Source organism: Arthrobacter sp. MP_M4 (assembly GCF_035984855.1).
Classification (GTDB): Bacteria; Actinomycetota; Actinomycetes; order Actinomycetales; family Micrococcaceae; genus Arthrobacter.
In genome coordinates this window covers 112,679-169,462 of record NZ_JAXCHX010000005.1, presented here as the reverse complement: position 1 = coordinate 169,462, position 56,784 = coordinate 112,679, and the positions used below count along the sequence as shown (strand labels likewise).

Below are 56,784 nucleotides of genomic sequence, written 5' to 3'. Positions count from 1 at the left end.
TCCTCAGTGTTAACAGCTTTGCCAATCACGTAGCTCGAACCCGACCCCGAGAAGAAGTCGTGGTTCTCGTCCGCGTTGGGTGACAGCGCCGACAGGATGGCCGGGTTCACGTCGGTGACGGAGGCCGGGAACATGGCCTCGTAGCCCAGGTTCATCAGCGCCTTGTTGGCGTTGTAGTGCAGGAACTTTTTGACGTCCTCGGCGAGGCCGACGGAGTCGTAGAGGTCGTGCGTGTACTGGACCTCGTTCTCGTACAGCTCGAAAAGCAGTTCGAAGGTGTAGTCCTTGATTTCCTGCTTGCGCTCCTCGGACAGGCCCTCCAGGCCCTTCTGGAACTTGTAGCCGATGTAGTAGCCGTGCACGGCCTCGTCGCGGATGATCAGGCGGATCAGGTCCGCCGTGTTCGTCAGTTTGGCCCGGGAGGACCAGTACATCGGCAGGTAGAAACCGGAGTAGAACAGGAAGCTCTCCAGCAGCGTGGAGGCCACCTTGCGCTTCAGGGGGTCGTCGCCCTGGTAGTAGTCCATGACGATCTGCGCCTTTTTCTGCAGGTTCGCGTTCTCGGTGGACCAGCGGAAGGCCTCGTCGATCTCCTTGGTGGAGGCCAACGTGGAGAAGATGGAGGAGTAGCTCTTGGCGTGCACGGACTCCATGAAGGCGATGTTCGTGTAGACGGCCTCTTCATGCGGAGTGAGCGCATCCGGGATCAGCGAGACGGCGCCGACGGTGCCCTGGATGGTGTCCAGCAGGGTCAGGCCCGTGAACACGCGCATGGTGAGCTGCTGCTCGTCCGGGGTCAGCGTCGCCCACGACTGTACGTCGTTGGACAGCGGGATCTTCTCCGGCAGCCAGAAGTTGTTAACCAGGCGGTTCCAGACGTCAACGTCCTTCTCGTCTTGGATGCGGTTCCAGTTGATCGCATCAACATGGGTGAGAAGCTTTACTTTTGCTGTCATGACTCCGACTCGCTTTCTGCAGAGAAACTGGGTTTGGCTGAGTCCTCGATGCAATAGCTGCACTCGGCGTTCTCGATGCCTTTGTTGGTGTGATGTCTGGTGTGTGCGCTGCGCTGGCTGGCAGGCTTGGGCTTGCCTTTTTGAGCGGCTGACAGCTTCGCCCGGGTTTCAGCGCTTAGCTTCTTGCCAAAGTTAGGATTCCCCGGCCCCTTCCTGGCGTCGGAAAGAGCCCTCCGTGATTCCTCACTCATCGTATGGCCAAAGCTTGGGTGGTCCGCTCCGAGCTTCCCGAAGTTCGGGTTGGTCGCACCTGCGTTGGTTCCTTTGCGACTCACTTCCCACTTCTTGCGCTGCTCCGGGCTGTGCCTTCCTCCGTAAAACGGATTTGCAGAACCGGGCCGGCTCAGCCCTTTCCGACCCGTGCCACGGATACTTGCGGCTTCCCGCATCTCTTCCGTCCACACAACTCCCGTAGGACCAAGACCGCCATCCGAAAGGTTCAGCAGTCGATCGCCTTCGCCTCGGAGGTAGCTGATCCAATCGATCTCGGCCTGCCCCAGCTCGGGCAGGCCTTCGATCCAGTCCAATTCATCTGCAATGAGATCAGTCGGATTCTGCTTTCGCACCCAATCGTAGAAGGGCGTCTTTCGCCCTTCAGCGGCAACGCGCAGGTGCTGATGGAAACGACGACTGGCCGTCTTAGTCGTGATACCGACATAGCGGTACTCGACCTCCCGCCTAAGCCGGATGCCGTAGACCAAGCCGCCCGTCGCCGTCGTCGGTTCCATCATTTCATCCCCTAAAGAAAATCAACCTATTTCAGTTGATTACAACATACACGAGACACAATTTTCCACCTCAGTCCCTTCCAGCGCGAGCTGGCGGAGACGGATGTAGTAGATGGTCTTGATGCCCTTCTTCCAGGCGTAGATCTGGGCCCGGTTGATGTCGCGCGTGGTGGCGGTGTCCTTGAAGAACAGCGTCAGGGACAGGCCCTGGTCCACGTGCTGCGTGGCAGCGGCGTAGGTGTCGATGACCTTCTCGTAGCCGATCTCGTACGCGTCCTGGTAGTACTCCAGGTTGTCGTTCGTCAGGTACGGCGCCGGGTAGTAAACGCGGCCCAGCTTGCCTTCCTTGCGGATCTCGATCTTGGACGCCACCGGGTGGATCGAGGAGGTGGAGTTGTTGATGTAGGAGATCGAGCCGGTGGGCGGAACGGCCTGCAGGTTCTGGTTGTAGATGCCGTGCTCCATGACGGAAGCCTTCAGCTCGCGCCAGTCATCCTGGGTGGGGATGTGGATGTTCTGGAACAGCTCAGCCACCTTGGCGGTCTGCGGAACCCATTCCTGGTTGGTGTACTTGTCGAAGAACTCACCTGTTGCGTACTTGGACTTCTCGAAGCCGCCGAAGGTCTGGCCGGTCTGGATGGCCAGCAGGTTGGAGGCGCGGACGGCGTGGAACACCACCGAGTAGAAGTAGATGTTGGTGAAGTCCAGGCCCTCTTCGGAACCGTAGTGGACCCGCTCGCGGGCCAGGTAGCCGTGCAGGTTCATCTGGCCCAGGCCAATGGCGTGGGACTGGTCGTTGCCGCGGGCGATCGAGGGCACCGAGGTGATGTTGGACATGTCCGAGACGGCCGAGAGGGACCGGATGGCCGTCTCGATGGTCAGGCCGAAGTCCGGCGAGTCCATGGCCTTCGCGATGTTCAGCGAACCCAGGTTGCAGGAAATGTCCTTGCCGGTGGTCTCGTAGGAGAGGTCATCGTGGTACGTGGTGGGCTGGGAGACCTGGAGGATCTCGGAGCACAGGTTGGACATGATGATCTTGCCGTCGATCGGGTTTTCCCGGTTCACGGTGTCCTCGAACATGATGTACGGGTAGCCGGATTCGAACTGGATCTCGGCGAGGGTCTGGAAGAACTCCCGGGCCTTGATCTTGGTCTTCTTGATCCGGGAATCATCCACCATTTCGTAGTACTTCTCGGTGACCGAGACGTCGGAGAACGGCATGCCGTAGACCTTCTCGACGTCGTACGGCGAGAACAGGTACATGTCCTCGTCCTTCTTGGCCAGCTCGAAGGTGATGTCCGGGATCACGACGCCGAGCGAGAGGGTCTTGATGCGGATCTTCTCGTCCGCGTTCTCGCGCTTGGTGTCCAGGAAGCGGTAGATGTCCGGATGGTGCGCGTGCAGGTACACCGCTCCCGCGCCCTGGCGGGCACCGAGCTGGTTGGCGTAGGAGAAGCTGTCCTCGAGGAGCTTCATCACGGGGATGACGCCGGAGGACTGGTTCTCGATCTGCTTGATCGGCGCGCCGACCTCGCGGATGTTGGTCAGCGCGAACGCCACGCCGCCGCCGCGCTTGGAGAGCTGCAGGGCGGAGTTAATGGACCGGCCGATCGATTCCATGTTGTCTTCGATGCGGAGCAGGAAGCAGGAGACCAGCTCGCCGCGCTGGCGCTTGCCGGCGTTCAGGAACGTGGGGGTGGCCGGCTGGAAGCGGCCTTCGATGATCTCATCGACCATCTGCAGGGCCAGCTGCTCATCGCCGCGGGCCAGGTGCAGGGCCACCATGCAGACGCGGTCCTCGTAGCGTTCCAGGAAGCGCTTTCCGTCGAACGTCTTCAGCGTGTAGGAGGTGTAGAACTTGAACGCGCCGAGGAAGGTCTCGAAGCGGAACTTCTTCTTGTAGGCGCGGTTGTAGAGCTCGCGGATGAAGTTCATCGTGTACTGGTCGAGGGTTTCGCGCTCGTAGTACTCGTTCTTCACGAGGTAGTCGAGCTTTTCCTCGAGGTCGTGGAAGAACACGGTGTTGTTGTTCACGTGCTGCAGGAAGTACTGGTGCGCGGCCTCGCGGTCGGCCTCGAACTGGATCTCCCCGTTCGGGCCGTACAGGTTCAGCATGGCATTGAGCTCGTGGTAGCCAAGGCCCTGGAAGGCGGCCGGCATGACCGGCTTCTCCCCCGGAACGGTGTGCTTCTCGACGGCGGTGTTGCCGGCCTTCCCGGCGGCGGCGTGTGCGGCCGATCCGGTTACTTCTGTGTCTGCGACAGTCGTGTCCAAAATTCTTCCAATCCTTGTTGTACCCGGCTGACGTCTTCCGGCGTCCCCATGAGTTCAAATCGATAGAGGTGCGGGACTTGGCATTTCGCGGCGATGATGTCGCCGGCCATGCAGTAGTTGTCCCCAAAGTTCGTGTTGCCCGCCCCGATCACCCCACGGAGCTGCCGGCGGTTGCGCGGATCGTTCAGGAAGCGGATGACCTGCTTCGGAACGGACCCGTCTCCCCCGGTGCCGCCATAGGTGGGAAGCACCAGCACGTAGGGTTCGGTGGCCACGAGGCCCGGCTCCCTCGCATGGAGGGGAATCCTGGCGGCGTCGATGCCCAGCTTCCGGACGAAGCGTGCGGTGTTTTCCGAGGTGGAGGAGAAATAGATGAGGTGGCTGGCGGTGATCCGGGCTTCGCCTTCGTCCCGGGAGCCTGCTGCCAGCGGCGGGCGGGCCGCTGCCGTTGCAACTGGGGCCATGCGAGTCACCTCATCTGACGTGTTGTCCTGCGAAGCGGTTCAGGCGACGGCGACTGAGTACGCCTGCGCCAGTTCCTCGATCTTGTCGGGGCGGAATCCGGACCAGTGGTCCTGGTCCGTGACGACAACCGGAGCCTGCATGTAGCCGAGGGCCTTCAGGCGCTCGAGGGCATCCGCATCCTGCGAGATGTCGACGCTCTGGTAGGTGATGCCCTTCTTGTCCAGCGCGCGGTATGTTGCGTTGCACTGAACACAGGCCGGCTTCGTGTAAACCGTAACGGTCATGGTCCCTGTCCCCTTTGTTGAAGTCTTTGGTACTGCGTGTTGTCTGCTGCGGGGCTGTCTGTTGCGTCCGCGCTGGGTCTGGTGTGTGTCTCTGGTGCCAGCAGTCCGGGCGGGCCGGTCCGGACCGGAAAACTGGTCCGTTACTGGCCGTGCCGGGAGCTTTTATGCTCCGCTGAAACTGTATCTCGATACTACATGTTGTGCAGGACCCCGATGTGGACCCCTAGATGATGTATTACAAGTATGTCATTTAATGCACCGGCAGTCCACAGGCGGGGTGCCGCAAAAAGTCCGTATTTCCGCCCTTTTGCAGGACGAAATCCACAGGCTGTGGGGAACCTTTGCACAGTTAACTCCCCTGCGTGTCGCACAGAAGACGGCGTGTCGGCCCGCCATGGGATCGTGGTCCGGGGTGCCGTTAAGCACTGGGTGGGGTGTCCGGAAACACGCCGGAGGCGGGCACCCGCCGGGTGCCCGCCTCCGAGGACAGAAGTCCGCTTCGTGAGCGGAAGTGACCTGACGCCAGGCCTAGTAACCCGTCTCCGGCCGGCTGCAGAGGATCTGTTCCACGCCCATCCGGCGCTCGGCGAAGCTGCGCAGTGCCCCCACCAGGTAGAGCCGCCACACGCGGGCGATCTCCTCGCCCATCATGGCGACGGCGGCGTCGTGGTTCTCTTCGAACGTCGCGTACCAGGCTTCCAGGGTCCGCACGTAGTCCCGTCGCATGCCCTGCACGCCCTCGATTTCCAGGCCCGCGTCCTCCAGGAAACCCAGGGTCTCCCCGACCGGGCGCATGTGCATGTCCGGGGCGATGAAGGACTCGATGAAGGGTCCGCCACCAGGGTGCTTGCCGTGCCGGGACATCTGCTGGACCAGGACTTTGCCGCCGGGGGTGACGTTGTTGAACAGTGCGGCGGCGTACACGGGGTAGTTCCGCTGGCCCACGTGTTCGCCCATCTCCAGGGACGCGACGGCGTCGAACGGGCCGTCCGGGATCTCCCGGTAGTCCTGGATGCGGATGTCCACCCGGCCTTCCAGGCCGCGTTCGCGGATACGGGCGTCGATGAACGCCTTCTGCTCGATGGACAGCGTGACGCCGACGACGTCGACGCCGTAGTGCTGGGCGGCGTGCAGGCTCAGCGATCCCCAGCCGCAACCGATGTCCAGCAGCCGCATGCCGGGCTTGAGCCCGATTTTGCGGCAGACCAGGTCGAGTTTGTCCCGCTGCGCGTCCTCCAGGCCATACCCCGGGGCAGAGCTGCCGTTCTCGATCCGGTCCGTCCAGTACCCGCTGGAGTAGGCCATCTGCGGGTCCAGGATCAGCGCGTAGAAATCATTGCTGAGATCGTAGTGGTGGCTGATGGCGGCGCGGTCACGCAGGAGGCTGTGCAGCCGTCCTTTGACCCGGGCCTGGCTGGCGGGCGGCGCGGGCGGTGCGCCGAGCGCCCCGGCGGCCCGGGCAATCTTAGCGACGCCGGCCAGCACCGCCGGGGTGGGCCGGATTCCGGTGAGGCCACGGTCCCGCACCACTTTCCAGAGATGTTCCAGCGCGGAATTGAGGTCACCGTCGACGTCGAGCTCTCCTGTGACGTAGGCCTGGGCGGCGCCCAGTTCCCCCGGCGCCCAGAGCAGCCGCCGGATGGCGTCCGGTGAGTTCAGCCGGACCACGGGGGCGCCGGCCGGGCCGGCTTCGCTGCCGTCCCAGGCGATGATCCGGACGGGGAGGTCCCCGCCGGCCAGTGGCCGCAGGACCTCTTCGATGAGTTCCGCGATCGGGGCGGTCATTTGGCGGATCCGTTGCGGGTTTCGCCGGCGGTCCGGCGGTCCAGCACGATCTGCTGCACGTCCAGGTAGCCGGTCTCGAAGCCTGCCCGGGAGTAGCAGAGGTAGAACAGCCACATCCGCTGAAAGATCTCATCGAAGCCCAAAGCGCGGACGTCGGCGGAGCGGGCCATGAAGCGTTCCTCCCAGAGCCGCAAGGACTGGGCGTAATGCTCCCCCATGGCGAGGCGTTCGCGCACCCGCAGCCCGGTCTGCTTTTCGGTGATGTCCTCGATGGCGCGGACCGAGGGGATAACTCCGCCCGGGAAAATATACTTGTGCACCCAGGTGTAGCTGGTGCGGGTGGCCATGAGCCGGTCGTGGGCGATGGTGATGGCCTGGATGGCGACCTTTCCGCCAGGCGCGAGGACGCGCTCGATGGTCTGGAAGTACGTGGCCCAGTACTCGAAGCCGACCGCCTCGATCATCTCAACGGACACGACGGCGTCGTACTCGCCTTCGACCGCGCGGTAGTCCTTGAGCTCGATGGTGACGGCGTCGGTGTACCCGGCGTCGGCGACGCGTTTGCGGGCCAGTTCCTGCTGTTCGCTGGAGAGCGTGACGGAGTAGACGGTGGCGCCGCGCTGGGCGGCCCGGAGGGCGAGTTCACCCCAGCCTGTGCCGATTTCCAGCACCCGGGTGCCTTGCCCGACGCCGGCTTTGTCCAGCAACCGGTCGATCTTGGCCTGCTGCGCGGCGGCGAACCCGTCCCAGGCGACGGTCTTCAGCGCGTCGCCGGTTTCCGGGAAGAGCGCGCTGGAGTAGGTCATGGTGGCATCGAGGAAGGTGCCGAAGAGTTCGTTGGAGAGGTCGTAATGCCGTGAAATGTTGGAGCGGGTGTTCTGCTCGGTGTTGCGTTCCTTCCGCGGCTGGCGCGGAAGGTAGAAGGCACGCAGTTTCTGCAGTGGCTCCGGCACGAGGGTTCCGACACGGGCGGCGAAGACCTCCATGACGGCGGTGAGGTTGTCAGCGTCCCAGTCGCCGGCCATGAAGGACTCGCCCAGGCCGATCAGGCCGCCGTCGCCGAGCCGGGCGGCAAAGTCCGCGGGACGGTTCATGGTCATGACGGGATAGGTGCGCCCCGGCGTCGCGGCCTGGCCCAGGACGGTGCCGTCCGGGTAGCGGACCTCCAGCGGCAGCCGGCGGACGGCAGCCTTGAAGATGGCATCCGCGGCCCGTCCGGCCACCCGGGCCTTGAGGGTGGCGGGAACGGCGGCGATGCTGGGCCATATGGCGGCGTCCACCACCGCGGGCGGCTGCGGGACCGTATAGGGGGCAGCTGCCTCGTTGGCCCGGCGCGCCGCGCCTGATCCGGTCGCTTCGGTCATTGTCACTGAACTGCCTCCTGTGAGGGGTGGTGTGGTCGTTTGATGATGGGCAGCCGGCGCGCCCACAGCTTGATGCCCTGCCAGCGGATCTGCGCCGCGGCCCGCAGGGGTGCCGCCGGAACCGCGAGCGCCGCAGCGAGGATGTTCGGCACGGTGGCCTCGCGGCGTTTCCCGTCCATGCTCGCGAGGAAGGGCTGTTGCCCGTCGCGCTCCAGGACGATCGAGACGGCAAGGCGTTCGCCGGGTTCCGGGAGTCTCATCCGGTACTGGCCGTCGACATCGTTAAAGGGCGAGACGTAGAAGGCCTTGGGGACGCTGGCGCGGCCGGCGCCGTCCGTTTCGAGGAGGTAGCAGTGCCGTTCGCCGTAGGTGTTGTGCACCTCGGCGACCACGCAGCGCAGCTCCCCGGCGGCGTCATGGCACCAGAACAAGCTGAGCGGATTGAAGACGTGCCCGAACACCCGGGCGCTGGCCAGCATGGTGATCCGGCCGCCGTCGGGCTCGATCCCCCGGCTGGCGAGGAACGCCTCCACGTTGCCGCGCAGGGTGCCGTCCGGGTTGCCCAGGTGGTCCGCCACCCGGAATCCGGCGAGGGGACGGAGCAGGCGGGGCAGGGAAGGGAGCCGGTCGACGTCGACGTACCAGCTGTAGCTGCGGTAGGTGAACGCGTTCTTCAGCGGGCTGCGGCGCACATGGGCGATCGAGGTGCGGTAGATGGCGGCGGTGCTCATGCGCCCTCCGCGGCGGCGCTCTGCAGGTCAGGGTCGACGGCGACGGCCCGGTACTCCTCGTTCAGGGCGACGGCGGGGTGGTTCCAGCCGCGTCCCAGCCGTTCAGCTGCCCGGACACCGGAGAGGGCGCCGTCCTCGTGGAATCCCCAGCCGTGGTAGGCGCCGGCGAAGGCCAGCCGGTCATCGCCCAGGGCCAGGATCTGTTCCTGCGCGCGGAGCGAGTCCGGCGTGTACTGCGGGTGTTCGTAGACCATCCGGTCCAGCACGTCGGTATCCGCGATGAGCTCGGATTCGCCAAGGCTGACGATGTAGCGTCCGCCGTCCGCGGGGTCCAGCCGCTGCAGCCGGGTCATGTCGTAGCTGACCAGGACCTTGTCGGGGCGGGCGTCGCAGGAGGGCAGCCGGTAATTCCAGGAGGCCTTGGCGTTGTCGCTGGCGGGCAGCACGGCGTCGTCGCGGTGGAACACGGTGTGGTTGACCGAGTAGGGCATGCCGGCCAGGGCGGCCTGCTCCGCAGCCGAGGCGTCGGTGAGCATGGCCAGCGCCTGGGCCGGGTGGGTGGCGATCACGACGGCGTCGAACGCCTCGGTGCGGAGGCCGCCGTCGGCGCTCCCATACGTCAGTTCCACGCCGTCCGCGTGGCGTCGCACTCCGGCAACCGGGCTGGCGAGGCGGATGTCCGGCAGCGTGGCGGCGAGCTTGTCCACATAGCTGCGTGAGCCGCCGGTGACGGTGCGCCACTGCGGGGAGCCGGAGACTCCGAGCAGCCCGTGATGGCCCAGGAAGGTGAAGAGGTAGCGGGCCGGGTAGGCGAGCGCGGTGGTCGGGTCGCAGGACCAGACGGCGCTCACGATCGGGGTCATGAAGTGCGAGATGAAGTAGGTGCTGAACTTTTCCCGGGAGAGGAACTGGCCCAGGGTCAGCTCCGCCTTCCCTGTGCTGTCCCCGGCGGGGGGACCTTCGGCCAGCAAGACGCGGGCCTTGCGGTAGAAGCGCATCACCTCCAGCAGCATCAGCAGGTAGCGTCCGCGCAGCAGGGTGGCCGGCCCGGGAAGGATGCCCCGGCCCTTGGCCCGGGCTCCGGCGTATTCCAGCCCGCAGCCGTCGCAGCGGACGGACATGGACATCTCCGAGTCCTGGGTTTCGATGCCCAGCTCGGCGAAAAGCCGCAGCAGCGTGGGGTAGGTCCGTTCGTTGTGGACGATGAAGCCGGTGTCGATCCGGAGATCCGGGCCGCCGGCCTGCGCGACATCGTGGGTGTGGGCGTGGCCGCCCAGCCGGGAATCCGCTTCGAAGAGGGTGACGGTATCCTGCCGGTTCAGCACGTACGCGGCGGTGAGTCCTGCCACCCCGCTGCCGATCACGGCTACTCGCCGGCCCTGCGGAATCCCTGCTGCGTCTGACACTGATCTGCTCCTGTTGACTGGTCCATCGATTGCCTCGGTGGTGACGGCGGAATCGTCTTATGGACAATTCGTCGCCGGCCGCCCAACGGATGTGTGCGACTTTCCAGCGTTCCGCACGAGTCCAATGTGCCAGAATGAAGCGGGATTGCGGTCCCGCCTCACCGGAACCTGCGAAGGGCAGCCCCTTGATCAACCCCGTTCACCTGCGGACCCTTGTCGAAGTGACCCGGCTGGGGTCCTTCGCAGCGGCCGCCGCCCGGCTCGGGTATACGGCGTCGGCGGTGTCCCAGCAGATGTCCGCCCTGGAACGGGACGCCGGCGTCGAGCTGTTCCTGCGCTCGGCCCGCAGCATCCATCCGACCGAGGCCGCCCAGGTCATGACCCGGCATGCGGCGAAGGTCCTCACGGACATCGAGGCGCTGATGGCGGCGGCGTCCCGCACCGCAGACACCACCCGGCAGGAACTCCGGTTGGGGATTTTCCCCAGCCTGGCCACGTACGTTTTGCCGCGGATCCTGGCGAACCCGGCCTGGAAGAAACTCGGCATCGATTTGCGGGTCTCGGTCGCGGAGCCGGCCCAGACCATTGCGGGCCTGCGCACCGGCGGCGAACTCGACGTCGCGCTGGTCTATCAGGTGGGGCAGTCCGGCCTCGCCTGGCCGCACACCGTGAACCGGCAGTGGATCGGCGACGACGACTTCCGGGTGGTGTTGCCGGCCGCCTGGGGCATCGGCACCGATTCCAAGGTCGCCGCGGACCACCTCTCGGACATGCCGTGGATTGTGCACCATCCGGGCACGTCCGATGCCACGGTGATCGAGCGGCTCTTTGCCAGCTGCAACCTCCATCCCCGGGTGGTGGCGTACAGCGATGATTTCCACGCGAGCCTGGAGATGGCGGCGGCCGGGCTGGGCGCAGCACTGGTTCCGGAGCTGGCCCTGCGGCACCGCCCCGCCGGGGTGGTGGTGCTGGACGTTCCCGAGATCCGGCTGGCCCGCAACGTCTTTGCCCTGCTGATCAACGAAAAGCAGACCGCCCAGGTTCAGCTCTTCCTGGACTTGCTCGCGGATACGTTCAGTTCCCGCGGGGCCGTTTAAAGAGTCCGTGGAGAAGTCCGGTCCCCATCCCGGTGAGCGCGTTGATGAGCCGGTGCTTGGTCCGGGTGTAGGGCGGGTAGATCAGTGCCAGCGTGTCCGGCCGCTGGGGTTTGGCCAGGGTGGAGCGTTCATGGGAGAAGGTCCGCACGGAGTGCTCCCCGTGGTAGGCGCCCATGCCGCTGCCGCCGACCCCGCCGAAGGGCAGCCCGGGAACCATGAGGTGCGCCGCGGGGACGTCGAAGCACAGGGCTCCCGAGGACGTCCGCTCGGCGAATGCCCGGCGGGTAGCGGCGTCGCTGCTGAACACGTAGAGCGCCAGGGGCTTGGCGCGGTCATTGATCATCCGGATGGCTTCCTCGCGCCCCGCGACGGGAACCAGCGGGAGCAGCGGACCGAAGATCTCCTCCCCCATCACGGTGTCCCCGGGGGCGGGACGGAGCAGGGTGGGGGCGAAGTGGCGGGTGGCCGCGTCCCGTTCCCCGCCGTGGACGACGGTGCTGGCGTCGGCGAGGCCCGCGAGCCGGGCGAAGTGCTGGTCGTTGATGATCCTGCCGTAGGACTCACTGCGGGCCGGGTCCGGGCCGAAGAGCGCCGCGATGGCCGTGACCAGCTCACGCTGCAGCGGAACCAGCACGTCCTCGGTGGCGAGGACGTAGTCCGGCGCCACGCACGTCTGCCCGGCGTTCAGGAACCGGCCCCACGCGATCCGTTTGGCCGCGTTGGCAAGGTCCGTGGAGGAGTCGACATAGGCCGGGGACTTGCCGCCCAGTTCCAGGGTTACCGGCGTCAGGTGCTCCGCCGCAGCGCGCAGCACCACCTTGGCGGCGGCTTCCCCGCCGGTGAAGAAGATGTGGTCGAAGGGCATCGCCAGCAGTGCCGTGGTCTCCGGGATGCCGCCCTCGACGACCTCTGCCGCGCCGGGCAGGTACTCCGGAATCCAGCGTGCCAGGGCGGCCGAAGTGGCCGGGGCGTGTTCGCTGGGCTTGAGCACCACGGTGTTGCCGGCGGCGAGGGCGCCGGCAAGGGGAGCGAGCAGCAATTGCAGCGGGTAGTTCCAGGGACCGATCACCAGCACCACCCCCAGCGGGGTCAGCTCGGTCCAGGCTTTGGCGGGCTGGACGGCGAGCGGCACGGGGACGGGGCGGGGCCGCAGCCAGCCTTCAAGGTGCTTTTGAAGGTGGGCGGTCTCGGCGTCGGCGAATCCGATCTCCGTCAGGAGCGCCTCGGTGGGGTGTTTGCCTAGGTCGCTTGCCAGCGCCTCGGTCAATTCGGTGCGCCGCTCGGCCAGCATGCGGCGCAGGCTGGCCAGCTGCTCGAGCCGCCAGGCCAGCGGCCGGGTGGCTCCGCTGTTGTAAAGTTCACGGGCGCGGACGACGGCGGGGGCAACAGTTTGCATCCGCTCAATGTACCGGTCCCGTGGACCCGCGGGCGGTGCGGTACCGGATAAAACCTTGGGAATGCTGGAATGGGCCGGTTTTCAGGGCTATGTTGAAGTTATGAACAAGGTAGCGAGCAAACACTTCGGAGAGGTGCAGCTCAACCACGGAAGGGACCATAACTTCACCGCCAAGCATGAACTGGCCGGTGAACTGGTGGAGCTTGACCTCAACGTCAACGCCCATGACCACTTCGACGAAGCGGCCATGCACAAGGTGGACTACCGGCTGCGTTTCCTTCCCGAACTGGTGGATCAGGTCCGTGAAATGATCGCCGATGAACTCGAACAGGACGGCACCAGCCCGCAGGAGTACCGGCACTTCCATTGCAACGCCATCAAGGACGAGCACTTGAAGAAGGTCTTCGGCGTCGAGGACAAGAACCAGCTCACCGACGCCGTGTTCCTCAAGGCCCTCAAGCTGGGGCACGTGGGCATCTTCCCCGGCCAGCCGGAACGCTACTTCGTCCTGGACTTCACGCTCGGCAAACACTTCACGGACGAGGTCCTGGTGGCGTCCGCGGACGAGGACGGCGTCGTGGACGACGAAATTCTCTGGGAATCCTGAACCGGCTGCTGCAAACCAGGCCTTTCGAGCGGTGAAAACGTACGACGCCGGCCGGTCACCCGTGAGGGGTGGCCGGCCGGCGTCGTTGGTTCACTTCAGCTGTGGTGCAGCTACTTGGCCGCTTCGAGCAGGCCGGCGCGGACTGTCCGGGTGGCCGCGACCAGGTTGCGCAGCGACTCCTCCGTTTCGGCGTAGCCGCGGGTTTTCAGGCCGCAGTCCGGATTGACCCAGAGCTGGCGGGCCGGAACGTGCCTGACGGCCGTACCCAGCAGGTCGGTGACTTCCTGCTCCCCCGGCACCCGCGGCGAGTGGATGTCGTACACGCCCGGACCCACGCCGCGGCCGAAGCCATGGGACTCGAGGTCGTGGACCACTTCCATGCGGGAGCGGGCCGCCTCGATCGAGGTGACGTCGGCGTCGAGGCCGTCGATGGCGTCGATGATGGCGCCAAACTCGGAGTAGCACAGGTGCGTGTGGACCTGCGTGGCGTCACCGGCGCCGGCGGTGGCGAGGCGGAAGGCCTTTACCGACCAGTCCAGGTACGCGGCCTGGCCGGCCGTGCGCAGCGGCAGGAGCTCGCGCAGCGCGGGCTCGTCCACCTGGATGATTTTGATGCCGGCCGCTTCGAGGTCCGCGATTTCGTCGCGGAGGGCCAGGGCCACCTGGTTGGCGGTCTCGCCGAGCGGCTGGTCGTCGCGGACGAAGGACCAGGCGAGGATGGTGACCGGGCCGGTGAGCATGCCCTTCATCGGCTTGTTCGTCAGGGACTGCGCGTAACGGGCCCATTCCACCGTGATGGGGGCGCGGCGGGTGACGTCGCCCCACAGGATCGAGGGGCGGGTGCACCGGGAGCCATAGGACTGGACCCAGCCGTGCACGGTCACATCGAAGCCTTCAAGGTTCTCCGCGAAGTACTGGACCATGTCGTTGCGCTCGGGCTCGCCGTGGACCAGGACGTCGAAACCGAGCTCTTCCTGCAGCTGCACCACGCGCTGGATCTCATCCTTCATGAGCTGTTCGTACTGCCCGGTGCTGAGCTCGCCCTTGTGGGCGCGGGCCCGGGCAGAGCGGATCTCAGCGGTCTGCGGAAACGAGCCGATGGTGGTGGTCGGCAGCGGCGGCAGGTGCAGGGCCGTGGCCTGTGCGGCTGCACGGACGCCGTAAGCGGAGCGGCTGAAGTCGGCACCGGTCAGGCCGTCGGTCCGGGTGCGGACCTCGGTCCGGCGGACACCGTCGGCCGCGGCGCGTCCGGCGATGATGCGGGTGGCCTCCTCGATGGCCGGCAGGACATCCCGTGTCGGGAGACCGGTGGCCGGATCGGTCAGCAGGCCGGCAAGGGTGACCACCTCACGGACCTTCTGGTCGGCGAACGCGAGCCAGCTGCGCAGCTGCGCGGGTAACTGGACTTCCTCGTCGACGTCGTGCGGGACGTGCGCGGTGGTGGTGGAGGTGCTGACGGCCAGCTTGGCGACGGAGGCCGTCAGTTCCGCGATTTTTGCCGCGGAGGCGGCGAGATCGTTGCGCCAGATGTTGTGGCCGTCCACGACGCCGGCGACAAGGGTCTTGTTGCCCAGGGCGGCAAGGGCCGCCGCGGAGGGGACGGCGCCTTTGAAGACGTCCACGTGCAGGGCGTCGATGCCGGTGGCGGCGAGGGTGCCGAGCTGGCCGTCGAGCGCACCGTACGGGGTGGAGACGAACAGCTGCGGGCGGCGCGTGGCGGCGGCAAGCACCTCGTAGGAGCGGGCGACGGCGGCCTGGACCGCGTCAGGCGCGGTGTCCTGGTCCACCACGAGGGCGGGCTCGTCGAGCTGGACCCAGCTCGCGCCGGCGGCGGCGAGCTTTTCCAGCAGGGCCGTGTAGACCGGCAGGACGTCCTCGAGCCGGGACAGCGGGCTGAAGCCGTCCGGGGCGTCGTCGGAGGCCTTGCTCAGCAGCAGGAAGGTGACCGGGCCGACGATGTACGGGCGGGTCTCAATACCGTTGGCGAGGGCGTAGGCAAACTCTTCGACGATCCGGGCGCAGGTCAGGGAGAAGTTCGTTTCCGGACCGATTTCGGGGACGAGGTAGTGGTAGTTGGTGTCGAACCACTTGGTCATTTCCAGCGGCTGCTGGTCGGTGGTGCCGCGGGCGAGCGTGAAGTAGCCCTCGAGGTCCAGCTGGCCCTGGGCGTTGAGGAGGTCGCCGAACCGGGCGGGAACGGCGCCGAGGTGGGCGGCGGCGTCGAGCACCTGGTCGTAATACGAGAAGGTGCCGGGGATGGCGGCAGCCTCGGTAAGGCCGAGCTCCTGGAGGCGCCGGGCTGTGCCGAGCTGAATGTCCTTGGCGGCGGCGTCGAGGGCCGCGGCATCGAGAGTGCCGGTCCAGTAGGCTTCGACCGCCTTCTTCAGTTCCCGGCGCCGGCCGATGCGCGGGTAGCCCAGGATCGAGGCAGCCGGGAAAGGAACGGGGTTAAGGGTGTTCGTGATGGTCATAAGATGTCCTAAAAATTTGTGGTGTGATGCAGAGGAAGAGTGGTGGTCAGCTGGCGAGCCGGCGGCTGCCGGCCGTGCGCTGAAGGTTCCGCTGGTGGGTCCGCCGGGGACGCGCCAGTGCGAGTTTGTCCAGCACGTCGAGGGCGGCGGTATGTTCGTTGAAGGTATAGAGATGCAGCCCGGGGGCGCCGGCGGCCAGGGCCGCATTGGCCAGGTCCACGGTGGCGCTGACCCCGATCCGGGTGCGTTCGGCGTCGGTATCGGCCGCAGCCAGCCGTTCAATCAGTTCCGGGTCCGGTGCGACTCCGGCCAGCTCGCCGAGCCGGTTGAGCCGGCGGATGCTGGTGAGCGGCATAACGCCGGGGATGATCGGGATGGTGACGCCGGCCCGGCGGGCACGGGTCAGCAGGTCTGCGTACTGTTCGGTACGAAAGAAGACCTGGGTGATGGCGAAGTCGGCGCCGGCGCGCTGCTTGGCCAGGAGCACCTCGACGTCGTGGGCCTCACTCGGTGATTCCGGGTGCCGGGTGGGGTAGGCGGCCACGCCGACCGCCACCTTGCCGGCGCAGAGCAGCGCGGAGCGGCGCTGTTCGACCCGGCGGATGAGCTCGATCAGGTCCTGGGCGTACCGCAGTGACCGCCCGGGCGGGACAACGTCTCCCTTGGGCTGGTCGCCCCTGGGCTGGTCGCCGCGCAGGGCCAGGATGCCACGGACGCCGACGTCGAGCAGCTCACCGATGATCTCGGCGAGCTCCTGCGGAGAGTTTCCCACGCACGTCAGGTGCGCCAGCGGCCGCAGGGTGGTCTCCTGGACGAGGCGGGTGACGAGTTCGACGGCGGTGGCCCGGTTGGAGCCGCTGGCGCCGTACGTCACGGACACGTAATCCGGGTCCGTGCTTTCCAGTTCGCCGATGGTGGTCCAGAGTGATTCGGCGGCCGCTGCTGTGCGCGGCGGGAACAGTTCATAGGACAGCGCTACGGGGGCCGTTCCGGTGAGATGTGGATGGGTGTCAATAAGGCTTGGTGGAGACATTTGCGTCCTCGGCTGGAAGCACCGGCAGGATCGCCGTTGAAAACGGGGGCCGCCGGTGGGTTGAGTTGGGGAACACGGAGGGAACCCGGCAGGACGCAGCCGCGACTGTTACGCCTGATACGAGGTTGTCCGTGAGCAAATGTCAGGCCCACATGGGGGCACCCACACCCTCCTGGGCCGCCGTAGGGGCTGGCCTTCAGCGGAGGATCGCTGACACGTTACTGAGGTAACTGGTTGGAACTCTACGTGCAGAGCGGCGGCGGTTCAACCCGGCTGCCGAATTAAGACGCAGCTTTACGCGGGATTCAGGGTGCTGGCAGAATTTTCTTCGCTGCCACCCCGCTCCGGCTTGCCGGCGGGCTGCCCGGCACTGCGGGGCGCTGGGTGGCACGCAGCAGCCCGCAGCGGAATTGCCGGTACCGGGGGCCCTCCCCATCGCGGGGCCCCGGGGCTATCCTTTTGCCATGATCCAGCTACCAGCCAGTTATCAGGAGTATCTCGCCGGCAAGAGCGAGAGTTTCATCAACGCGGTCCGGCCCATTCTGATGCAGTCCTCCGCGGACAGGGCATGCGGAGTGCGGGTGGTAATCCTACCTCACGCCCACCAGGCGCACCTGGATGAGTCGATTCCCTTCGGCATGGTCGTGGAGGACATCGACTGATGCCGGGCTGTCAGCTTCCCGGCCGGAGCAGCTCCGGGGTCCTGACGGTAAGGCCCGGCGTCGCCCTGACCGGGACTTGTCGGGACTAGCCATCGAGCAGGAGCCGCTGCGAGCGGGGCGCCAGGGCGTGTTCGAGGACGAGGCAGGCGGCGCCGATCGCGCCGACGTCTTCGCCCACCCCCGTGCCCACGACGTCGATTTCGTGGATTTTCCGGGTGTCGCTGAGCTCCCGGACCAACTCGGGGATCCGGGCAAGATAGAGCCGGGAAAGGCAGGTCCAGAACGGCCCGCCGAACACCACCCGGTCCACGTCCAAAGCGTTGGTGATGGTCGAGACCGCCCGGGCCACCAGCACAGCCGAGCGGTCGATGATGGCTTCAGCCTTCGGGTCGCCGGCGTCGGCGGCAGCGCACAGTGCGGTGATGCTCTCCTGGATGGCGGGGCCGGTCACTGCCTCGAGAGGACCGGTCAGCACCCCGGCGGCGACGGCCTGGGCCACCAGCACCTGGGGTATGCACGAGGCTTTGATGCAGCCGCGCGTTCCGCAGTCGCAGAGCGGCCCGTCGGGGTCCACGATGATGTGCCCTATCTCACCGGCGTTACCTGAGGTCCCACGCACCACTTCATCGTTGAGCACAATGCCGCAGCCGATGCCGGTGCCCATATACATAAACACGAAACTGCCGGAGCCGCTCGGCCCACCGGCCCACGTCTCGGCCACAGCGGCACTGGTCACGTCCTTGTCCACGATGGTGGTCAGGCCCGTGGCCGCGGCCAGGGCGTCCCGGAGCGGCACGTGGTCCCAGCCGGGCAGGAGCGGAGGGTCCACCACCGTGCCCTCCTCCAGGTCGATCGGGCCGGGCGCTGCGACGCCAAGGCCGGCGATCCGGGCCGGGTCGACGCCGGAAGCCGCAATGATCTGCTTGATTTCGGCGGCAATGGTATCGATCACGGACCCGGGATCAGTGCCGGCCGGGGTCTTGATCCGGGAATGCTTGACCACCGCGCCCACCAGGTCCAGCACCACGCACGTTGTCACGGCCGGATCCAGGTGGACGCCGACCGCGTACATGCCGGAGGACTTCAGCTTGAGCATGGTCCGCGGTTTACCCGGCCCCGTGCCTTCCTTGCCTGCCTCGTAAATGAGGTCCTGGTCCAGCAGCCGGCGGGAGATGTTGGAGATGGTTTGCGGGGACAACCCGACGATATGGGCCAGCTCCACCCGGCTGAGGCCCGCCGGCGACCGCCGGATGGCATCCAAAATCACCGTGAGGTTGAAGTCCCCCATGCGGGGCAAATTGGTTCCGCGCCTCGGCGAGGGCTGGCGGATCTCAGACACTGATACCCCTAAACGTCTTTGGCTGCGCACTGCTTATCTCAGAATCGTACGTTACGCCCCTGGGACGGTAACCGCCCACCCGGGCAGCGTCACACTTCATCGGGTCTCCGTACGCTGGCCGTCACCGTGAACTTCGGGTTCCGGCCGGCCTCACGGGTGGGGCCGATCAGCCGCTCCAGCGCGGGGCGGTAACGGAGGTGGCTGTTGAACACGGTCCATAGTTCGCCACCCGGCGCGAGCACCCGTCCGGCGGCTTCCATCAGTTTAAGGCCGGCGCCGGCATGCACGGCCGCGCCGACATGGAAGGGCGGGTTCAGCAGGATCAAATCGGCGCTGCCCGGCGGAAGCGAGTCCATGGCGTCGTCCTGAAGGGCCGTGATGTGCCCTGCGAGCGAGTTCGCCTGCGCTGTCGCCCGCGCGGAGTCGACGGCGGCCGCGGACTGGTCTGTGGCCGTCACCCGGGAGCCCGGATTGCTGCGGGCGTACATGGCGGCGAGGATTCCGGTACCGCACCCGAGATCGATAGCATGCCGCGCCGCCGGCATCTGCGGCAGAAACTCCAGGAGGAACCGGGTGCCGATGTCCAGCCCGGTGCCGGCGAAGACGGCCCCACGCGCGCACACGGTCAGGCCCAACTCGGCGTTGACGCCGCTGACCGGAAACTGCGGGGCGCTGCTGGCAGGCTTGGGACCCCTGGCCAGCAGGACCCGGGACTTCTGCCGGGCACGCTGGGGCTGGACCTCGCCGAAGTGGCGCTCCAGCACGGTGTTCATGCCCAGGCTCATGTGCTTGACCCGGCCGCCGGCCAAAAGTACGACGCCGGGCGCCGCGTGACGGGCGACGGCGTCGGCGATCTCCTCGAGCTCCGCGAGGGACTTGGGCAGCTGAAGCAGCACCACGGTGGCCCCGGACAGGAGCCCGGCACCAAACGGTATCTGCTCGAAGCCGCCGTCGATCCCCAGCTTTGCGGCATTATGGCGAAGCGCGCGCCCACCGGTAATGAGATCCTGGTGCACCCTGACCGGGCCGACCGCCCCGTTGCGCCCCTCAGACGTCAGGGTGCCGAGGGTCAGCGCGCCGTAGCGGTCCCCTACGATGGCCAAGCCGCCGGCCGCGTTGATGATCCCGGCGTCCGCAAGGTCGCGGACGGTGTCCAGGAGGAGCGTGTCCGTGGCATCCCAGGCCTGCAGGTTGGCAGCCTCCACATCGGGAAACCTGCTCAAGCCGGAGAACAGAGATTCACGCTTGGTGTCCGCCACGGGTGGGCTGCCGCCTTCGGTTGGGTCCGGTTGAAAGGAAGGGTGGTGGGCCTGCCGGCACGCCGGCACGCCCTGATCCACGCCCCAAGTTTAGTCGAGCACGCATGCCGGGGCGCGCGGCGGCATTGCTAAGCTGAATCCCACCCTGATTTCCCCCACCCGCGAAGGCGGCACATCATGGCCGATAGCCCCGTTCAGCCCCGCGGTCCGGTCCGGACCACCGCCCCGCACTCCTCCCCCGCCGCGGATTCCCCGCTGCAGTCCGCCGGGCGGACTGCCGGCCGGCTGCTGCTGGGAATGTTCCTGGTGGTCGCTGGAGTCAGCCACCTGACCTTGGCCCGTGTGGCGTTCCGCGCCCAGGTGCCGCCTTGGCTGCCCCTGAACGTGGACTTTGTGGTAATGGCCTCCGGGCTGGCGGAGATCGGTCTGGGCTTTGCCCTGCTGTTGCTGCGGAAACGGCGGATTGCCCTCGGCTGGATTGTCGCGGCCTTCTTCGTGGCCGTATTTCCCGGAAACATCTCCCAGTTCGCTACGGGCACCGATTCCTTCGGCCTCAACTCGGACCTTAGCCGCGGAATCCGCCTGGCATTCCAACCGCTGCTGGTGTTCTGGGCGCTGTGGTCCACCGGCGCGTGGCGGGCCTGGCGGGAAACCCGGCGTTCTGCACGGTAACCCTCTCCTCGTAGCACACGTCACGTTAAACAGCGCGAGGCCCTGCTCTGTGAGCAGGACCTCTTCGGTGGAGCTGAGGGGACTCGAACCCCTGACCCCCTGCATGCCATGCAGGTGCGCTACCAGCTGCGCCACAGCCCCGAATGTGCCGGGAAAACTTGTCCGGTGATGGAACGTTTTCCTTGAAGCAACCTGATTATCTTAAACCACAAAGCCGGTTCGCGCGAATCGGCGCACGGGGCCGGCCCGCACAAAGAAAAAATCCGCCGGAACCTCTCGATTCCGGCGGATATTCGGTGGAGCTGAGGGGACTCGAACCCCTGACCCCCTGCATGCCATGCAGGTGCGCTACCAGCTGCGCCACAGCCCCGAATTTTCGTTGCTGCGGAGCCGTGAGCTTACGCTCGCGGTCCCGGCTTTTAGTCCGGATTTCTCCGAAGCAACTCAAATATCTTAGAACAGCCTTTCAGTGAATTCCAAATCGGGCATATTCCGCTGGTCCTGGCGCCTAGTCGGTCTCGGTGGCCGCAGCGGCCTTCGCCGAAGCGTCATCGCCAAGCTGCAGGTCCACGACGGGGCAGTCCTTCCACAGGCGCTCCAGGGCGTAAAACACACGGTCTTCCTCGTGCTGGACGTGGATGACGATGTCGCCATAGTCCAGCAGGACCCAGCGGCCGCCGGAACGCCCCTCGCGGCGGATCGGCTTGAGCTCGAACTTGGAGAGTTCGTCCTCGATACCGTCGACGATGGCATTGACCTGCCGCTCGGACGGCGCCGAAGCAATCAGGAAAATATCGGCCAGGGCCAGCCGTTCGCTGACGTCCATGGCGACAACGTCCTCAGCGAGCTTTTCTGCGGCGGCTCGTGCGGCGTGGCGGGCTGTGGTGATGGATGAATCTGTTGCAGTCACGGGACTCCTTGTTGGGCTAAAGAAAAACTGGGTAAAAGCAGGTAAGGCGAAAGCTGGTGTTGGGCAAGCGCCGGATGGCCGGCCTGTCGGGCCGAATCCGTCGACGGTGTTCTAGCCGGAAAATCCTGTCATCACGAGGATGAGACCGATAACCAGGGCGATCATGCCGAGGCCCAGGACCGCGAACTGTGCGATGCGCAGCCTCCGGGCCCTGCCCAGGCCGGCGGTGTCGGCGTCGAGGGGATCAAGCCCATAGGCGGCGTTGGCGGCGACCGGCGCCCTAACGGTGTCGTCTGTCACGGACAGGTCGGCAGGCCCTGCGCCGGTGGCGGGAGCCGCACCTGCCTGGCTGGGTTCAGCCTCGCTGGAGGAACTCGTCCGCAGGGACTCGGACGTACGCGACGGCTCGACCCGGGACCCCGGAACTGTGGTGGCCGGAACGGATATGACCGGAATGTGCGATGTCGCAGGGCGCTTCAGGACCGGCCGGTCGATCCCGGGAACCCGGACAAATTCCAGGGGTGTGACCATGGCCAGGTTGAAGGCCGTGGCGGGGTCAGCGCGTTCAGGCTCGAGCCTGCTGCCCGGCCCGGGTTTGCCGGTCGGTTCCGCCTGCGGGCCGGCGGGGTCGGAGCCGGCGGGGTCGGAGTCGGCGGGGTCGGAGTCGGCGGCGCCGGAGTCCGTGGCGTTGATGTGGTTCATCTTGGCCAGCTGGTTCTGGGCCTGCCGGGCCAGGAGTTCACGTGCTGCGAGGGCTTGCTCCACAGTCATGCCTGCGGCCCCCGGTGCACCGGGCGTTGCCGTGGCAGCTTCGGCAGCCAGCTGCAGCAACCGCAGCTGGCGCCGGGTGAGGGTCGCCTCGGCGAGACTGCCCTCGTTCCCGGCCAGCTCCTCGATGGTACGCAACGTATCGCGGTCCCGGGCGCGGACCTGCGCGGCCCGCTCGGAGGGTGTGATGCTGCGGATTGCGTCCACGGGTCCCGGAATCCTGCGGCGGCCGGTGACTCCTACCTCCGTGGGCCCGCCCGGATCCCCCAGGACCGTTGCCCGAGCCGGGTCAGGACTGCTGCCGGCAGGGGCATCGGAGGCAGTGGCACCGGAGGCAGTGGCGTCGGAGGCAGGGGAAACCGCTGCCGTGCCCGGTGTACCGGGCTTCCGGTTCCCTTTCGGGCGTCCAGCTCCGGCCTGTCGCAGTTCGCGACGGTTGAGGATTGGTGGCTGGTCCTGGCTCATTGAAGACTCATTCGGTGCTGGCGGGTTGGGCTGACTCGGTGCTGCGGTCGTAGCGCACGGCGTGGACGCTGGAGGTGTGTCCGGTGTCCGGATCGTCACCGTACAGCCCGTATTTGGCGATGTACTGCACCACACCGTCCGGGACGAGGTACCAAACCGGGTTGCCTTCCGCCACCCTGCTGCGGCAGTCCGTCGAGGAGATCGCCATCGCGGGAACTTCGAGCAGGCTGACGTCCTTGCGGCCCATTCCGTCCAGGACGTGGCCGGGACGGGTGACACCGACGAAATGCGCGAGCGACCACAGTTCGTCGATGTCCTTCCACGACAGGATCTGCGCCAAGGCGTCCGCGCCGGTGATGAAGAACAGGTCCGCGTCGGGGCGCAGCGTATGCAGGTCCCGGAGCGTGTCGATCGTGTACGTGGGCCCGGGCCTGTCCACGTCGACCCGGCTCACGGTGAAGCGGGGATTCGAGGCTGTGGCGATGACGGTCATGAGGTACCGGTGCTCGGCCACGCTGACCTTTTTACTCAGTTTCTGCCAGGGCTGGCCCGTCGGCACGAAGACCACCTCGTCCAGATCGAACTTGGCTGCGACTTCGCTCGCCGCGACAAGGTGGCCGTGATGAATGGGATCGAACGTGCCGCCCATCACACCCAGCCGCAGACGGCGCTGGGCGCCGGCCTGCTTCACGATGGCGGAAATATTAGTGGCCTTGGCTGTGATCGTGCTTGTTCGGGTGCTGGCGGTGCGGGTCTGCGTGCTCCTCGACCGCTGCATGGCGCCGGCCCAGGTTGCCGTAGGACAACGTGACAAACAGCAGGACCATGAGGACCACGAACATCACCGCGCCCACGACGAGCGGCGGCGCGATCAGCGGCGCAAGTTCCTCGTGGCCTGATTCGCCCGCGGCGGCGATGATTGTGGCGATCTGCTGCGACAGCATGTTCTCCCCTAGTGAGCTTAAGAATTGACGACGGCGGATGTCCCCGCCGTGCTGGACTTCGCTTCCATGTTACAGCGTTGCTAGGCCCTGATCTGGCCTTCGCCCTGGACGATCCACTTGGTGGTGGTCAGCTCCGTCAGGCCCATGGGACCGCGGGCATGCAGCTTTTGGGTGGAAATGCCGACCTCGGCCCCCAGGCCCAGCTCGCCGCCGTCCGTGAAACGGGTGGACGCGTTGACAATCACGGCTGCGGAATCGACCTCGGCGATAAACCGCTCAGCGTTGCCGAGGTCATTGGTCAGGATGGCTTCCGTATGGCCGGTGGACCAGGTACGGATGTGCTGAACGGCGTCGTCCAGGCTGTCCACCATGGCCACGGCGAGATCAAGATCCATGTACTCGGTGGCCCAATCCTCGTCCGTGGCGGGGACGGACTCCACGGAGGCCGGCAGGGCCGCGCGGATCCGTGCGTCGGCATGCAGCGTGACGCCGGCACCCCGCAGGGCCGCGGCGACGGCGGGCAGAACAGTTGAAGCGGAGTGGACCAGCAGGGTCTCTACGGTGTTGCAGACGCTGGGCCGCTGGGTCTTGGCGTTGAGCAGGATGTCCACCGCCATGTCCTCGTCCGCGGAGGCGTCCAGGAAGATGTGCACGTTGCCCTCACCGGTCTCGATGACGGGCACCTTGGCGTTGGCCACGACGGACTGGATGAGGTCACGGCCGCCGCGGGGAATCAGCACGTCGACCCGTCCGCGGGCACGCATCAGTGCATTCGCGCCTTCCCGGCCGAACTGGTCGACGCTTTGCACGGCGTCGGCGGGCAGCCCCACCGACTCCAGCGCCTCGCGGAGCACCGTGATGAGGGCCTCGTTGGTGGCGGCTGCCGCGGTACCGCCACGGAGGATGACCGCGTTGCCGCTTTTCAGGCCCAGCCCGGCGATGTCCACGGTGACGTTGGGACGGGCCTCATAGATGGCAGCGACAACCCCCATGGGCACGTTAACCTGGCGAAGCCGCAAACCGTTGGGCAGGGTCTGGCCCCGCACCACGTTGCCGACCGGATCGGGCAGGTTGGCGAGGTTCTCCAGAGCGACGGCGAGAGCTTTGATCCGGCTGTCGGTCAGGGTGAGCCGGTCCAGCATCGCCGCAGAAGTACCGTTTGCTTTTCCGGCCGCGACGTCCTTGGCGTTGGCGGCGAGGATGTGGCCCGCACGCTCCAGCAGCGCGGCGGCGATGGCCCGAAGACCGCGGTCTTTCCAGGCCCGGTTGGCGCGGGCCATCCGGCGGGCGGCGTAGCGGGAGCGGTCGGCAATGGCGTGGACGGCCGCCTCGACGTCGCCGGCCGCGCTGTCTTGCGGCGGCGTTTCCGCGGTGGCTCCGCGGCTGCCTTCCGCCGGTCCGTCCGTGGGGAGCACGCCGTCGGCAAACAATTGTTCGGCGAGCAGGGCAGAGCGGGGGGTCAGGGCCTCAGTCATGCTTCCAGTTTAGGCGGGCGGCAGGCTCAGACCAGCACCAGATCGTCAACATGAACAACAACCCGGTCATATCCGCGGCCGAGCTCCTTGCCGAGCTCCTGCGTGGAACGCCCAAGCATCTGCGGCAGCTCTCCGGCCGCGTAGTTGACCAGGCCCCGGGCAATGACGGTGCCGTCGGGCGAGACCATTTCCACGGCGTCGCCGGCCTCAAAGTGTCCGCGGACGGCGGAAATACCGGCGGGGAGAAGCGAGGTGTGGCGGTCGCGGACGGCCTTGACCGCGCCGTCGTCGAGGACCAGCGTCCCCTCCACGGAGGCAAGGTGCGCCAGCCACAGCAGCCGCACGGGCTTGCGGGAACCGTTAACGGAGAACCAGGTCCCCACATCCTGGCCCGCCAGCGCTGCGGCGGCGTTACCGGTGGAGGTGACCAGGGCGGGAATGCCCGAGTCCGCAGCAATGGTGGCGGCTTCGACCTTGGTGACCATTCCCCCGGTGCCGGTGCCTGCCTTTCCGGTGCGTCCGATGGTTACGCCTTCGAGGTCCTGCGGGCCGGTGATGTGGGCGATCCGCCTGGCTCCGTGTGCGGGTGGGCCATCGTAGAGCGAGTCGACGTCGGAGAGCAGGACGAGCGCGTCGGCGCGGACCAGGTGGGCGACGAGGGCCGCGAGCCGGTCATTGTCGCCGAAGCGGATTTCATGGGTGGCGACCGTGTCGTTTTCGTTGACCACAGGCACGACGCCGAGGTTCAGCAGCCGGTCGAGGGCGCGCAAAGCGTTCGCGTGCTGCCGGCGGCGCATGAAGTCATCGGCGGTGAGGAGCACCTGGCTGACGGTGACGCCGTGGGCGCCGAAGGCGTGCGTATAGCGTGCCATCAGCAGGCCCTGGCCCACGCTCGCGGCTGCCTGCTGGGTGGCGAGGTCCCGCGGCCGCTTGGCCAGTCCGAGGGGGGCGAGCCCGGCGGCGATCGCTCCGGAGGACACCAGAATAATCTCGGTGCCGGCGTTGCGCTTCCGGGCAAGGGCGTCCGCCAGTTCGGTCAGCGCCTCCTCAGAGATTCCGCCCTTGATGGATGTCAGGGACGAGGACCCTACCTTGACCACAATCCGCCGGGCGCCGGACAGTGCTGTCCTGTCGGCTCCCGGCGCCGCGGCAGGGTGTGCAGTGACGGCTTTACTCGTCATCTGCTTCGCCCAGTCCACTCTCCTTGAGCGGCTTGGCGATCCGGCGGCTGCTGACGGATTCAGTCCAGATGCCGGCTTTACGTTCCGCTTCGAGCTCGGCGCGGGCCGCTGCCTTGGCTTCACGGCGTTCAACCTGCTCGTCACGTTTTTGTCCACGGGTGGGCCGGTCGCCGATGTCGGCGAAGCGCACGTCGGTGCCGCGGGGTGCTGCCAGCAGCTCGGCGCCCGCCATCATGGTCGGCTCCCAGTCGAAGACGACGCCGTCGTCCTCGCCGATGACCACCATGTCGCCAGGCACGGCGCCCTGCTTGAACAGCTCATTTTCGACGCCAAGCTTTGCAAGGCGGTCGGCGAGGTAGCCGATGGCTTCCTCATTGGTGAAGTCGGTCTGCTTGACCCAGCGCACGGGCTTGTCACCGAGGACGCGGAACAGCGGCTCCAGGTTCTTCTCCTCGCGGCGGATCTTGAAGCCGGACTCGTTCACTGCACGCGGCTTGAGCACCGGGGCGTGCACCTTCGGCGGGGCGGCGGCGAGGGCGTCGCGGGCGGCCTGCACGATTTCGCCCATGGCAAAGCCGAGCTGGCGGAGTCCTTCGTGGCTGGTGGCCGAGATCTCGAAGACCTTGTAGCCGCGCGACTCCAGCTCCGGGCGGACAAATTCCGCCATGTCCTTGCCGTCGGGCAGGTCCACCTTGTTCAGCGCGATCAGGCGGGGACGGTGGTTGAGTGGAACGACTTCGCCGTCAACTCCGCTGTAGCTCATGTCGACGGCGTATTTCTCCAGCTCGGCCTCGATGACAGCGAGGTCCGAAAGCGGGTCGCGGTCGGATTCGAGCGTGCCGCAGTCAAGGACGTGCACCAGGGCGGCGCAGCGCTCAACATGGCGCAGGAAGTGGTGGCCGAGGCCTTTGCCTTCGCTGGCGCCCTCGATCAGGCCCGGGACGTCGGCGATGGTGAACCGGACGTCGCCGGCCTGGACAACGCCGAGGTTGGGAATCAGGGTGGTGAAGGGGTAGTCGGCGATCTTGGGCCGGGCGGCCGACATGGCGGCGATCAGGCTGGATTTGCCGGCGGAGGGGAATCCGACCAGGGCAATGTCGGCGATGGACTTCAGTTCCAGGACGACGTCGCTGGACTCACCTTCGATGCCGAGCAGCGCGAACCCGGGGGCGCGGCGCTTCTGCGAGGAGAGCGAGGCGTTGCCAAGGCCGCCGATGCCGCCGGCGGCCGCAATGTATTCGGCTCCCTCGCTCACGAGGTCTGCGAGGACTTCGCCGGACTTGGACTTGACCACGGTGCCGACGGGCACCGGGAGGATCAGGGTTTCGCCGTGTTTGCCGGCGCGCCAGTCGCCCATTCCGGGGCCGCCGTTGGTGGCGTGGCGGTGGGGCGCGTGGTGGTAGTCCAGCAGGGTGGTGGTCTGGGGATCGACGCGGAGGATGACGTCACCGCCGTTACCGCCGTTGCCGCCGTCGGGACCGCCGAGGGGCTTGAACTTCTCACGGTGAACGGAGACACAGCCGTGGCCGCCGGTACCGCCGGATACGTGCAGTACTACCCGGTCTACAAAGCTCGCCACGTGGATCTCCTCAGTGCTGTTCCCGAAGGCGTCCAGAGACACCCAGGATGATGGTAATGCGGTTAAAACACCGGTGGAGCGGACCTAATGGCCCGCCCCACCGATTTAAGACTGGTTGTTACTCTGCAGCTGCAGCAGCCACGATGTTCACAACGCGGCGACCACGGCGGGTGCCGAATTCGACAGCGCCGGGGGTCAGTGCGAACAGGGTGTCGTCGCCGCCGCGGCCAACGCCGGCGCCCGGGTGGAAGTGGGTGCCACGCTGGCGGACGATGATCTCGCCTGCGGAAACTACCTGGCCGCCGAAGCGCTTGACGCCAAGGTACTGGGCGTTTGAGTCACGACCGTTGCGAGTGGAACTCGCGCCTTTTTTATGTGCCATTTGGAAATGCCTGCCTTAAAATTCTGGGGAATCTGCTGAAAACCTGAACAGTAACGGTAAGTTACTTGATACCGGTGATCTTGACCTTGGTCAATTCCTGACGGTGACCCTGGCGCTTCTTGTAGCCGGTCTTGTTCTTGAACTTCTGGATGACGATCTTGGGACCGCGAAGGTCCTCAAGGATCTCAGCCGTAACCGTTACCTTGGCCAGGTCCGAAGCTGCAGACGTGACCTTGTCACCGTCTACCAGGAGCAGTGCGGGCAACTCAAAGGTGCTGCCGGCTCCACCGGGGACGCGGTTCAGGGTAACGAAGTCTCCAACGGAAACCTTCTCTTGGCGGCCGCCTGCGCGGACAATCGCGTACACCACTGGGGAACTCACTTCTCTCGACGTTTATTACTAGATTTGCGTGCGGAACCTGGGTCCAAAGTTGATGGTCCGGCTCACGCTGTGCCTCTACGCCGGTGGGTTCCCCGGGGGAACCCATGAGCTATCCCGTGGACATTCGCACTCGAAATCAAGTGGAGCGTCCTCAAGGTCATAACCCAAGTGTTGGCGTAAGCACCGAAGATCCAGACTACGCTAATTTCGCCTTCGGCCGCAAATGAGGCTGGTTCCGAAGTGGGGTACGTGATAAGCGACACCCTGTATGGACGGGGCGAGGCTGCAACGACTTCCGGAACCGTGCCTAACTATCGTACAGGCTACCCGTCACGCAGCAGCCCAGGCGTGCGGCTGCGGCGCGTCGGGAACCTTAAGGAGAGACCCCGTGCCCTCCTCCCCCGGACTGACAGCTGCTTAACGACGCGGCGGGCGCGGTCCGGACTTTGGGAGAACTGCTCCCGGTCCGGACCGCACCCGCGGCCTTGCTGGCGTGCTGCCGGGTCAGAGCTCGGACGCCGGAACACCGACGCCGAGGATGATCGGTTCGCTTGAGGGACGCGTGGCTACCGGCGCGGCCGGGGCTTTGGCCTGGTGCACCGCAACGGCTGCCGCCTGCGGAGTTTCCCGGCGTTGTTCCACCGAGGTCTCGTTGGCGGCACCCTGGGCGCGGCTGGCACTGCGGTTGCGGCGGCCGCGGCGCGGCCGGGACGTTCCGGCGTCAGCCTCGGTCCGGGCTGCGGCTGCCGGAGCCGTTATTGCCCGCTCCTGCACGGCGGGCTCCTGGCGGGACGGCAACTGGTCTACCGGCAACTGGTCTGCCGGCTTCTGGGCCGGCGGGGCCGCGTCGGCCGCGCCGAGGTGGGCGAAGGCCTCGGTCAGCAGGTCCAGGGTCAGTGCCGGCGATGCGGCCTGGTCGGCGTGCTCCACGAACGGCAGGGCGACCTGGTCGCCGCCGAAGGTCAGCACGGCACCGGGACGTCCGTCGGCTTCCTCGGCTGCCGCTAGCTCCACGGCGGCGTCGACGGCGGCCTGGCGGGCTCCGGCCTCTGCCGCGGCGGCTGATTCCCCGTCATGCAGGTGGGCGGCGTGGGCAGCTGCTGCGATGTTTGTCAGCGCGGCGCGGGTCGCCTCGGCCTTGGCGTGGCGCTCGGCGTCGGTCGGTTCGGCGTGCACCGCTGCCGGGGCTGCCTGCTCGTCTGAGCCCTGGCCGCCCCGGCCGCGGCGGCGGCTCTTACGTTCGGTGCGGGCGGCAGGCTGCTGCTCAGTGCGGGGCACGTGGTGCTCGGCGGCCACCACGTTGGCGCGGCGGTGTTCCACAGGCTCGTCGTGGGTGACGATGCCGCGGCCGGCGCACGCTTCGCACTGTTCGCCGAAGACTTCCAGCAGTCCGGTGCCCATCCGTTTGCGGGTCATCTGCACGAGGCCCAGCGAAGTTACTTCCGCCACCTGGTGCTTGGTCCGGTCCCGGCCCAGGCACTCCACCATGCGGCGCAGCACGAGGTCGCGGTTCGATTCGAGCACCATGTCGATGAAGTCGATCACGATGATGCCACCGATGTCGCGCAGCCGGAGCTGGCGGATGACTTCTTCGGCCGCTTCGAGGTTGTTCTTGGTGACGGTTTCCTCCAGGTTGCCGCCGCTGCCGGTGAACTTGCCGGTGTTGACGTCCACCACGGTCATGGCTTCCGTGCGGTCGATGACCAGGGAGCCGCCGGAGGGCAGGAAGACCTTGCGGTCCAGGGCCTTGTGGATCTGCTCGTCGATGCGCCAGGCGGCGAAGATGTCCGTGTCCTTGGTCCACTTCTCCAGCCGGCCCACCAGGTCCGGGGCCACGTAGGTGACGTAGGCCTCGATGGTGTCCCACGCTTCCTCGCCGGAGACGATCAGCTTGGAGAAGTCCTCGTTGAAGACGTCACGGACAACCTTGATGGTCAGATCCGGTTCGCCGTAGAGCAGCTCGGGTGCCAGAAGCTTGGTCGACGTCGACTGGCTTTCGATGCCCTCCCACTGGGCCCGGAGGCGGTTGATGTCGTGGGTGAGCTCTTCCTCGGACGCGCCCTCCGCAGCGGTGCGGACAATGACGCCCGCATCCTCGGGCAGGCGGTCTTTGAGGATCCGCTTGAGGCGGTTGCGTTCGACGTCGGGCAGCTTGCGGGAGATACCGGTCATGGAACCGCCGGGGACGTACACGAGGTAGCGTCCGGGCAGTGAAATCTGGCTCGTGAGGCGGGCGCCCTTGTGGCCGACCGGATCCTTGGTGACCTGGACCAGGACGGGATCGCCGGACTTCAGCGCGTTTTCAATCCTGCGCTGCTTGCCTTCAAGGTTGACGGACTCCCAGTTGACTTCGCCGGCGTAGAGGACGGCGTTGCGTCCGCGTCCGATGTCAACGAAAGCGGCTTCCATGGACGGCAGCACGTTCTGGACTTTGCCCAGGTAGACGTTGCCGATCAGGGAGTCCTGCTGCGTCTTCGAGACGAAGTGTTCGGCCAGCACACCGTCTTCAAGGACGCCGATCTGGATTCTGTCGTCGCGCTGGCGGACGATCATCTGGCGGTCAACGGATTCCCGGCGGGCCAGGAACTCGGCCTCGGTGATGACGGTGCGGCGGCGGCCGGTGTCGCGGGATTCACGGCGGCGCTGCTTCTTTGCTTCGAGCCGGGTGGATCCCTTCAGGGACGTGACGCGGTTGTTGACGGGGGCCTCGGTGGCAACGCGGGGTGCGCGGACCCGGGTCACCGTGTTGGGCGGATCGTCGTCTTCCCCGCCCGTCAGCTCCAGGTCCTGCTCACCACGGCGGCGGCGCCGGCGGCGGCGGGACGTGACGCCGTCCTCAAGCTGCTCCCCGGTGTTTTCGTCCGCTTCATCGTCCGCGTCCTCGGACTCGTTGTCGGCGCCCGGCTCGCTGTTGTCGGATCCGCGGCTGCTGCGTCCCCGGCGTCCCCGGCTGCGGCGGCGGCGGCGGCTTCCGGCGTCGTCGCCTTCGCCTTCACCTTCCTCCTCAGTTTCTTCTTCGTCAGCTTCCGCCGTGGCGGCAGCCGGGGTAGGGCGGACGGCAGCGGCCAGGTCCGGGGCCTGGAAGATCATGGAGGAGAGCATGCCTGGCTCCAGGAAGAGTGAGGCGGCGGAGGGCACCTCGGCGGCAGCTGCTGCGGCGCTCTCTGCAGGCGCAGCGGTGGCCGCCGGAGTTGCCTCCGCGGCGGGGCTTTCCGCGGCGGGCGTTTCGGCGGCGTGGTTCCCGACAGCCGGGGTCTCAACAGCAGACGTTGCCGCGGCGGGGGCGGCGGACTTGGCGCGGCTGGCCCTGCGCCGGACCGGCTTCTCGGCCGGCGCGTCTGCCGTCCCGGCGACGGTCGTTTCCACGTCGGCGGCTGCGGGCCCTGCGGATGCCTCGTCAACGAACACCGGAAGGGTTTCGGCCGGTTCGGGGACCTTGCGGGTGCGTGAACGCCGGGCAGGAGCTTTCGCGTTGGCTTCGGGGGCAGGAGCCTCCGCGGCGGGAGCGTCGGCATCGGCGGCCGGGACTGCTGTGTCCGTTGCCGTTTCTGCTGAGGGTCCGCTTTTGGGAAGGGCCTTGCGGCGGGTCCGGAGGGGCCGCTTCGGCGGCGTGACCGCGGCCGGTGCCTCTACTGCTTCTGCAGTCTTTCCGGCGACGCGCGGTTCTTCGTTCCCTGTTACAACCTGGTCATTATCCATATGTGGCGACACTCCTGCCCCTGACGTGCCGCCACATCCGGCACCCGTGAGGGCAATTATTTGTCAACACCCGCGGGCATTGACAGAAGTCAATTGGATACCCTCAGGTTCGCACCGGCAGTGGGGTGCGGCAGCCCTGAAGGGCCGGCGGAAATGTTCGAAAACCCGTTGATCTACTCGTCACAACCAGGTGCCGTCCAATGGAATTGCGGGACAGCCTGGACCAGAGGATCCGACGCGTCCTGCTCATCATTGGCGGTCTTGGAAACAAAATCGCCGGACCGGGACCCGGATGTGGATCGGGTTCCAGCCACGAACATTGTCTCACAAGAGCCGTCAAAGCAGGCGTAAGCGAGGCATCCGGACTTGGGTCCGGACCGAATGCCTTAGGAGAGCTCCACGGCGCCCGGGGTCCACCCAGCCGCCGGCGATACAATCAAAACCAGTTGCACCCGACCGAAGGACAGTCATTCCATGCCCAGCATCTCCAGTGCCACCGGCGAGTCAGCCGCGCGGCAGCACGGTCCCAGCACATCCGTTGCCGACCGGCCGCTGCCCCCGATGACCCGTGACCGGCCGTTCGCGTGGCTCCTGCTGATCACCGGCGTCGTCGGCTGGCTTGCCTCCGGGGCCCTGGTGCTGGAGAAGCTCGCGGTGCTCAAGGACCCCAGCCATGTGACGGTCTGCGATGTGAACCCGTGGATCTCCTGCGGGCAGGTCATGCAGACCTGGCAAGGTTCGGTGTTCGGCTTCCCCAACATGTTCATGGGCATCGTGGCGTTCGCGGTCGTCATCACCACAGCGATGGGCATGCTCGCCGGGGCAACGTTTGCGCGCTGGTACTGGCTGGGCCTTCAGGCCGGAGTAACCCTCGGCTTCGCGTTCGTGGTCTGGCTCTGGTCGCAGGCGCTGTACTCCATCCACATCCTTTGCCCGTTCTGCATGGTTGTCTGGGCTGCGATGATTCCGCTCTTTGTCTGGGTTACCGTCCGCAACGTGACCCACGGCGTACTGCCAGTGCCGGCCGGTCCTGCCCGGATCCTTGGCGACTCCGGGTGGATCGCCGTCGCACTGCTCTACGTCGCTGTGGTGGCGTCCATTTTCTTCGCCTTCATCCAGGTCTTCATCGGAACCTCAGGGTACTAAGGCAACAACCGCCGGATGATACGCCTCCGGCGGTCCGGCCGGGTCACCGCGCTGAGGTGACAGTTAAGGCCAATGTTCGCGATGAACATTGGCCTTATCTGTCACCCCGACGGGTGGGACGGTTCGAAAGACTCCTAGAACCAGATCTTAATCTCGCGCTCGGCGGATTCCGCCGAGTCCGAGCCGTGGACCAGGTTCTGCTGCACCTTCAGACCCCAGTCGCGGCCGAAGTCGCCGCGGATGGTGCCGGGGGCCGCCGTGGTGGGGTCGGTGGTGCCAGCGAGCGAGCGGAAACCCTCGATGACGCGGTGGCCCTCGAAGATCGCGGCGACGACGGGGCCGCTGAGCATGAACTCGACGAGCGGCTCGTAGAACGGCTTGCCCACGTGCTCTTCGTAGTGCTGTTCGAGGAGTTCACGGCTCGCGTGTACCTTCTTGAGTTCGGCCAGGGTGTAGCCCTTGGCCTCGATGCGGGCGATGATGCTGCCCGTGAGGTTCCGGCTGACGCCGTCGGGCTTGATCAAGACGAGGGTGCGCTCAATGCTCACAGTTGCTCCAATGTGTTGGGGTGGGGTCCGGGCTTAGTTTAGTAGGTCGCCGGGTTTAGTTCGTCGGCGCGTTGGGGTGTGATTCGTCCCAGGCTGCCTGGTCGCGTTCGCGCTGGGCGGCCTCGCGGTCTATCCGGATACCGGTGCGGATCCCGTACCACCAGGCCACCGCGAAGAGTGCGCCCACCAGGAACATCGCCGGTTCCAGGATGCCGGCGAGGATGAGCACAATCTGCAGGATCCAGCCCAGGCCTACGCCCCACGGTTTGGCCAGGACCGCGCAGGTGAAGACGAAGACGAGCGCCAGCACGATCCCGATGGAGAAAATGAGGACCGGCGCGAACTCGTCGCGCCGGAGCCCGAACACCGTGAGGGTGCCGAAGAGCACCACGAAGGCCTCCAGCAGCAGCACTGTCGAGGCGAACATGACTTTGGTGGAGCGGCGTTTCTTGGGCGTCCCAGGACGCCAATCGCGCTGGGCCTTGGTGAGTTTCGCCATGGTCTAGGCGTCCGCCTTTCCGAGCAGGATCCGGGCTTCCGCCACCAGCGTGACGGAACCGGTGACGAGGACGCCGCCGGAGAGGTCATCATTGGCTTCGGCCCGTTCCACGGCCCATTCGAGGGCGTCGTCGAGTTTCTCGGCCACGTGGATGTTGTCCTCGCCGAACCCCAGATCGAGGGCGAGTTCCGCAAGGTCCTCGGCGGGCACCGCGCGGGGCGAGTTGGACTGCGTGAAGCAGTACTCGGCGGCCAGGTCGCCGAGGGATTCCTTGAGCTGGCGGAGGATTTCCTCGGCGTCCTTTTCCCGCAGGACACCGACCACCACCACCAGTTTCGTGAAGCTGAACGCTTCGTGGATGGCCTCGGCGGAGACGCGGATGCCCTCGGGGTTGTGCGCGGCATCCACAATGATGGTCGGCGCGGTGCGCACCACCTCGAGCCGGCCGGGCGAGGTCACAGAGGCGAACGCCTCCTGCACGAGCCCGGCGTCGAGCGGCTTTTCCGCGCCGAAGAAGGCCTCCAGCGCAGCGATGGCGACGGCGGCGTTCTCGGCCTGGTGCGCACCGTGCAGCGGCACCAGGAGATCTTCATAGCGCCCCGCGATGCCCTGGATGGTGACCATCTGGCCGCCGACGGCGACGGTGCGGGCCTCGACGCCGAACTCGACGCCTTCGAAGCGGAACGGAACGTTCGTTTCCTTGGCCTTCTCCAACAGCACCTGCGCGGCGTCCCGGGGCTGCGCGGCGCTGACCAGGAAGCCGCCGGGTTTGATGATGCCGGCCTTTTCGTACGCGATGTCCTCCGTGGTGTCGCCCAGGAGCTCCGTGTGGTCCAGCGAGATGGGAGTCACCACGAAGACCTGGCCGTCGCCGACGTTGGTCGCGTCGGTGATGCCGCCCAGGCCCACCTCGATGACGGCGACGTTGACGGGCTGGTCCGCGAAGACCGCGAAGCCCAGGATGGTGAGGCACTCGAAGTACGTCAGCCGCGGCTGGCCCTCGGCCTCGAGTTCGCCGTCCACGATCGCCAGGTACGGGCGGATCTCGTCCCAGATCCGGACGAAAGTCTCATCCGGCACCGGGGCTCCGTCGATGCTGATCCGCTCGGTGACCTTGGACAGGTGCGGGCTGGTGTAGCGCCCGGTGCTCAGCCCGTGCGCGCGCAGCCCGGCCTCGATCATGCGGGCGGTCGAGGTCTTACCGTTCGTGCCAGTGATATGGATGATCGGGAACGCCTTGTTCGGCTCGCCCAGAATGTCCATGGCCCGGTGCAGCGGGGCCAGCCGTGGCTCCATTTTGTTTTCCGGCGCCCGCCCCAGCAGCTCGGCGTAGACGCTTTCAACGGAAAATTCATCGGTCATGGATTATGCCCCTGCTTCAACGGTTACTTTTGCGACGACTACCTGTGGTTCGTTGACCTCAGCGGGAACGGTGTCCAGCTCCACGGTCAGGGTTTCGGTCTTGACCAGTTCGGCGTGGGCCAGGAGCGCCTCGACGGTGCCCGGCGCCGCGGTGACGGTGGTGCGGATCCGGTCGCTGACGTTCAGCCCGGCGTCTTTGCGGGCCTGCTGGATGGCGCGGACCAAATCCCGGGCCGTTCCTTCCGCCTGCAGTTCGGGGGTGACTTCGGTGTTGAGCACCACGAAGCCGCCGCCGGGCAGGACCGCGGCTGCCCGGGATCCTTCCCCTTCGGCCGCCGCGGCCACCACCGTTTCCAGGGAATATTCCTGCGGTTCGAGTTCCAGTCCGCCGGAAACAACGACCCCGTCGACACCGTCGATTGTTTGCACGGACCAGTTCCCGGATTTGGCGCCCTTGATGGCCTGCTGGACGTTCTTACCCAGCCGCGGCCCGGCTGCCCGGGCGTTCACCACGAGTTTCTGTTCGATGCCGAACTCCTCCGGGGAGGCGTTTCCGGCGTCGAGCAGGCGGACCGAGCGCAGGTTCAGTTCGTCGGCGACGACGGCGGCGAAGCCTTCCAGCGCGTCCGCGCCGGGTGCCACCACCGTCAGTTCCTGCAGCGGCAGCCGGACCCGGAGGTTGGCGGCCTTGCGCAGCGAGGAGCCGGTGGAGCAGATCTGCTGGACCCGGTCCATGGCCTCGACGAGCCCGGCGTCGGCCGGGAACAGTTCCGCGTCCGGCCAGTCGGCAAGGTGCACGGAGCGCCCGCCGGTGAGGCCGCGCCAGATCTCCTCGGAGACCAGCGGCAGCAGCGACGCCGAGACCCGGCACACTGTCTCCAGCGCGGTATAGAGCGCGTCGAAGGCGTCGACGTTCTCATCGAAGAAGCGCTGGCGGCTGCGGCGCACGTACCAGTTGGTGAGCATGTCCAGGTAGCCGCGCAGCGCGTCGCAGGCACCGGAGATGTCGTAGCTGTCCAGCCGCTCGGTCATGGCCCGGACCAGGTCCCCGGTGTTGGCCATCAGGTACGTATCCAGGGTGTCGGCGTAGCCGTCGTAGCGAAGCTTCGCGTCGTAGCCCGACGCTTTTCCATCCACTGCGTTCGAGGCGTTTGTGTACAGCGTGAAAAAGCTGTACACGTTCCACAGCGGCAGGATGACCTGGCGGACGCCGTCGCGGATGCCCTGTTCGGTGACCACAAGGTTGCCGCCGCGCAGGATGGGGCTGGACATCAGGAACCAGCGCATGGCGTCGGATCCGTCCCGGTCCAGGACCTCGGAAACGTCCGGGTAGTTCTGGAGGCTCTTGGACATTTTCTGCCCGTCCGAGCCCAGCACGATGCCGTGGCTGATGACGTTGCGGAAGGCAGGCCGGTCGAACAGGGCGGTGGAGAGGATGTGCAGCATATAGAACCAGCCGCGGGTCTGGCCGATGTATTCGACGATGAAGTCCGCCGGGTTGTGGGTGTCGAACCATTCCTCGTTCTGGAACGGGTAGTGGACCTGGCCGTACGGCATGGAGCCGGAGTCGAACCAGACATCCAGGACGTCCTCGACCCGGCGCATGACGGACTGCCCCTCCTCCGGGGTACGCGGGTCGTCCGGGTTGGGGCGGGTGAGCTCGTCGATGAACGGCCGGTGCAGGTCCACCTGGCCGTCGTTGTTTAGCGGCAACCGGCCGAAGTCGGCCTCGATCTCTGCGAGCGAGCCGTAGACGTCGGTGCGCGGGTAGTCCGGGTCACTGGACTGCCAGACCGGGATGGGGCTGCCCCAGTAGCGGTTCCGGCTGATGGACCAGTCACGGGCGTTGGCGAGCCACTTGCCGAACTGGCCGTCCTTGACGTTGCCGGGGATCCAGTTGATTTCCTGGTTCAGCTCGGACATGCGGTCTTTGAATTTGGTGACTTCCACGTACCAGGAGGACACCGCCCGGTAGATCAGCGGGTTCCGGCAACGCCAGCAGTGCGGGTAGCTGTGCTCGTAGCTCGCCTGGCGGACCAGCCGTCCCTGGGCGCGGAGCACCTGGGTGATGGGCTTGTTGGCTTCGAAGACCTGGAGCCCGGCAATCTCGGCAAGGTCGCCGTGGCCAAAGAGCGGCAGGAACTTCGCACCCTCGTCCACCGAGAGGACGACCGGGATCCCGGCTTCTTCACAAACCTTCTGGTCATCCTCACCGTAAGCGGGCGCCTGGTGGACGATCCCGGTGCCGTCCGTGGTGGTGACGTAGTCCGCCACAAGGAAACGCCAGCCGTTCTCGGTGCCATACTTCTCGGCGTCGGAAAAGTAATCCCAGAGCGGCTCGTAGGTCAGCCCTTCGAGCTCGACGCCGGTGTGCCGGGAGGTGACAGCTGCCTCCGCAGCCGCGACGCCCTCGGCTCCGTCACCGTAGCCGAGGTCCTTGGCGTAGGCGCCCAGGAGGTCCGCGGCGAGCAGGAACCGGCCGGTGACGGGCGCTTCGGCCGCCGCGGCCTTAACCCCATGCGGGCCGGCGGGCAGCACAACATAGGTGATGGCGGGCCCGACGGCGAGCGCCAGGTTGGTGGGCAGGGTCCAGGGCGTGGTGGTCCAGGCGAGCGCCTGGACACCGGCGAGCTGTTGTGAGAGTTCGGACTCCCCCGCCGTGATGGGGAAGGTGACCGTGACGGTCTGGTCCTGCCGGTTCTTGTAGACGTCATCATCCATGCGCAGTTCATGGTTGGACAGCGGCGTCTCATCCTTCCAGCAGTAAGGCAGCACCCGGTAGCCGTTGTAGGTCAGGCCCTTCTCGTGCAACTGCTTGAAGGCCCAGAGCACGGACTCCATGTACTCGACGTTGAGCGTCTTGTAATCGTTCTCGAAGTCCACCCAGCGCGCCTGGCGGGTAACGTAGCTCTGCCACTCGTCGGCGTACTTCATCACCGAGGCACGGCAGGCGTCGTTGAACTTATCGATGCCCATGGCTTCGATCTGGGTCTTGTCCGTCATGCCCAGCTGCTTCATGGCTTCGAGTTCGGCGGGCAGCCCGTGGGTGTCCCAGCCGAAGCGGCGCTCCACGCGGCGGCCGCGCTGGGTCTGGTAACGGCCCACCAAGTCCTTGGCGTAACCGGTCAGCAGGTGGCCGTAATGCGGCAGCCCGTTGGCAAATGGCGGGCCGTCATAGAACACGAACTCGTTGCTGCCGTCTTCACCGGCATCGCGCTGGTCGATGCTGGCCTGGAACGTACCGTCCTCATCCCAGTACTTGAGGATGCGCTCTTCGATCTCCGGGAACTTCACGGAGGCGGATACGCCTGCGGCGTTGGGAGCCGCGGTGGAAGCAGAGGTGGTGGCGCCTGCGCCGGACGGAGCGGCGGAGGCCTTCGGGTAATAAGTCATCTCGACATCCTGGGTTGAGCTGGTGAACAAATGGATTCATTCAGGATGCGAGGACGGTCCCTGCGTTGTCCTTGGACAACACCTGCACCGCGGTACCACCTCACTTACCGCCACTGGGCCCCCGCGCAAGGAGGGAGCACCGGCGTCGGCCGCTCATTACTGCTGTGACGGGCTTACCCGTCCGGTTCTACCGGCCCTGGCGCGCTGTTTCTCATAACGGATGCGGCGCCGGGGCGTTCTTCCGGAAGCTCACCGGTGATGGCCGGGTCAAAGCTGTTAGAAGAAGTCTAACAAGTGTCACGGGCACGCAATGCCTACACTGGGTCCCATGATGTTCCGGACCCGGGGCCACGGCGCCTTCCCCCGACGGCCTGCCGGCCGCGCGCATGCCGGCTGGCGGTGGATGGCGGGGCTGGCGGCAGCGCCAGTGGTGGTGGTTTCCGTTTTCCGCGCAGTACCGCGGGAATGGCCCACCACGGCAGTGCAGTTGGTGTCTTTCACCCCGTGGCTGGTGTTGCCTGCCGGCGCCTCGCTGGTGTTTGCGGTGCTGGGCCGGCGACGGTGGATGGCGGGTGCCGCGGCAGGACTTGTGGCCGTGCAGATTTTTTGGCTGGTACCGCTGGACTTTGCGCGGGCCTCGCCCGGCCCGGAGGCCGCGGCGCACACCGTCGGCGGCGTGGTGGACCTCCGGGTGATGAGCCTGAACGCCAAGCTCGGCACAGCGGATGCGGCGGAGATTGTCCGGCTGGTCCGCGAGAACGGCATCACGCTGCTCATGCTCCAGGAATATACCCAGGCCCTGGCGGACCGGCTGGCCGTTGCCGGCCTGTCAGGCGTCCTCCCGAACAGGATCAGTGCCCCCGCGGGCGGCGCCGCCGGAAACGCGGTCTACTCCGTCCACGACCTGACGGCTGGGGGGACTGTCCCGGACTCGCATTTCCCGATGCCCATGATCCGGGTCGCCGCCGGGTCCGCGAAGCAGCGGGCCGTCGTCGAACTGACGAACGTCCACACCCGCGCGCCCGTGGGCGTGGGCCTGCCGAAGTGGCGCAGTGACCTGGCAGCCCTCGGGAAGCTGACATCCCGGCCGGGAAACGTGGTGCTGGCCGGGGACTTCAACGCCAGTTACGACCACGCCGAGTTCCGCCGGCTGCTGGCGGGCCGGGGCGGGGCGGCCGTGGATGTGGGGACGGCGCAAGGTGCCCGGCTGGTCCCCACCTGGCCGATGGACGAGGTGCTGCTTCCCGGCATTACCATCGACCATCTGGTCACCAGCCCGTCGGTGCGCGGCTCGGCGTACGCCGTGCACCGGGTGGCCGGAACGGACCACGCCGCCATCATCGCGACGCTCTCCGTCCCGGCCACCGGGTGAGAGCTGAGCGCCCTGCGCCCTAGTTCTTGCGGATCACCTTGAAGTTGGAGGCCTGCGCCACCGGGCGGATGACGATCTGGTCCAGGTTGACGTGGTGCGGCGCCGTGACGGCGTACCGGACGACGTCGGCGACGTCCGCCGCGGTGAGGGGCTTCGCGACCCCCTGGTAAATCTTGGCGGCGGCACCCTGATCGCCGAGCCGGTTCAAGGAGAACTCCTCCGTCTGCACCATGCCCGGCGCCACCTCGATCACGCGGAGGTTGTGCTCGGCCTCTTCCAGGCGCAGGGCACCGGTCAGGGCGTGCTGGGCAAACTTCGCCGCGTTGTAGCCGGCGCCGCCCTCATAGGCGGACAGTCCCGCCGTCGAGGTCAGGTTCAGGACGGTGCCTTCCCCATCGGCGCGCAGCATCGGCAGGAAGGCCCGGATGAGTTTCATGGTGCCCAGGACGTTGACCTCGAACATCCATTCCCAGTCCGCGGTCCGCGTTTGGGCTACCGTGTCCGCCCCGCGGGCGCCGCCGGCGATGTTGATCAGCGTGTCGATCCCCCCGGCGCGGGTGACCTCGTCCACCAGCCGGTCGACGGCCGCGTCGTCGGTCACGTCTGCCGGAAGCGCGACAGCGCCGGTTTCGGCGGCGAGCGCCTCCAGCCGGTCCGCGCGGCGGGCGACGGCAAAGACCGTCCAGCCCTCCGCCCGGAGGGCGCGCACGGTGGCCTCGCCGATTCCGGTGCTGGCGCCGGTGACAACTGCTGCTTTGGCTCGTGGTGATGTGTGCTGGATTCCCTCAGTCATGGCACCACCCTAGTAGATCAGCACAGCGCTGATCCTTCCCGAAGAGCCGGCTCTCCCAGGAGGGACACTCCTGCAGAGCCGGCTCTCCTGTGCGGCTGGCTTCGCCCGCCGTGAAAGAATTGCGGCATGGCTGAAGACACGCAGGGTACAGACACGCCCACCACCGCCCCCATCAATGTTCCGGACAAGCCCGCCCTGGAGGGGCTGGAAGGCGCCCTCACCCGTCGCTGGCTTGAGGAAGGAACCTACAAGTTCAACCCGGACACCACCCGGGAGCAGGTCTACTCGATCGACACTCCCCCGCCCACGGCGTCCGGTTCGCTGCACGTCGGGCACATGTTCTCCTACACCCAGACCGACGTCCTGGCCCGCTACCAGCGCATGACCGGCAAAAACGTCTTCTACCCGATGGGCTGGGACGACAACGGCCTGCCCACCGAGCGCCGCGTGCAGAACTACTACGGTGTGCGCTGCGACCCCACCACCGCCTACGACGCGGGCTACCGGCCCCCGGCGGAGCCGGCCAAGAACCAGCGCGACTTCGACGTCGTCTCGCGCCGGAACTTCATCGAACTCTGCGAAGAACTCGCCGTCGAGGACGAGTTGGTCTTCGAGCACCTGTTCCAGACCCTCGGCCTGTCCGTGGACTGGGACCTCACCTACCGGACCATCGATGACAAATCCCGCGCCATCTCCCAGCGCGCCTTCCTGGCAAACCTCGCCGCGGGCGACGCCTACATGGCCGAGGCGCCCACCCTGTGGGACGTCACCTTCCGCACCGCAGTGGCCCAGGCCGAGCTCGAGGACCGCGAAGTGGCCGGCGCCTACTACCGCTACCCCTTCTTCACCGAAGACGGTGAAAAGATCTACATCGAGACCACCCGCCCCGAACTGCTGGCCGCCTGCGCCGCGCTCGTGGCGAACCCCGACGACGAGCGGTACCAGCCGCTGTTCGGGAAGAAAGTCACCTCCCCGCTGTTCGGCGTCGAGGTGGAGGTCAGGGCCCACCCGCTCGCCAAGGCGGACAAGGGCTCCGGCATCGCCATGGTGTGCACCTTCGGCGACCTCACCGACGTCACCTGGTGGCGGGAACTCCAGCTGCCCACCCGCGCCATCGTGGGCCGCGACGGGCGCATCATCGGCGAGACTCCGGAGTGGATCACCACCGACCAGGGCCGCGCCGCTTTCGAAGCCATCGCCGGCAAAACCGTCTTCAGCGCCAAGGAGGGCGTGGTGGAGCTTCTGGCAGCAGCGGACCTCCTCGACGGTGAGCCGAAGAAGATTCTGCACCCGGTGAACTTCTTCGAGAAGGGCGACAAGCCCCTGGAAGTAGTGACCTCCCGCCAGTGGTACATCCGCAACGGCGGCCGCGACGCGGAACGGCGCGAGCGGCTCATTGCCCGCGGCCATGAGATCGATTTCCACCCGGCGTTCATGCGTTCCCGCTACGAGAACTGGATCTCCGGGCTGAACGGTGACTGGCTGGTCTCCCGCCAGCGCTTCTTCGGCGTTCCCGTGCCGGTCTGGTATCCGCTGGACGCCGACGGCAACCCGGACTTCGCGGCACCCATCGTTCCATCGGACGCCCACCTCCCGGTGGACCCGGCCGCGGACGCGGCACCGGGCTACGAGGAAACCCAGCGCAACGTGCCGGGCGGCTTCACCGGTGACGCCGATGTGCTCGACACCTGGGCAACTTCCTCCTTGACCCCGCAGATTGTGGGCGGCTGGAGCACCAACGAAGCACTTTTCGCCAAGGTGTTCCCCTTCGACGTGCGGCCGCAGGGCCATGACATCATCCGTACCTGGCTGTTCTCCTCCGCGGTCCGCGCCGATGCGCTGCAGGATGTCGCGCCGTGGAAGCACGCAGCCATCTCCGGCTGGATTTTGGACCCGGACCGCAAGAAGATGTCCAAGTCCAAGGGCAACGTGATCGTCCCGACCGACGTGCTCGAGGAGTACGGCTCGGACGCCGTACGGTACTGGGCGGCCTCGGCGAAGCTCGGCGCGGACACGGCATATGAGATCGCACAGATGAAGATCGGCCGCCGGCTGGCGATCAAACTGCTCAACGCCTCCAAGTTCGTGCTGAACCTGGGCGCCACGGAGAACTCCGTAGTGTCCGGTGACCTTTCGGTGCTGAGCAATCCCCTGGACCGTGCCGTGCTGGCCCAGCTCTCCGACGTGGTCAAGCAGGCCACCAAGGCGTTCGAGAGCTATGACTACGCCCGTGCGCTGCAGCTCACGGAAAGCTTCTTCTGGCACTTCACCGATGACTACGTGGAACTGATCAAGGACCGTGCTTACGGTGCTGCCGGGGATGCCCAGCAGGCCTCCGTGCTGGCCGCATTGGCGACGAGCCTGGACACTCTGCTGCGGCTCTTTGCACCGTTCCTGCCGTTCGCGACGGAAGAAGTCTGGAGCTGGTGGCGCACCGGCTCGGTGCACCGCGCACCGTGGCCGTCCGCCGTCGAGATCGACGGCGACACCACGTTGCTGGCCACCGTCGGGGCCGCGCTCAGCGGCATCCGCAAGGCCAAGTCCGAAGCCAAGGTCAAGCAGCGCACCGCTGTGCTCTCCGCGACGGTCACTGCATCGGAGTCCCTCACAACGCAGCTCAAGGCCGGCCTGGGCGATCTCAAGGCCGCCGCGAACGCCCGTGAACTGGCGCTGGTGGCTGGCGAGGGTGAACTGACCGTGAGCGATGTGGTGTTGGCTCCGGCCGAGGACCCCGCCCAGGCGTAGCCCGTTCGTTTGCAACGGAATGAGGGCCTTCCCGGCCCGGCTTCTGCCGGGCGGAGAGGGCCCTCATTCTATGAGCTGGGTCTGGGTTTCCTGGCTTAGATCCCGGCTGAGGCCTCGAAGTGCGTCAGCACCGGCGGGGCGGCCAGCAGGTCTCCGAGCGAGCTCGCGCCCTCGGCCGCCCGCCAGGCGCGGTAGGCGGAGTCGTGCTCCATCGACGCCCACTGTTCCACCACGAGGATGTGCGCCGGGTTGGTGCTGTCGACCAGTACCTCGACACCGCGGCAGCCTTCAAACGCGCGGGTATCGGCGAGGATCCCGCGGAGCACGGCAGGCGCCGTAGGCAGGGCTTCCGCGGTGAGGATCAGGTCAAGGTGGGCTGTGACGGGCATGGGGCTCCAATGCTGGGGGTGGAAAATGCTGGGGGTGGAATAGGACACAAGCAGAGCGTGGGCCTGGGCCGGAACATTCCGGGTCCGGACCGCTGCCCTGCTATTGGAGCCAACTGCGGCGTCGGCGTGCTTGTTCCTTCCACTGAACCCCATCTGCTCGGCGGCGCGTTGGCAAGTTCCTCAACTTTTCCGTCGCTCTCGCTTGCGTTCGCAGTCAGCCGCCGAAGGCGCCCCCTCCTGGAACAGCCTGAGGGCAAAGGGGAAGCCCCATCAGCGTTTTGCCGTTGGTGGGGCTTCGACTCTTCGATTGCCACGTGACGTCTGAGGCGATCTGGCGGGATCCTCGGATTTTCAGGTCTTCCTACCTCGTCACTGGTAGCCATCATCTGACTTTGCCGGTGGCTGCGTCGGATGAGTGTCACTGAATCTTTGGTTCCTGCGTCCCGCTTCTTTCGAAGTGGGTACTTTCAATTGTGATCCTGCCCTGCCGGCTGCACAAGAGCCCCGGCAGAACTACATGAGTGTAGTTTCGCCGGGGCTCGTGGGCCGCCGTCTGCAGCGGATCGTGGCCCGCGGGGCCTAGTCGAACGTGGGGCTCTCGGTCCTGCTGCGCTTGATTTCGAAGAAGTACGGGAACGATGCCAGGGATACCGAAGCGTCCCACAAGCGGCCTGCCTCTTCGCCCCGGGGGATGCGGGTGAGCACCGGGCCGAAGAACGCCGTGCCGTTGAAGGCAACGACGGGCGTGCCCACGTCCTGGCCCACCAGAGAAATCCCGGCCTCGTGGGTGGTGCGGAGGGCAGCGTCGAATTCGTCGCTTTGGCCCGCCGCTGCGAGGTCCGCGGGAAGCCCAACTTCGGCGAGGGACTTGGCGATGACGGCGTCGATGTCCGTGTTGCCCTCATTGTGGATCTTGGTGCCCATGGCATCGTAGAGCGCCTTGACGTACGAAGCGCCATGCTGCCGGGCTGCGGCCGTGATGACGCGCACGGGCGCCCACGCCTTCGTGAGGAAGGCTTTGTACTCCTCCGGGAGTTCCTCACGGCCCTCGTTCAGCATGGCCAGGCTCATGACGTGCCACTCGGTGCTGATGTCACGAACGTCTTCCACTTCGCCGATCCAGCGGGAGGTCACCCACGCGAACGGGCACATCGGGTCGAACCAGAAATCGGCCTTGTTGGTGGTGGAGTCTTGGGTCAGGGATTCAGTCACAGGAGTTCTCCTTAGGGAAGTCTGCCGGCAAGAGCGTGCTGCCCTGGCTCGAAACCGTGGCTGCAGCACGCAGGCACATCACAGGTAACAGCAGGCGGCGCGGGCAGTTTATTCCGATTAAGCGCCGGGGAATCAGGCGGACTTACGGCGTTTGACGTCATGCGCGATCAACGTCGGGGCCGCCTTGCTGGAGACAACGTCTTCGGTGATAACCACCGTGGCGATATCGTCCCGGCTGGGCAGGTCGAACATCACCGGGAGCAGCACTTCCTCCATGATGGCGCGCAGGCCCCGGGCTCCCGTACCGCGTTCCAGCGCCTGGTCGGCAATCGTGTTGAGGGCCTCCTCGTCGAAGACCAACTCGACGCCGTCCAGCTGGAACATCTTCTGGTACTGCTTCACCAGGGCATTCTTCGGCGTGGACAGAATTTGGATAAGCGCTGTCCGGTCCAGATTGGAGACAGTGGTGATGACCGGGAGGCGGCCAATAAACTCCGGAATGAGCCCGAACTTCAGGAGGTCCTCGGGCATGACCTCGCCGTAAGAGTCGGTGTTGTTTTTGACCTCGTTGAGCGGGGCGCCGAACCCAATGCCCTTGCGCCCGGACCGTGAACCGATGATCTCCTCGAGACCTGCGAAGGCGCCGGCGACGATGAACAGCACGTTGGTGGTGTCGATCTGGATAAATTCCTGATGCGGGTGCTTGCGGCCGCCCTGCGGCGGAACCGAGGCGACCGTCCCCTCAAGGATCTTGAGCAGGGCCTGCTGCACGCCCTCACCGGAGACGTCCCGGGTAATGGAGGGGTTCTCGCTCTTGCGCGAGATCTTGTCAATCTCATCGATGTAGATGATGCCCTGTTCGGCTTTTTTGACGTCGTAATCGGCGGCCTGGATGAGCTTGAGCAGAATGTTTTCGACGTCCTCGCCCACGTAGCCGGCCTCGGTCAGCGCGGTGGCATCAGCCACGGCGAACGGGACGTTGAGGCGCCGGGCAAGAGTCTGGGCGAGGTAGGTCTTGCCGCAGCCGGTGGGACCAATGAGGAGGATGTTGGACTTGGCGATCTCGACGTCGTCGTGGTGAACGCCCTCGGCGAGGCTGCCGCTCTTGGGGGCGTGGCCAGCCTGGATACGTTTGTAGTGGTTGTAAACGGCGACGGCGAGGGACCGCTTGGCGGGTTCCTGGCCGATCACGTACTCCTGCAGGAAATCAAAAATTTCGCGGGGCTTGGGCAGTTCAAAACTGCCCAGATCAGCTACTTCGGCGAGTTCCTCTTCAATGATCTCGTTGCAGAGTTCAATGCACTCGTCGCAAATGTAGACGCCGGGCCCGGCAATGAGCTTCCGGACCTGCTTCTGGCTCTTTCCGCAGAAAGAACACTTCAGCAGATCCGTGCTCTCGCCAATCCGAGCCATATGTGAACCCCTTTAGTATCTTGCTGCCGGCTGTCCTACTCCTGCGCAGCGCTGCACCCATTTAGTGAAAATCACGGGCCAGCCTGTCGGAGACCAGCCGTGACATGTTCCACTCTAGGTCACTTTAGGGCCGTTGGGTGGAAAGCCAGCACCGGTGCGGCCACTTGAAATGGGCCACACCGGTGCCGGGAACTGCATGGTGCGTACTTGGTGCGCTACTTGGTGATCGCCTGGGGCTTCATCTTGCGCGAATCCAGCACCTGGTCGATGAGGCCGTACTGCATGGCCTCTGCCGCGGTGAGGATCTTGTCGCGTTCGATGTCGTTGTTGACCTGCTCGGGTGTCCGGCCGGAGTGCTTGGCCAGCGTGTTTTCGAGCCATTCCCGCATGCGCATGACCTCGGCCGCCTGGATTTCAAGGTCGGAGGCCTGCCCGCCCTGGCCGCCGGAGAGGGAGGGCTGGTGGATCAGGACGCGGGCGTTCGGCAGGGCGAGGCGCTTGCCCGGCGTGCCGGCTGCCAGAAGCACAGCGGCTGCGCTGGCGGCCTGGCCAAGGCACACGGTCTGAATCTCGGGGCGGATGTACGTCATGGTGTCGTAGATCGCGGTCATGGCGGTGAAGGAGCCGCCCGGGGAGTTGATGTACAGCGTAATGTCGCGGTCCGGGTCGGTGGACTCCAGTACCAGCAACTGCGCCATCACGTCGTCGGCCGAGGCGTCGTCCACCTGGACACCGAGGAAGATGATGCGGTCCTCGAACAGCTTGGTGTACGGGTCCTGGCGCTTGAAGCCGTACGGGGTGCGTTCCTCGAACTGCGGCAGCACGTAGCGGCTGCTCGGCAGGTTACCGGCCGTCGAACCGAAGTTGTAGTTCATGTTCATTGCTCCTGAATTCATTGCTGTCTGCGTGCCGGTCAGTTCTCGGTGGCTGCGTCTGTGGCTTCGGCGGCTGCGTCGGTGATGTCGGCGTTCGTTCCGCCGCCACCGGCCACGGATCCCGCATGCGCGGCGATCTTGTCGAAGAAACCGTATTCGAGGGCTTCCTTGGCCGTGAACCACTTGTCGCGGTCGTTGTCCTTGAGGATCGTCTCGACCGTCTGGCCGGTCTGATCGGCCGTCAGCTCAGCCATGACCTTTTTCATGTGCAGGATGAGCTCCGCCTGGATTTTGATGTCCGACGCCGTGCCGCCGATGCCGCCGGAGGGCTGGTGCATCAGGATCCGGGCGTTGGGGGTGGCGTAGCGCTTGCCCTTGGTCCCCGAGGAGAGCAGGAACTGACCCATCGAGGCGGCGAGGCCGGTGGCGACGGTGACGACGTCGTTCGGGATGAACTGCATGGTGTCGTAGATGGCCATGCCGGCGGTGACGGAGCCGCCCGGGGAGTTGATGTAAAGGTAGATATCTTTCTCGGGGTTTTCGGCCGAGAGCAGCAGCAGCTGCGAGCAGATCGCGTTGGCGTTTTCGTCGCGAACCTCGGAGCCAAGCCAGATGATGCGCTCTTTCAGCAGGCGGTTGTAAATGTAGTTATCCTGGGCTGCCGGATCGACAGTAGCCATCCGGGGGGCCCCTGCTTGCTGTGACATGTGTACTTACCTCTCGCTGGCGACGGTGACGCCACTGGACGACATCACTGAACTTTCCTACATGGACACTAACGGTTTTCGTGGCTGCTTTGTGCTCAGGCGCGGGGCTGTTCGCTGACGGCGCACGATTGCCCCGGACCGTTCATTGCAGGCTTAAAACGCCGCACCCCCGGATCGTGGATCCGGGGGTGCGGGCGGGAACTGCGGAATCAGAAAGTGCTAGAACTTCGCTGCTGCCGGGTCGTCGTTTCGGACGGTTTCGGTAGCTGCTTCGTCGGAAGCGGAATCCTCGGCCTCGATCTCGTCAGCTGCCTCAACGCCTGACTCTTCGTCGCCGGGGCGGACGAAGTCGCTGAGGTCAACTGCGTTGCCCTCAGAGTCGGTGACCTCGGCCTGGCCGAGGACGACGGCGAGTGCCTTGCGGCGGCGGACCTCGGAGACCATCATGGGGACCTGGCCGCTCTGATCAATGATCTGGGCGAACTGGTTCGGGTCCATGCCGTACTGGCCGGCGGTGGTGACGATGTAGTCGATCAGCTCGTTCTGGCTGACGTTGACTTCTTCCTTCTCGGCGATGGCGTCAAGGATGATCTCGTTCTGGAACGCACGCTCGGTGTTGGCCTTGACCTCGGCGCGGTGCTCCTCGGTGTCGTGGTCACCTTCGCCGTGGGCGTTCTCAGCGTTGAAGTGCTGCTCGATCTGCTCTTCAACGACGGACGCCGGAACGGGAACCGCGACGAGCTCAACGAGCTTGTCGAGGACCTTGTCGCGGGCTTCAACGCCCTGCTCAACAACCTTGGACTCGGCGGCCTGCTTCGCGAGGTCCTCGCGGAGTTCGGCCAGTGTGTCGAATTCGGAGGCCAGCTGGGCGAAATCGTCATCAGCCTCGGGCAGCTCGCGCTCCTTGACGGACTTGACGACGACCTTGACCTGGGCGGACTCGCCGGCGTGCTCGCCGCCTACGAGGGTGGTGGCGAAGATGGCATCCTCATCGGCGCTGAGGCCGGTGACGGCTTCGTCGAGGCCTTCGAGCATGGTGCCGGCGCCCACCTGGTAGGACAGACCGGCGGCGGAGTCAACCTCGGCGCCGTCGATCGTGGCGGTGATGTCGATCGACAGGAAATCCTTGTCGGCGGCCGGGCGGTCCACGGACTTCAGCGTGCCGAAGCGGCCGCGCAGTTCGTCCAGGGCCGTATCGACATCCGCGTCGGTGGACTCAGCGGCAGCAACTTCAACCTTGATGCCGGCGTAGTCGGGCAGCTCGATCTCGGGGCGGACGTCAACCTCGGCGTGGAACTTGAGCTCCCCATCGGTGGCGGACGGGTCCGGAACCTCGGTGATCTCAACCTCGGGACGGCTCAGCGGACGGATACCGGTTTCCTGAACGGCCGCCTGGTACCAGCCGTTGAGGCCTTCGTTGATGGCTGTTTCCAGCACGTAGCCGCGGCCCACACGCTGGTCGATGAGCTTGGATGGGACCTTGCCCTTACGGAAACCCGGGACCTGGATCTGCGAAGCAACAGTCTTGTATGCCTCTGCGATGCTGGGCTTCAATTCCTCAAAAGGGACCTCAACATTGAGCTTGACCCGCGTGGGGGTGAGGTTCTCGACAGCGCTCTTCACAGTCTAAGTACTCCTGGCTTTAGGGGGTTGGGTTCTGCACCGCCGTGGTGTGGCAGTACCTGCAGAGTCGGGGTGACAGGATTTGAACCTGCGACTTCCTGCTCCCAAAGCAGGCGCTCTAGCCAAGCTGAGCTACACCCCGTAAGTGCACAGAACAGTCTACGGTCAAATGGTGCCGGTTTGCACATTTGACACCGGGGTCCTGAATTAGGTTTAGTTGTATCCGGCTTCAACAGCCGCCCGGAAGTTTTGCTGGAGGAATCCCGCAACGTCCCGGGGACGTAGCTTAGTGGTAAAGCCTCAGTCTTCCAAACTGATGATGCGGGTTCGATTCCCGTCGTCCCCTCCGAAAATGACAAATAGCCCCTCTTCGGAGGGGCTTTTTTGTGCCGGAATCCTAAGCCGACTGGCAGGACGGGCACCAGTAGAGCTTGCGGGCGCCGAGTTCGGCCAGAGCCACCGGCGTTCCGCAGTTACGGCAGTCCAGCCCCTGCCTGCGGTAGACGAAGTGGGAATCCTCGGGGGCGGGCAACCCCTCAGATGCGGTCCAGTAACGCGGCGGGGTGGTGACAATCCGTCCGTCGCGGACGCCGTCGGACATCACCGCCACGGTGTCATCCCAGAGCCGGCGCGCCGCTACCGCCGGCAGCGCAGTTCCCGGCAGCCAGGGGTCCAGGCCCTGCCGGAACAGCACTTCGGCACGGTAGACGTTGCCGACTCCGGCAATGACCTTTTGGTCCATCAGCAGGGCCGCGATCGGCGTGCGTTTGGCCAGGGCTGCCTCGGTAAAGGACTCCCGGTTCCCGGCCAGATTCTGCAGCGGATCGGGACCGAGCCGATCCAGCACGGAAGCGGCCTCAGCGTCGGTGATCGTCTCGCAGGTGGTGGCCCCGCGCAGATCGGCCCAGCCGTGGGCGCTGGTGAGCCGCACCCGGACGGCGCCAACCGGATCGGGCGGGCCGGCGTAGGCGGGATCGTCAGCTCCGGCGTCGTCGCGGACCTCCCGCTCCCCCACCCGGCGGGGCGCACCGATGCTGGACGCGCCCCGGAAGCTGGCGTCGCCGCCGAAGTTCGACGCACCATAGAGGCCCAGATGGACATGCAGGATCAGGCTGTTCTCAAACTCCAGGAACAGGTGCTTCCCGTGCGCGGTGGAGCCAATGAGGATGTGACCGTCCAGCAGTGCCGCGCCCTGGGCGAAGCGCCCCTGCGGGCTGGTCACCGCAAGCCGCTCCCCCGCGAAGACGTCCCCGAACTGGCGTGCCAGCCGGTGGACGGAGTGACCCTCCGGCACTAGTCGACAACCTCGCCGCTGCGCTCGTACGCGGCAATCTTGCCGATCCGGCGGACGTGGCGTTCGTCGTTGCTGAAAGGCTCGGTCAGGAACGCCTCGATGATTTCCGTGGCCTCCGCCACGCTGTGCTGCCGGCCGCCGACGGCGACCACGTTGGCGTCATTGTGTTCGCGGGCCAGCTTCGCGGTGGACAGGTTCCAGGCCAGTGCGGCACGGACGCCCTTAACCTTGTTCGCGGCGATTTGTTCGCCGTTGCCCGAGCCGCCCAGCACGATTCCGAGGGCGCTGGTGCCGGCTTCCTGGTCGGCCACCACAGCGAGCGCTGCGTTGATGCAGAAGGACGGGTAATCATCGAGGGCGTCGTAGGCCTTGGGCCCGTGATCGACGACGTCGTAGCCTCCGGCGCTCAGGTGGCGGACGAGGTGGGCGCTGAGTTCCATGCCGGCATGGTCGGTGGCAATGTGCACGCGCGGGAGGTCAGAGGGGGTCACGGCGGATCCTTTCAGTGGGGCAGACCGGCAGGTTCCAGCGGCTGCAGGGAGGACGAAGGGCTGTTCCCAGCCTACTAGGGCGCGGGGCCTGACCACGGGCTGGCGGGTCGGCGGCGGCTATGCCAGGACCGCCTGCCCGCCGGCCGTGCATCACGGGTGGGCGGTGCCGCCGGTCCGCCGTGCGCGTGCTGCCACCCGCGAGATCACCTGGGCCATGTTGTCCGCTGTCGCGGCACTCCCGCCGCTGACGGCCAGGGTCCGCCCGTCGGAGCGGTCAACGACGACGGCCGCTCCACTGCTGACCAGCAGGGCAGTCGTGGTGCCGTGGTTGCGGTATCCCCATCCGCCGAAGTCGGCGGCCCTGATGTTTTTCGGCGTCGCCGACTCAATAGCGGCGGCCGGTACATCCATCACCCGCACGAAGCCGGCGGCGAAGACCCGCAGGCCGCTGCGGTCCACCCGGATGCGGGCGAACAGGCACGCGGCGCCGGCAAGGGCCAGCGCGGCGAGGAGTGCGGCCAGCCACGGGACTGCGATCGTCAGTAGCGCGGCGGGAAACAGGGTGGCGATTCCCAGCATCACGAAGACCGAACTGCGGGCATGAACCCACAAGCTCACTGAATCCCGGGCCAGGTCGGGGTCCACCTCCCGGGCCAAGGCTTCGGCCATGGCCCGGTCGTCATCCGTGGACCAGCGTTCATCGGCTTTGAAGACGAAGCCCATCACAATGCCCAGGCCCAGGGACGCTCCGCTGCCCATGGCGAGCACGGCCACGTCCACCTGCGCCTGCCTCGCGTTCTCAAGGCCCACCTGCCCCACTAGAACGGCAGCCAGGACGGTGGTGACGAAGAGGCTGAGGGACAACCCGGCGCCCATCATGATCCGGCGCATCAGGGCCGGACGGGACAGCGGGACCGCCTGTATCAGTGCGGCTCCGCCGAGCAGCACGATCAGCGCCGCCCCCACCCCGGCCACCATTCCAAACGGCGCGAAGTCCGCGGCGGCGCCCTCCGCCCAGCGAACGGCCAGCGGTTCCGGCAGGTCGGAGCGGAGCAGGAAGGCGCACACCAGGAACGCCACCGCCAGCATCAGTGGAAATCCCACGGCGAAGCGCAGCGCCCTGACGTCGACGGAATCGCGAAACTTTCCCATGCCCTCAACGCTACCCCCGACGATTCAGCCTTCGGTATCTTGGTGGAACCGGACGATTCGCCCGGATTGTTTGGCAAGCGCCACAGAAGTGAAAGAATAACTTCACAGTATCTAGCAGTTCCATCCCACCGCAGCACTGGAGGCCCCACTTTGCCCGGAATGAACCTGACGCGCGCCGAAGCACGCGAGCGCGCCGAATTGATCGCCGTCGACTCCTACGAGGTCGAGCTGGACCTCACCCGCGGAGAAAGAGTCTTCGGAACCACCACCGCCGTGAAATTCGCGGCGACGCCGGGGTCCTCGACGTTCATCGACGCCGTCACCGACGCCGTGCAGAGTGTGACCCTGAACGGGCGCGAGCTCGACCCGGCGGAGGTCTCCGACGGCATCCGGATCCAGCTGCCGGAGCTCGAAGCCGAGAACGAATTGTTGATCGTGGCCGAGGCACCGTACATGAACACCGGCGAAGGACTGCACCGCTTCGTGGACCCCGTGGACCAGGAGGTGTACCTCTACACCCAGTTCGAGGTTCCGGATTCCCGGCGGATGTTCGCCGTTTTTGAACAACCCGACCTCAAGGCCAGTTTCACGTTTACGGTGACCGCCCCGTCGCATTGGGACCTCATCTCCAACTCCCCCACCCCGGCCCCCGTTGAGACCATTCCCGGCACCGACGGCGGCGCCCGCTCCGTGTGGGAGTTCGCCCCCACGCCGCGGCTCTCCTCCTACGTCACGGCCCTGATCGCCGGGCCGTACCAGTCGGTGCGCAGCGAAGTGGCTGCCGCCAACGGCAAGGTCACCCCGCTGGGTGTCTTCGCCCGCAAGTCCCTGATGCAGTACCTTGACGCGGAGAACATCTTTGAACTCACCCGCCAGGGTTTTGAGTTCTTCGAGGCGCAGTTCGGCTGCCCGTACCCGTTCGAGAAGTACGATCAGCTCTTCGTGCCGGAGTTCAACGCCGGGGCCATGGAAAACGCCGGCGCCGTGACCATCCTGGAAGGCTACGTCTTCCGCAGCAAGGTCACCGACGCCCAGGTGGAGCGCCGGGCCATCACCGTGCTCCACGAACTGGCCCACATGTGGTTCGGGGACCTCGTGACCATGCGCTGGTGGAACGACCTCTGGCTCAACGAGTCCTTCGCCGAGTACATGTCCCACCTTGCCGCCGTCGAAAACACGGAATTCGATTCCGCCTGGACCACTTTCGCCTCGGTGGAGAAGTCCTGGGCCTACCGCCAGGACCAGCTCCCCACGACCCACCCGATCTTCGCCGAGATCAACAACCTGGAGGACGTCGAGGTGAACTTCGACGGCATCACCTACGCGAAGGGCGCCTCGGTGCTCCGCCAGCTGGTGGCCTGGGTGGGCCCGGAAGAATTCATGGCCGGCGTCCGCGAGTACTTCCGCAAGCATGCATGGCAGAACACCGAGCTCAGCGACCTGATGGCCGAGCTGGAAAAGGCCAGCGGCCGCGACCTGGACCGGTGGGGACAGCTGTGGCTGGAGACCGCCGGCGTCAACACGCTCAAGCCCGAGTTGTCCGTCGACGCGCACGGAACGATCTCCGCCTTCGCGATCCTGCAGTCGGCGCCCGAGGGCCAGCCGACCCTCCGCCCGCACCGGCTCGCCGTCGGCTTCTATAACGTCGACGATGCCGGGAAGCTGGAGCGCGTCCACCGCGAGGAGCTCGACGTCGACGGCGCCCGCACCGAGGTGCCCGCGCTGGCCGGGCTCGCCCGGCCGGACCTGATTCTGCTCAACGACGACGACCTCGCCTACGCCAAGGTCCGCCTCGACCCGGCATCCCTTGCCACCGCCACGGCGCACCTCAAGGACTTCAGCCAGAGCCTCCCGCGCACCCTCGTGTGGGGCTCGGCATGGGACGCGGCGCGCGACGGCGAGACCCCTGCCCGCGGTTATGTGGAACTGATCCTGGCGAACATCGCCGAGGAATCCGATTCCTCCGTGATCCTGGTCCAACTGCGCCAACTGGCGACCACCTTGAACTTCTACGTGGCCGCCGAGTACAAGGACTCCGCCATCACCGCCGCCGCCGACCGGCTTTGGGACCTCGCTTCGGGAGTCCCGGCCGGCTCTGACGCGCAGCTGCAGTTCGTGAAGTCGTACGCCTCATTGGCCCGCAGCGCCGGGCAGCTGGACACCGTCGCCGGTCTGCTCGGGGGCAGCCTGGGCCTGGACGGCCTCACCGTTGACCAGGATCTGCGCTGGGAACTGATCACGTCCCTGGTGGTCGGCGGCCGCGCCGGAAAGGAGATGATCGACGCCGAGCTGGCGCAGGACAACACCTCCACCGGCCAAAACGCGGCGGCCCTGGCCACGGCGGCCATCCCGACCGCCGAGGCCAAAGCCGCGGCCTGGGACTCGATCGTCCTCAAGGGTGAGCTGTCCAACGCGCTGCAGGGTTCGGCCGTGACCGGCTTCACCCGGGTGCTGGACACCTCCTTGCTCGAGCCCTACGCCGAGAAGTACTTCGAGGCTGTGCCGGGCGTCGTCAAGGACCGCACACACGCTTTGGCGCAGCAGATCGTCGTCGGACTCTACCCGGCGCAGCTGACCACGCAGGCGACGGTGGACCGGACCGATGAGTTCCTCGCGTCATTGCCGGCGGACAGCAATGCACTGCGGCGGATGATGCTGGAGAACCGCGACGGCGTGGCGCGGGCGTTGCGCGCGCGCCAGGCCGACGTCGGCGCATGAGCCTCGGCGAGCACCGCTACACGCTGACGGTCCGCTGGACCGGGAACCTGGGCGAGGGGACGGCGTCGTACCGCGGCTATTCCCGCGACCATGACGTCGAGGTTCCGGGGCTGCCTGTCCTGCGGGGCTCCGCGGACCCGACGTTCCACGGCGACCGGAACCGCTACAACCCGGAGCAACTGCTGGTGGCTGCACTTTCCCAGTGCCACATGCTGTCCTTCCTGCATGTGGCCGTCAAGCATGGCGTGCTGGTCACGGCCTACGAGGACCGGGCCGAAGGGCTGATGCGGACGAACCGGGACGGCAGCGGGCAGTTTGAATCGGTCACCCTCAGGCCGCGGGTGACCCTGGCGGAACCCGTGGCGGCGGACGTTCTCGATGACCTGCACCGGCGGGCCAACGCGGTGTGCTTCATCGCCAGGAGCGTCAACTTCCCGGTGCTGCACGAGGCCTCGGCCGCCGTCGGCCCGGCTGGCGGGGTTCAAGTCGACGGCGTGCACGAGGACGGCGTGCAGGAGGACGGAAGCTCCGCCTGAAACTCGCGCAGCAGCCGGCGCTCGGTGTCCGGGCTCAGGCCGGCCCGGCGGTCGCGGCCCAGTCCGCGGCGGCGTTCATCTGCCAGCGTGTCCCGCAGGGTGGCCGGCCAGGGCCGGGTGAGCAGTCCCGCCGCCCGGGCCG

48 protein-coding genes and 4 tRNA genes (2 of these 52 only partly in view) are annotated in these 56,784 nt (G+C 66.4%); 10 read left to right on the top strand and 42 right to left on the bottom strand.

The window, feature by feature from the left end; translation table 11 throughout:
* From nrdF to RCH15_RS07020, 9 genes are all read right to left on the bottom strand, one after another.
* Window positions 1-956, bottom strand: the 5' portion of a protein-coding gene (gene nrdF, locus RCH15_RS07060) for a class 1b ribonucleoside-diphosphate reductase subunit beta (RefSeq protein WP_326959414.1). Its footprint begins 19 nt before the window's first position; only the first 956 of its 975 coding nucleotides appear in the window; the start codon lies at window positions 954-956; the stop codon falls past the left edge of the window.
* Window positions 953-1,747: an NUMOD3 domain-containing DNA-binding protein gene (locus RCH15_RS07055; protein WP_326959412.1), complete on the bottom strand. Its 795-nt coding sequence runs from the start codon at window positions 1,745-1,747 to the stop codon at window positions 953-955. The genes nrdF and RCH15_RS07055 overlap by 4 nt, the downstream gene beginning before the upstream one ends.
* Before the next feature lie 36 nt (window positions 1,748-1,783).
* On the bottom strand, window positions 1,784-3,904 hold the full coding sequence (gene nrdE, locus RCH15_RS07050) for a class 1b ribonucleoside-diphosphate reductase subunit alpha (RefSeq protein WP_326959451.1): 2,121 nt from the start codon (window positions 3,902-3,904) through the stop codon (window positions 1,784-1,786).
* An 83-nt stretch (window positions 3,905-3,987) separates the two neighbouring features.
* Window positions 3,988-4,482, bottom strand: coding sequence for a class Ib ribonucleoside-diphosphate reductase assembly flavoprotein NrdI (gene nrdI, locus RCH15_RS07045; protein ID WP_326959410.1), 495 nt, complete (start codon window positions 4,480-4,482; stop codon window positions 3,988-3,990).
* A 39-nt stretch (window positions 4,483-4,521) separates the two neighbouring features.
* On the bottom strand, window positions 4,522-4,767 hold the full coding sequence (gene nrdH, locus RCH15_RS07040) for a glutaredoxin-like protein NrdH (protein ID WP_326959408.1): 246 nt from the start codon (window positions 4,765-4,767) through the stop codon (window positions 4,522-4,524).
* A gap of 528 nt (window positions 4,768-5,295) precedes the next feature.
* Entirely contained in the window at window positions 5,296-6,552 is a 1,257-nt protein-coding gene (locus RCH15_RS07035; RefSeq protein ID WP_326959406.1) for a cyclopropane-fatty-acyl-phospholipid synthase family protein, read from the bottom strand.
* Entirely contained in the window at window positions 6,549-7,916 is a 1,368-nt protein-coding gene (locus RCH15_RS07030) for a class I SAM-dependent methyltransferase (protein ID WP_442784508.1), read from the bottom strand. Before RCH15_RS07030 ends, RCH15_RS07035 begins: the two co-directional genes overlap by 4 nt.
* A 2-nt stretch (window positions 7,917-7,918) precedes the next feature.
* Complete coding sequence (locus tag RCH15_RS07025; RefSeq protein ID WP_326959402.1) at window positions 7,919-8,647, bottom strand: DUF1365 domain-containing protein; 729 nt, start codon at window positions 8,645-8,647, stop codon at window positions 7,919-7,921.
* Complete coding sequence (locus RCH15_RS07020) at window positions 8,644-10,053, bottom strand: NAD(P)/FAD-dependent oxidoreductase (RefSeq protein ID WP_326959400.1); 1,410 nt, start codon at window positions 10,051-10,053, stop codon at window positions 8,644-8,646. The genes RCH15_RS07025 and RCH15_RS07020 overlap by 4 nt, the downstream gene beginning before the upstream one ends.
* A gap of 185 nt (window positions 10,054-10,238) precedes the next feature.
* Here RCH15_RS07020 and RCH15_RS07015 point away from each other — a divergent pair, with 185 nt between their 5' ends.
* Window positions 10,239-11,150 carry a LysR family transcriptional regulator gene (locus RCH15_RS07015; protein ID WP_326959398.1) on the top strand — a complete coding sequence of 304 codons (912 nt, stop codon included), beginning with the start codon at window positions 10,239-10,241 and terminating at the stop codon, window positions 11,148-11,150.
* Here the strand turns inward: RCH15_RS07015 and RCH15_RS07010 are convergent.
* On the bottom strand, window positions 11,128-12,546 hold the full coding sequence (locus RCH15_RS07010) for an aldehyde dehydrogenase family protein (RefSeq protein ID WP_326959396.1): 1,419 nt from the start codon (window positions 12,544-12,546) through the stop codon (window positions 11,128-11,130). The genes RCH15_RS07015 and RCH15_RS07010 overlap by 23 nt on opposite strands.
* 100 nt (window positions 12,547-12,646) lie before the next feature.
* Between RCH15_RS07010 and RCH15_RS07005 the strand changes: the two genes are divergently transcribed.
* The gene (locus tag RCH15_RS07005; RefSeq protein WP_326959394.1) at window positions 12,647-13,153 is read left to right on the top strand and encodes a DUF2004 domain-containing protein; all 507 of its coding nucleotides are present in this window, start codon (window positions 12,647-12,649) and stop codon (window positions 13,151-13,153) included.
* A gap of 110 nt (window positions 13,154-13,263) precedes the next feature.
* On the opposite strand, the gene metE is transcribed toward RCH15_RS07005, so the two are convergent.
* A complete protein-coding gene (metE, locus tag RCH15_RS07000) occupies window positions 13,264-15,624 on the bottom strand; it encodes a 5-methyltetrahydropteroyltriglutamate--homocysteine S-methyltransferase (protein ID WP_326959392.1) in 2,361 nt (786 codons plus the stop codon).
* A 46-nt stretch (window positions 15,625-15,670) separates the two neighbouring features.
* Window positions 15,671-16,657 (bottom strand): methylenetetrahydrofolate reductase, encoded by a 987-nt coding sequence (locus RCH15_RS06995; protein ID WP_326959390.1) that lies wholly within the window; start codon window positions 16,655-16,657, stop codon window positions 15,671-15,673.
* Window positions 16,658-17,121: 464 nt separating this feature from the next.
* Between RCH15_RS06995 and RCH15_RS06990 the strand changes: the two genes are divergently transcribed.
* A complete protein-coding gene (locus RCH15_RS06990) occupies window positions 17,122-17,319 on the top strand; it encodes a hypothetical protein (protein WP_326959388.1) in 198 nt (65 codons plus the stop codon).
* Window positions 17,320-17,404: 85 nt separating this feature from the next.
* Here RCH15_RS06990 and RCH15_RS06985 read toward each other — a convergent pair whose 3' ends face one another.
* Together RCH15_RS06985 and RCH15_RS06980 are read right to left on the bottom strand one after the other, a co-directional pair.
* Complete coding sequence (locus tag RCH15_RS06985) at window positions 17,405-18,658, bottom strand: ROK family transcriptional regulator (protein WP_326959386.1); 1,254 nt, start codon at window positions 18,656-18,658, stop codon at window positions 17,405-17,407.
* A gap of 89 nt (window positions 18,659-18,747) precedes the next feature.
* Window positions 18,748-19,917, bottom strand: a complete 1,170-nt coding sequence (locus tag RCH15_RS06980) for a class I SAM-dependent methyltransferase (protein ID WP_326959384.1) — start codon at window positions 19,915-19,917, stop codon at window positions 18,748-18,750.
* 177 nt (window positions 19,918-20,094) lie between these two features.
* Here RCH15_RS06980 and RCH15_RS06975 point away from each other — a divergent pair, with 177 nt between their 5' ends.
* Complete coding sequence (locus RCH15_RS06975; RefSeq protein ID WP_442784506.1) at window positions 20,095-20,589, top strand: DoxX family protein; 495 nt, start codon at window positions 20,095-20,097, stop codon at window positions 20,587-20,589.
* Between the two features lie 68 nt (window positions 20,590-20,657).
* Here RCH15_RS06975 and RCH15_RS06970 read toward each other — a convergent pair.
* From RCH15_RS06970 to RCH15_RS06915, 12 genes are all read right to left on the bottom strand, one after another.
* A tRNA-Ala gene (locus RCH15_RS06970) sits at window positions 20,658-20,730 on the bottom strand.
* 156 nt (window positions 20,731-20,886) lie between these two features.
* Window positions 20,887-20,959: transfer RNA gene (locus RCH15_RS06965), tRNA-Ala, on the bottom strand.
* Window positions 20,960-21,097: 138 nt separating this feature from the next.
* Window positions 21,098-21,499, bottom strand: coding sequence for a ribosome silencing factor (gene rsfS, locus RCH15_RS06960; RefSeq protein WP_326959382.1), 402 nt, complete (start codon window positions 21,497-21,499; stop codon window positions 21,098-21,100).
* A gap of 111 nt (window positions 21,500-21,610) precedes the next feature.
* Entirely contained in the window at window positions 21,611-22,474 is an 864-nt protein-coding gene (locus RCH15_RS06955) for a hypothetical protein (RefSeq protein WP_326959380.1), read from the bottom strand.
* Between the two features lie 265 nt (window positions 22,475-22,739).
* Window positions 22,740-23,381: a nicotinate-nucleotide adenylyltransferase gene (nadD, locus tag RCH15_RS06950; RefSeq protein WP_326959447.1), complete on the bottom strand. Its 642-nt coding sequence runs from the start codon at window positions 23,379-23,381 to the stop codon at window positions 22,740-22,742.
* 55 nt (window positions 23,382-23,436) lie between these two features.
* Complete coding sequence (locus RCH15_RS06945; protein ID WP_326959379.1) at window positions 23,437-23,676, bottom strand: hypothetical protein; 240 nt, start codon at window positions 23,674-23,676, stop codon at window positions 23,437-23,439.
* Between the two features lie 80 nt (window positions 23,677-23,756).
* Complete coding sequence (locus tag RCH15_RS06940; RefSeq protein WP_326959377.1) at window positions 23,757-25,151, bottom strand: glutamate-5-semialdehyde dehydrogenase; 1,395 nt, start codon at window positions 25,149-25,151, stop codon at window positions 23,757-23,759.
* 26 nt (window positions 25,152-25,177) lie between these two features.
* Entirely contained in the window at window positions 25,178-26,332 is a 1,155-nt protein-coding gene (gene proB / locus RCH15_RS06935; protein WP_326959375.1) for a glutamate 5-kinase, read from the bottom strand.
* The gene (obgE, locus tag RCH15_RS06930; RefSeq protein ID WP_326959373.1) at window positions 26,322-27,911 is read right to left on the bottom strand and encodes a GTPase ObgE; all 1,590 of its coding nucleotides are present in this window, start codon (window positions 27,909-27,911) and stop codon (window positions 26,322-26,324) included. The genes proB and obgE overlap by 11 nt, the downstream gene beginning before the upstream one ends.
* Window positions 27,912-28,029: 118 nt before the next feature.
* A complete protein-coding gene (gene rpmA, locus RCH15_RS06925) occupies window positions 28,030-28,293 on the bottom strand; it encodes a 50S ribosomal protein L27 (RefSeq protein ID WP_009372867.1) in 264 nt (87 codons plus the stop codon).
* A gap of 61 nt (window positions 28,294-28,354) precedes the next feature.
* The gene (rplU, locus tag RCH15_RS06920; RefSeq protein ID WP_326959445.1) at window positions 28,355-28,663 is read right to left on the bottom strand and encodes a 50S ribosomal protein L21; all 309 of its coding nucleotides are present in this window, start codon (window positions 28,661-28,663) and stop codon (window positions 28,355-28,357) included.
* 516 nt (window positions 28,664-29,179) lie between these two features.
* Window positions 29,180-32,374, bottom strand: a complete 3,195-nt coding sequence (locus RCH15_RS06915) for an Rne/Rng family ribonuclease (protein ID WP_326959371.1) — start codon at window positions 32,372-32,374, stop codon at window positions 29,180-29,182.
* A gap of 474 nt (window positions 32,375-32,848) precedes the next feature.
* Here RCH15_RS06915 and RCH15_RS06910 point away from each other — a divergent pair, with 474 nt between their 5' ends.
* Window positions 32,849-33,520, top strand: coding sequence for a vitamin K epoxide reductase family protein (locus RCH15_RS06910; protein ID WP_326959369.1), 672 nt, complete (start codon window positions 32,849-32,851; stop codon window positions 33,518-33,520).
* 134 nt (window positions 33,521-33,654) lie between these two features.
* Here RCH15_RS06910 and ndk read toward each other — a convergent pair whose 3' ends face one another.
* The 4 genes from ndk to ileS are packed head-to-tail and all read right to left on the bottom strand — an operon-like array spanning window position 33,655 to window position 39,322.
* Entirely contained in the window at window positions 33,655-34,068 is a 414-nt protein-coding gene (ndk, locus tag RCH15_RS06905; protein WP_326959367.1) for a nucleoside-diphosphate kinase, read from the bottom strand.
* Window positions 34,069-34,123: 55 nt separating this feature from the next.
* Window positions 34,124-34,567 (bottom strand): DUF4233 domain-containing protein, encoded by a 444-nt coding sequence (locus RCH15_RS06900; protein WP_326959365.1) that lies wholly within the window; start codon window positions 34,565-34,567, stop codon window positions 34,124-34,126.
* Between the two features lie 3 nt (window positions 34,568-34,570).
* Window positions 34,571-35,929, bottom strand: coding sequence for a bifunctional folylpolyglutamate synthase/dihydrofolate synthase (locus tag RCH15_RS06895; RefSeq protein WP_326959363.1), 1,359 nt, complete (start codon window positions 35,927-35,929; stop codon window positions 34,571-34,573).
* A 3-nt stretch (window positions 35,930-35,932) separates the two neighbouring features.
* A complete protein-coding gene (gene ileS, locus RCH15_RS06890; RefSeq protein ID WP_326959361.1) occupies window positions 35,933-39,322 on the bottom strand; it encodes an isoleucine--tRNA ligase in 3,390 nt (1,129 codons plus the stop codon).
* A 328-nt stretch (window positions 39,323-39,650) separates the two neighbouring features.
* Between ileS and RCH15_RS06885 the strand changes: the two genes are divergently transcribed.
* The gene (locus RCH15_RS06885) at window positions 39,651-40,694 is read left to right on the top strand and encodes an endonuclease/exonuclease/phosphatase family protein (RefSeq protein WP_326959359.1); all 1,044 of its coding nucleotides are present in this window, start codon (window positions 39,651-39,653) and stop codon (window positions 40,692-40,694) included.
* 19 nt (window positions 40,695-40,713) lie between these two features.
* On the opposite strand, the gene RCH15_RS06880 is transcribed toward RCH15_RS06885, so the two are convergent.
* On the bottom strand, window positions 40,714-41,487 hold the full coding sequence (locus RCH15_RS06880) for an SDR family oxidoreductase (RefSeq protein WP_326959357.1): 774 nt from the start codon (window positions 41,485-41,487) through the stop codon (window positions 40,714-40,716).
* Window positions 41,488-41,613: 126 nt separating this feature from the next.
* On the opposite strand from RCH15_RS06880, the gene valS reads away from it, so the two are divergent.
* Entirely contained in the window at window positions 41,614-44,232 is a 2,619-nt protein-coding gene (gene valS / locus RCH15_RS06875) for a valine--tRNA ligase (RefSeq protein WP_326959355.1), read from the top strand.
* 95 nt (window positions 44,233-44,327) lie between these two features.
* Here valS and RCH15_RS06870 read toward each other — a convergent pair whose 3' ends face one another.
* The 7 genes from RCH15_RS06870 to RCH15_RS06840 form a co-directional block, all read right to left on the bottom strand.
* Window positions 44,328-44,621, bottom strand: coding sequence for a putative quinol monooxygenase (locus RCH15_RS06870; protein ID WP_326959353.1), 294 nt, complete (start codon window positions 44,619-44,621; stop codon window positions 44,328-44,330).
* Between the two features lie 579 nt (window positions 44,622-45,200).
* Window positions 45,201-45,833, bottom strand: coding sequence for a mycothiol-dependent nitroreductase Rv2466c family protein (locus tag RCH15_RS06865; RefSeq protein ID WP_326959351.1), 633 nt, complete (start codon window positions 45,831-45,833; stop codon window positions 45,201-45,203).
* A gap of 132 nt (window positions 45,834-45,965) precedes the next feature.
* Entirely contained in the window at window positions 45,966-47,246 is a 1,281-nt protein-coding gene (gene clpX, locus RCH15_RS06860; RefSeq protein WP_326959350.1) for an ATP-dependent Clp protease ATP-binding subunit ClpX, read from the bottom strand.
* A gap of 215 nt (window positions 47,247-47,461) precedes the next feature.
* Window positions 47,462-48,121 (bottom strand): ATP-dependent Clp protease proteolytic subunit, encoded by a 660-nt coding sequence (locus RCH15_RS06855; RefSeq protein ID WP_024365645.1) that lies wholly within the window; start codon window positions 48,119-48,121, stop codon window positions 47,462-47,464.
* Window positions 48,122-48,159: 38 nt separating this feature from the next.
* Window positions 48,160-48,801, bottom strand: coding sequence for an ATP-dependent Clp protease proteolytic subunit (locus RCH15_RS06850; protein WP_326959348.1), 642 nt, complete (start codon window positions 48,799-48,801; stop codon window positions 48,160-48,162).
* Between the two features lie 246 nt (window positions 48,802-49,047).
* Window positions 49,048-50,451 carry a trigger factor gene (gene tig / locus RCH15_RS06845; protein ID WP_326959346.1) on the bottom strand — a complete coding sequence of 468 codons (1,404 nt, stop codon included), beginning with the start codon at window positions 50,449-50,451 and terminating at the stop codon, window positions 49,048-49,050.
* 67 nt (window positions 50,452-50,518) lie between these two features.
* Window positions 50,519-50,593, bottom strand: a tRNA-Pro gene (locus tag RCH15_RS06840).
* 133 nt (window positions 50,594-50,726) lie between these two features.
* Between RCH15_RS06840 and RCH15_RS06835 the strand changes: the two genes are divergently transcribed.
* Window positions 50,727-50,797, top strand: a tRNA-Gly gene (locus RCH15_RS06835).
* Window positions 50,798-50,848: 51 nt separating this feature from the next.
* Here the strand turns inward: RCH15_RS06835 and RCH15_RS06830 are convergent.
* The 3 genes from RCH15_RS06830 to RCH15_RS06820 all read right to left on the bottom strand — a co-directional run bounded on the left by RCH15_RS06830 (window position 50,849) and on the right by RCH15_RS06820 (window position 53,388).
* Window positions 50,849-51,745, bottom strand: a complete 897-nt coding sequence (locus RCH15_RS06830; RefSeq protein ID WP_326959344.1) for an Fpg/Nei family DNA glycosylase — start codon at window positions 51,743-51,745, stop codon at window positions 50,849-50,851.
* Window positions 51,745-52,236, bottom strand: a complete 492-nt coding sequence (locus tag RCH15_RS06825) for a ribose-5-phosphate isomerase (protein WP_326959342.1) — start codon at window positions 52,234-52,236, stop codon at window positions 51,745-51,747. Before RCH15_RS06825 ends, RCH15_RS06830 begins: the two co-directional genes overlap by 1 nt.
* Before the next feature lie 150 nt (window positions 52,237-52,386).
* Complete coding sequence (locus tag RCH15_RS06820; RefSeq protein WP_326959340.1) at window positions 52,387-53,388, bottom strand: hypothetical protein; 1,002 nt, start codon at window positions 53,386-53,388, stop codon at window positions 52,387-52,389.
* A 159-nt stretch (window positions 53,389-53,547) separates the two neighbouring features.
* On the opposite strand from RCH15_RS06820, the gene pepN reads away from it, so the two are divergent.
* Together pepN and RCH15_RS06810 are read left to right on the top strand one after the other, a co-directional pair.
* The gene (pepN, locus tag RCH15_RS06815) at window positions 53,548-56,106 is read left to right on the top strand and encodes an aminopeptidase N (protein WP_326959338.1); all 2,559 of its coding nucleotides are present in this window, start codon (window positions 53,548-53,550) and stop codon (window positions 56,104-56,106) included.
* The gene (locus RCH15_RS06810) at window positions 56,103-56,642 is read left to right on the top strand and encodes an OsmC family protein (protein ID WP_326959336.1); all 540 of its coding nucleotides are present in this window, start codon (window positions 56,103-56,105) and stop codon (window positions 56,640-56,642) included. Before pepN ends, RCH15_RS06810 begins: the two co-directional genes overlap by 4 nt.
* Here the strand turns inward: RCH15_RS06810 and RCH15_RS06805 are convergent.
* Window positions 56,588-56,784 carry the end of an NAD-dependent epimerase/dehydratase family protein gene (locus tag RCH15_RS06805; protein WP_326959334.1) on the bottom strand. The gene runs 850 nt beyond the window's last position, so 197 of the gene's 1,047 nt are visible here — the last part of the coding sequence; its start codon lies off the right edge, out of view — the gene reads right to left on this strand; it ends in the stop codon at window positions 56,588-56,590. The genes RCH15_RS06810 and RCH15_RS06805 overlap by 55 nt on opposite strands.

Excerpts from the sequence above, each read along its gene's own strand:
- rpmA (WP_009372867.1), bottom strand. The coding sequence starts at position 28,293 with ATGGCACATAAAAAAGGCGCGAGTTCCACTCGCAACGGTCGTGACTCA.
- RCH15_RS06810 (WP_326959336.1), top strand. The coding sequence starts at position 56,103 with ATGAGCCTCGGCGAGCACCGCTACACGCTGACGGTCCGCTGGACCGGG.
- RCH15_RS07030 (WP_442784508.1), bottom strand. The coding sequence starts at position 7,916 with ATGACCGAAGCGACCGGATCAGGCGCGGCGCGCCGGGCCAACGAGGCA.
- RCH15_RS06915 (WP_326959371.1), bottom strand. The coding sequence starts at position 32,374 with ATGGATAATGACCAGGTTGTAACAGGGAACGAAGAACCGCGCGTCGCC.
- clpX (WP_326959350.1), bottom strand. The coding sequence starts at position 47,246 with ATGGCTCGGATTGGCGAGAGCACGGATCTGCTGAAGTGTTCTTTCTGC.
- RCH15_RS07055 (WP_326959412.1), bottom strand. The coding sequence starts at position 1,747 with ATGATGGAACCGACGACGGCGACGGGCGGCTTGGTCTACGGCATCCGG.
- RCH15_RS06850 (WP_326959348.1), bottom strand. The coding sequence starts at position 48,801 with ATGGCTACTGTCGATCCGGCAGCCCAGGATAACTACATTTACAACCGC.
- RCH15_RS06900 (WP_326959365.1), bottom strand. The coding sequence starts at position 34,567 with ATGGCGAAACTCACCAAGGCCCAGCGCGATTGGCGTCCTGGGACGCCC.
- nrdI (WP_326959410.1), bottom strand. The coding sequence starts at position 4,482 with ATGGCCCCAGTTGCAACGGCAGCGGCCCGCCCGCCGCTGGCAGCAGGC.
- valS (WP_326959355.1), top strand. The coding sequence starts at position 41,614 with ATGGCTGAAGACACGCAGGGTACAGACACGCCCACCACCGCCCCCATC.
- RCH15_RS06855 (WP_024365645.1), bottom strand. The coding sequence starts at position 48,121 with ATGAACTACAACTTCGGTTCGACGGCCGGTAACCTGCCGAGCAGCCGC.
- RCH15_RS06990 (WP_326959388.1), top strand. The coding sequence starts at position 17,122 with ATGATCCAGCTACCAGCCAGTTATCAGGAGTATCTCGCCGGCAAGAGC.
- RCH15_RS06820 (WP_326959340.1), bottom strand. The coding sequence starts at position 53,388 with ATGGGAAAGTTTCGCGATTCCGTCGACGTCAGGGCGCTGCGCTTCGCC.
- RCH15_RS06995 (WP_326959390.1), bottom strand. The coding sequence starts at position 16,657 with ATGTCTCCACCAAGCCTTATTGACACCCATCCACATCTCACCGGAACG.
- RCH15_RS07035 (WP_326959406.1), bottom strand. The coding sequence starts at position 6,552 with ATGACCGCCCCGATCGCGGAACTCATCGAAGAGGTCCTGCGGCCACTG.
- RCH15_RS06910 (WP_326959369.1), top strand. The coding sequence starts at position 32,849 with ATGCCCAGCATCTCCAGTGCCACCGGCGAGTCAGCCGCGCGGCAGCAC.
- nrdE (WP_326959451.1), bottom strand. The coding sequence starts at position 3,904 with ATGCCGGCCGCCTTCCAGGGCCTTGGCTACCACGAGCTCAATGCCATG.
- RCH15_RS07010 (WP_326959396.1), bottom strand. The coding sequence starts at position 12,546 with ATGCAAACTGTTGCCCCCGCCGTCGTCCGCGCCCGTGAACTTTACAAC.
- RCH15_RS06870 (WP_326959353.1), bottom strand. The coding sequence starts at position 44,621 with ATGCCCGTCACAGCCCACCTTGACCTGATCCTCACCGCGGAAGCCCTG.
- pepN (WP_326959338.1), top strand. The coding sequence starts at position 53,548 with ATGAACCTGACGCGCGCCGAAGCACGCGAGCGCGCCGAATTGATCGCC.
- metE (WP_326959392.1), bottom strand. The coding sequence starts at position 15,624 with ATGACCATCACGAACACCCTTAACCCCGTTCCTTTCCCGGCTGCCTCG.
- RCH15_RS06940 (WP_326959377.1), bottom strand. The coding sequence starts at position 25,151 with ATGACTGAGGCCCTGACCCCCCGCTCTGCCCTGCTCGCCGAACAATTG.
- RCH15_RS06880 (WP_326959357.1), bottom strand. The coding sequence starts at position 41,487 with ATGACTGAGGGAATCCAGCACACATCACCACGAGCCAAAGCAGCAGTT.
- proB (WP_326959375.1), bottom strand. The coding sequence starts at position 26,332 with ATGACGAGTAAAGCCGTCACTGCACACCCTGCCGCGGCGCCGGGAGCC.
- nadD (WP_326959447.1), bottom strand. The coding sequence starts at position 23,381 with ATGGGCGGCACGTTCGATCCCATTCATCACGGCCACCTTGTCGCGGCG.
- ileS (WP_326959361.1), bottom strand. The coding sequence starts at position 39,322 with ATGACTTATTACCCGAAGGCCTCCGCCGCTCCGTCCGGCGCAGGCGCC.
- RCH15_RS07005 (WP_326959394.1), top strand. The coding sequence starts at position 12,647 with ATGAACAAGGTAGCGAGCAAACACTTCGGAGAGGTGCAGCTCAACCAC.
- RCH15_RS06975 (WP_442784506.1), top strand. The coding sequence starts at position 20,095 with ATGGCCGATAGCCCCGTTCAGCCCCGCGGTCCGGTCCGGACCACCGCC.
- RCH15_RS06945 (WP_326959379.1), bottom strand. The coding sequence starts at position 23,676 with ATGCTGTCGCAGCAGATCGCCACAATCATCGCCGCCGCGGGCGAATCA.
- RCH15_RS07025 (WP_326959402.1), bottom strand. The coding sequence starts at position 8,647 with ATGAGCACCGCCGCCATCTACCGCACCTCGATCGCCCATGTGCGCCGC.
- nrdH (WP_326959408.1), bottom strand. The coding sequence starts at position 4,767 with ATGACCGTTACGGTTTACACGAAGCCGGCCTGTGTTCAGTGCAACGCA.
- RCH15_RS06885 (WP_326959359.1), top strand. The coding sequence starts at position 39,651 with ATGATGTTCCGGACCCGGGGCCACGGCGCCTTCCCCCGACGGCCTGCC.
- RCH15_RS06895 (WP_326959363.1), bottom strand. The coding sequence starts at position 35,929 with ATGACCGATGAATTTTCCGTTGAAAGCGTCTACGCCGAGCTGCTGGGG.